49 protein-coding genes, 1 tRNA gene and 1 pseudogene (2 of these 51 only partly in view) are annotated in these 56,850 nt (G+C 67.7%); 25 read left to right on the forward strand and 26 right to left on the reverse strand.

From position 1 onward, the window contains the following. The 4 genes from ASC67_RS07645 to ASC67_RS07660 all read left to right on the forward strand — a co-directional run. Window positions 1-1,109, forward strand: the 3' portion of a protein-coding gene (locus ASC67_RS07645) for a DUF1329 domain-containing protein (protein WP_235566256.1). Its footprint begins 367 nt before the window's first position; 1,109 of the gene's 1,476 nt are visible here — the last part of the coding sequence; its start codon lies beyond the left edge, outside the window; the stop codon is at window positions 1,107-1,109. Continuing rightward, window positions 1,052-1,984: an alpha/beta hydrolase gene (locus ASC67_RS07650; RefSeq protein ID WP_056317396.1), complete on the forward strand. Its 933-nt coding sequence runs from the start codon at window positions 1,052-1,054 to the stop codon at window positions 1,982-1,984. The genes ASC67_RS07645 and ASC67_RS07650 overlap by 58 nt, the downstream gene beginning before the upstream one ends. A 209-nt stretch (window positions 1,985-2,193) precedes the next feature. After that, complete coding sequence (locus ASC67_RS07655; RefSeq protein WP_056317399.1) at window positions 2,194-2,478, forward strand: hypothetical protein; 285 nt, start codon at window positions 2,194-2,196, stop codon at window positions 2,476-2,478. A 19-nt stretch (window positions 2,479-2,497) separates the two neighbouring features. Then, a complete protein-coding gene (locus tag ASC67_RS07660) occupies window positions 2,498-2,680 on the forward strand; it encodes a hypothetical protein (protein ID WP_056317402.1) in 183 nt (60 codons plus the stop codon). A 213-nt stretch (window positions 2,681-2,893) separates the two neighbouring features. Here ASC67_RS07660 and ASC67_RS07665 read toward each other — a convergent pair whose 3' ends face one another. After that, entirely contained in the window at window positions 2,894-3,817 is a 924-nt protein-coding gene (locus ASC67_RS07665) for a LysR family transcriptional regulator (RefSeq protein WP_056317405.1), read from the reverse strand. Window positions 3,818-3,937: 120 nt separating this feature from the next. Here ASC67_RS07665 and ASC67_RS07670 point away from each other — a divergent pair, with 120 nt between their 5' ends. The 10 genes from ASC67_RS07670 to ASC67_RS07715 all read left to right on the forward strand — a co-directional run bounded on the left by ASC67_RS07670 (window position 3,938) and on the right by ASC67_RS07715 (window position 14,828). Beyond that, a complete protein-coding gene (locus ASC67_RS07670; protein WP_056317408.1) occupies window positions 3,938-4,819 on the forward strand; it encodes an intradiol ring-cleavage dioxygenase in 882 nt (293 codons plus the stop codon). After that, a complete protein-coding gene (locus ASC67_RS07675; RefSeq protein WP_056317411.1) occupies window positions 4,816-5,124 on the forward strand; it encodes a Dabb family protein in 309 nt (102 codons plus the stop codon). Before ASC67_RS07670 ends, ASC67_RS07675 begins: the two co-directional genes overlap by 4 nt. A gap of 11 nt (window positions 5,125-5,135) precedes the next feature. Beyond that, window positions 5,136-6,218, forward strand: a complete 1,083-nt coding sequence (locus ASC67_RS07680) for a maleylacetate reductase (protein WP_056317415.1) — start codon at window positions 5,136-5,138, stop codon at window positions 6,216-6,218. Between the two features lie 75 nt (window positions 6,219-6,293). Further along, entirely contained in the window at window positions 6,294-7,940 is a 1,647-nt protein-coding gene (locus tag ASC67_RS07685) for a bifunctional 3-(3-hydroxy-phenyl)propionate/3-hydroxycinnamic acid hydroxylase (RefSeq protein ID WP_056317420.1), read from the forward strand. Window positions 7,941-7,956: 16 nt separating this feature from the next. Continuing rightward, complete coding sequence (locus ASC67_RS07690; RefSeq protein WP_056317423.1) at window positions 7,957-9,048, forward strand: S9 family peptidase; 1,092 nt, start codon at window positions 7,957-7,959, stop codon at window positions 9,046-9,048. After that, window positions 9,045-9,749 (forward strand): 3-oxoacid CoA-transferase subunit A, encoded by a 705-nt coding sequence (locus ASC67_RS07695; protein ID WP_056317426.1) that lies wholly within the window; start codon window positions 9,045-9,047, stop codon window positions 9,747-9,749. Before ASC67_RS07690 ends, ASC67_RS07695 begins: the two co-directional genes overlap by 4 nt. 9 nt (window positions 9,750-9,758) lie before the next feature. Next, on the forward strand, window positions 9,759-10,394 hold the full coding sequence (locus ASC67_RS07700; protein ID WP_056317429.1) for a 3-oxoacid CoA-transferase subunit B: 636 nt from the start codon (window positions 9,759-9,761) through the stop codon (window positions 10,392-10,394). A 96-nt stretch (window positions 10,395-10,490) separates the two neighbouring features. Beyond that, window positions 10,491-11,696, forward strand: coding sequence for a 3-oxoadipyl-CoA thiolase (pcaF, locus tag ASC67_RS07705; protein ID WP_056317433.1), 1,206 nt, complete (start codon window positions 10,491-10,493; stop codon window positions 11,694-11,696). Window positions 11,697-11,737: 41 nt separating this feature from the next. Further along, a complete protein-coding gene (locus tag ASC67_RS07710; protein ID WP_056317436.1) occupies window positions 11,738-14,032 on the forward strand; it encodes an NADP-dependent malic enzyme in 2,295 nt (764 codons plus the stop codon). Between the two features lie 376 nt (window positions 14,033-14,408). Then, on the forward strand, window positions 14,409-14,828 hold the full coding sequence (locus ASC67_RS07715) for an acyl-CoA thioesterase (protein WP_056317440.1): 420 nt from the start codon (window positions 14,409-14,411) through the stop codon (window positions 14,826-14,828). A 181-nt stretch (window positions 14,829-15,009) separates the two neighbouring features. Here the strand turns inward: ASC67_RS07715 and ASC67_RS07720 are convergent, their stop codons facing one another. The 6 genes from ASC67_RS07720 to ASC67_RS07745 form a co-directional block, all read right to left on the reverse strand. Then, window positions 15,010-15,966 (reverse strand): PDR/VanB family oxidoreductase, encoded by a 957-nt coding sequence (locus tag ASC67_RS07720; RefSeq protein ID WP_056317443.1) that lies wholly within the window; start codon window positions 15,964-15,966, stop codon window positions 15,010-15,012. 11 nt (window positions 15,967-15,977) lie between these two features. Continuing rightward, window positions 15,978-17,156 carry a cytochrome P450 gene (locus ASC67_RS07725; protein ID WP_082535880.1) on the reverse strand — a complete coding sequence of 393 codons (1,179 nt, stop codon included), beginning with the start codon at window positions 17,154-17,156 and terminating at the stop codon, window positions 15,978-15,980. A 192-nt stretch (window positions 17,157-17,348) separates the two neighbouring features. Further along, entirely contained in the window at window positions 17,349-19,754 is a 2,406-nt protein-coding gene (locus tag ASC67_RS07730) for an RND family transporter (RefSeq protein WP_056317450.1), read from the reverse strand. After that, window positions 19,751-20,884, reverse strand: coding sequence for a YCF48-related protein (locus ASC67_RS07735; RefSeq protein ID WP_082535881.1), 1,134 nt, complete (start codon window positions 20,882-20,884; stop codon window positions 19,751-19,753). The genes ASC67_RS07730 and ASC67_RS07735 overlap by 4 nt, the downstream gene beginning before the upstream one ends. A 40-nt stretch (window positions 20,885-20,924) precedes the next feature. Then, window positions 20,925-22,310, reverse strand: coding sequence for a DUF1329 domain-containing protein (locus ASC67_RS07740; RefSeq protein WP_082535882.1), 1,386 nt, complete (start codon window positions 22,308-22,310; stop codon window positions 20,925-20,927). A 378-nt stretch (window positions 22,311-22,688) separates the two neighbouring features. Further along, window positions 22,689-24,326 carry a DUF1302 domain-containing protein gene (locus ASC67_RS07745; RefSeq protein WP_056317457.1) on the reverse strand — a complete coding sequence of 546 codons (1,638 nt, stop codon included), beginning with the start codon at window positions 24,324-24,326 and terminating at the stop codon, window positions 22,689-22,691. Between the two features lie 377 nt (window positions 24,327-24,703). Between ASC67_RS07745 and ASC67_RS20210 the strand changes: the two are divergent. Then, window positions 24,704-25,181 (forward strand): annotated as a pseudogene (locus ASC67_RS20210) (hypothetical protein); the annotation flags it as partial. On the opposite strand, the gene ASC67_RS07750 reads toward ASC67_RS20210, so the two are convergent. The 3 genes from ASC67_RS07750 to ASC67_RS07760 form a co-directional block, all read right to left on the reverse strand. Continuing rightward, complete coding sequence (locus tag ASC67_RS07750) at window positions 25,171-26,430, reverse strand: phage integrase central domain-containing protein (RefSeq protein WP_056317459.1); 1,260 nt, start codon at window positions 26,428-26,430, stop codon at window positions 25,171-25,173. The pseudogene ASC67_RS20210 and the gene ASC67_RS07750 overlap by 11 nt on opposite strands. Window positions 26,431-26,612: 182 nt before the next feature. Next, window positions 26,613-26,688, reverse strand: a tRNA-Ala gene (locus ASC67_RS07755). 30 nt (window positions 26,689-26,718) lie between these two features. Next, window positions 26,719-27,588, reverse strand: coding sequence for an NAD(P)-dependent oxidoreductase (locus ASC67_RS07760; protein WP_056317462.1), 870 nt, complete (start codon window positions 27,586-27,588; stop codon window positions 26,719-26,721). Window positions 27,589-27,756: 168 nt separating this feature from the next. On the opposite strand from ASC67_RS07760, the gene ASC67_RS07765 reads away from it, so the two are divergent. Then, window positions 27,757-29,505: an HDOD domain-containing protein gene (locus ASC67_RS07765; RefSeq protein ID WP_082535883.1), complete on the forward strand. Its 1,749-nt coding sequence runs from the start codon at window positions 27,757-27,759 to the stop codon at window positions 29,503-29,505. Window positions 29,506-29,603: 98 nt separating this feature from the next. Here the strand turns inward: ASC67_RS07765 and ASC67_RS07770 are convergent, their stop codons facing one another. Next, entirely contained in the window at window positions 29,604-32,126 is a 2,523-nt protein-coding gene (locus ASC67_RS07770) for a GspE/PulE family protein (RefSeq protein ID WP_200946839.1), read from the reverse strand. Between the two features lie 164 nt (window positions 32,127-32,290). Between ASC67_RS07770 and ASC67_RS07775 the strand changes: the two genes are divergently transcribed. From ASC67_RS07775 to ASC67_RS07795, 5 genes are all read left to right on the forward strand, one after another. Next, window positions 32,291-36,010, forward strand: coding sequence for a hydantoinase B/oxoprolinase family protein (locus ASC67_RS07775; protein ID WP_200946843.1), 3,720 nt, complete (start codon window positions 32,291-32,293; stop codon window positions 36,008-36,010). A gap of 155 nt (window positions 36,011-36,165) precedes the next feature. Beyond that, window positions 36,166-37,413 (forward strand): efflux RND transporter periplasmic adaptor subunit, encoded by a 1,248-nt coding sequence (locus ASC67_RS07780; RefSeq protein WP_156466691.1) that lies wholly within the window; start codon window positions 36,166-36,168, stop codon window positions 37,411-37,413. 23 nt (window positions 37,414-37,436) lie between these two features. Beyond that, the gene (locus ASC67_RS07785) at window positions 37,437-40,586 is read left to right on the forward strand and encodes an efflux RND transporter permease subunit (protein ID WP_056317472.1); all 3,150 of its coding nucleotides are present in this window, start codon (window positions 37,437-37,439) and stop codon (window positions 40,584-40,586) included. 16 nt (window positions 40,587-40,602) lie between these two features. Then, a complete protein-coding gene (gene adeC, locus ASC67_RS07790; protein WP_056317475.1) occupies window positions 40,603-42,051 on the forward strand; it encodes an AdeC/AdeK/OprM family multidrug efflux complex outer membrane factor in 1,449 nt (482 codons plus the stop codon). A 31-nt stretch (window positions 42,052-42,082) separates the two neighbouring features. Beyond that, the gene (locus tag ASC67_RS07795) at window positions 42,083-42,688 is read left to right on the forward strand and encodes a TetR/AcrR family transcriptional regulator (RefSeq protein ID WP_056317479.1); all 606 of its coding nucleotides are present in this window, start codon (window positions 42,083-42,085) and stop codon (window positions 42,686-42,688) included. A gap of 43 nt (window positions 42,689-42,731) precedes the next feature. Here ASC67_RS07795 and ASC67_RS07800 read toward each other — a convergent pair whose 3' ends face one another. Together ASC67_RS07800 and ASC67_RS07805 are read right to left on the reverse strand one after the other, a co-directional pair. Next, window positions 42,732-42,941: a zf-HC2 domain-containing protein gene (locus ASC67_RS07800; protein ID WP_056317483.1), complete on the reverse strand. Its 210-nt coding sequence runs from the start codon at window positions 42,939-42,941 to the stop codon at window positions 42,732-42,734. Further along, window positions 42,938-43,534, reverse strand: coding sequence for a sigma-70 family RNA polymerase sigma factor (locus tag ASC67_RS07805; RefSeq protein ID WP_056317486.1), 597 nt, complete (start codon window positions 43,532-43,534; stop codon window positions 42,938-42,940). The genes ASC67_RS07800 and ASC67_RS07805 overlap by 4 nt, the downstream gene beginning before the upstream one ends. Window positions 43,535-43,648: 114 nt before the next feature. Here ASC67_RS07805 and ASC67_RS07810 point away from each other — a divergent pair, with 114 nt between their 5' ends. From ASC67_RS07810 to ASC67_RS07825, 4 genes are read left to right on the forward strand one after another with little or no spacing between them, the layout of a single operon-like run. After that, window positions 43,649-43,927, forward strand: a complete 279-nt coding sequence (locus tag ASC67_RS07810; protein WP_011830542.1) for a DUF2282 domain-containing protein — start codon at window positions 43,649-43,651, stop codon at window positions 43,925-43,927. Between the two features lie 50 nt (window positions 43,928-43,977). After that, the gene (locus ASC67_RS07815; RefSeq protein ID WP_056318272.1) at window positions 43,978-44,871 is read left to right on the forward strand and encodes a DUF692 domain-containing protein; all 894 of its coding nucleotides are present in this window, start codon (window positions 43,978-43,980) and stop codon (window positions 44,869-44,871) included. Continuing rightward, window positions 44,868-45,695: a putative DNA-binding domain-containing protein gene (locus tag ASC67_RS07820; RefSeq protein WP_056317490.1), complete on the forward strand. Its 828-nt coding sequence runs from the start codon at window positions 44,868-44,870 to the stop codon at window positions 45,693-45,695. Before ASC67_RS07815 ends, ASC67_RS07820 begins: the two co-directional genes overlap by 4 nt. Further along, window positions 45,676-46,143 (forward strand): DoxX family protein, encoded by a 468-nt coding sequence (locus ASC67_RS07825; RefSeq protein ID WP_056317492.1) that lies wholly within the window; start codon window positions 45,676-45,678, stop codon window positions 46,141-46,143. The genes ASC67_RS07820 and ASC67_RS07825 overlap by 20 nt, the downstream gene beginning before the upstream one ends. Here ASC67_RS07825 and ASC67_RS07830 read toward each other — a convergent pair. The 13 genes from ASC67_RS07830 to ASC67_RS07890 all read right to left on the reverse strand — a co-directional run. Beyond that, window positions 46,140-46,988 carry a cell envelope integrity protein TolA gene (locus ASC67_RS07830; RefSeq protein WP_056317496.1) on the reverse strand — a complete coding sequence of 283 codons (849 nt, stop codon included), beginning with the start codon at window positions 46,986-46,988 and terminating at the stop codon, window positions 46,140-46,142. The two genes, ASC67_RS07825 and ASC67_RS07830, sit on opposite strands and share 4 nt — an antisense overlap. A gap of 7 nt (window positions 46,989-46,995) precedes the next feature. Beyond that, complete coding sequence (gene tolR / locus ASC67_RS07835) at window positions 46,996-47,424, reverse strand: protein TolR (protein WP_056317498.1); 429 nt, start codon at window positions 47,422-47,424, stop codon at window positions 46,996-46,998. Between the two features lie 140 nt (window positions 47,425-47,564). Next, complete coding sequence (gene tolQ / locus ASC67_RS07840) at window positions 47,565-48,248, reverse strand: protein TolQ (RefSeq protein WP_011830536.1); 684 nt, start codon at window positions 48,246-48,248, stop codon at window positions 47,565-47,567. Beyond that, window positions 48,245-48,670 (reverse strand): tol-pal system-associated acyl-CoA thioesterase, encoded by a 426-nt coding sequence (ybgC, locus tag ASC67_RS07845; protein WP_056317500.1) that lies wholly within the window; start codon window positions 48,668-48,670, stop codon window positions 48,245-48,247. The genes tolQ and ybgC overlap by 4 nt, the downstream gene beginning before the upstream one ends. A 13-nt stretch (window positions 48,671-48,683) precedes the next feature. After that, on the reverse strand, window positions 48,684-49,187 hold the full coding sequence (locus tag ASC67_RS07850; RefSeq protein ID WP_056317503.1) for a TssQ family T6SS-associated lipoprotein: 504 nt from the start codon (window positions 49,185-49,187) through the stop codon (window positions 48,684-48,686). Beyond that, entirely contained in the window at window positions 49,184-50,650 is a 1,467-nt protein-coding gene (locus ASC67_RS07855) for a serine/threonine-protein kinase (RefSeq protein ID WP_235566257.1), read from the reverse strand. The genes ASC67_RS07850 and ASC67_RS07855 overlap by 4 nt, the downstream gene beginning before the upstream one ends. 108 nt (window positions 50,651-50,758) lie before the next feature. Next, the gene (locus tag ASC67_RS07860) at window positions 50,759-51,940 is read right to left on the reverse strand and encodes a pyridoxal phosphate-dependent aminotransferase (RefSeq protein ID WP_056317506.1); all 1,182 of its coding nucleotides are present in this window, start codon (window positions 51,938-51,940) and stop codon (window positions 50,759-50,761) included. A gap of 47 nt (window positions 51,941-51,987) precedes the next feature. Next, a complete protein-coding gene (nusB, locus tag ASC67_RS07865) occupies window positions 51,988-52,512 on the reverse strand; it encodes a transcription antitermination factor NusB (RefSeq protein WP_056317509.1) in 525 nt (174 codons plus the stop codon). Beyond that, window positions 52,509-52,991: a 6,7-dimethyl-8-ribityllumazine synthase gene (ribH, locus tag ASC67_RS07870; RefSeq protein ID WP_056317513.1), complete on the reverse strand. Its 483-nt coding sequence runs from the start codon at window positions 52,989-52,991 to the stop codon at window positions 52,509-52,511. Before ribH ends, nusB begins: the two co-directional genes overlap by 4 nt. 48 nt (window positions 52,992-53,039) lie before the next feature. Further along, window positions 53,040-54,134 carry a bifunctional 3,4-dihydroxy-2-butanone-4-phosphate synthase/GTP cyclohydrolase II gene (gene ribBA, locus ASC67_RS07875; protein ID WP_056317516.1) on the reverse strand — a complete coding sequence of 365 codons (1,095 nt, stop codon included), beginning with the start codon at window positions 54,132-54,134 and terminating at the stop codon, window positions 53,040-53,042. A gap of 86 nt (window positions 54,135-54,220) precedes the next feature. Then, entirely contained in the window at window positions 54,221-54,838 is a 618-nt protein-coding gene (locus tag ASC67_RS07880) for a riboflavin synthase (RefSeq protein ID WP_056317519.1), read from the reverse strand. Window positions 54,839-54,908: 70 nt separating this feature from the next. After that, window positions 54,909-56,042 carry a bifunctional diaminohydroxyphosphoribosylaminopyrimidine deaminase/5-amino-6-(5-phosphoribosylamino)uracil reductase RibD gene (ribD, locus tag ASC67_RS07885; RefSeq protein ID WP_056317521.1) on the reverse strand — a complete coding sequence of 378 codons (1,134 nt, stop codon included), beginning with the start codon at window positions 56,040-56,042 and terminating at the stop codon, window positions 54,909-54,911. 61 nt (window positions 56,043-56,103) lie between these two features. Beyond that, on the reverse strand, window positions 56,104-56,850 hold the 3' portion of the coding sequence (locus tag ASC67_RS07890) for a prepilin-type N-terminal cleavage/methylation domain-containing protein (RefSeq protein ID WP_056317525.1). Its footprint extends 342 nt past the window's final position; only the last 747 of its 1,089 coding nucleotides appear in the window; the start codon falls outside the window, past its right edge; the stop codon is at window positions 56,104-56,106.

The raw sequence follows: 56,850 nt of genomic DNA on the forward strand, positions 1-56,850 counted from the left end.
CGCGCTTCGACGCCGACGGCAACATCGTCACCACCGACGGCAAGCCCTGGATCGGCGGCAACCCCTTCCCCGAGCCGAGCTCGCCGCTCGAGGTGTTCGCCGCGCACACGCTGAGCTGGGGGCGCCACGACGTCTCGGTCTACGCCAGCAAGGAATACGACCTCGACGCCAGCGGCACGCTGCAGTACCAGTACGCGTCGGTCTGGGCCGAGATGGCCGCGGTCGGCCGCACCGTCGTCGAGCCACGGCCCTACTGGGACGGCGAGCCGGGCAAGCTGCGCTACCAGTCGGTGCTGTTCACCGAGCCGGCCGACGTGCGCGGCACCGTCTACCTGAACGTCTGGCCTTACGACCAGAACCAGTTCCCGCAGCTCTACGGCTACCTGCCGGCCTTCAAGCGGGTGCGCAGCTTCCCGACCAACCAGCGCTTCGAGCCGCTGGTGCCGGGCGCCGAGCTCTACCTGTCGGACGCCTGGGCCGCCGGCGACCCCTTCCTGACCTGGGGCAACTACCGCGTGGTCCAGCGCGGCCCGCACCTCGCGGCGGTGTCCGGCGGCTGGAGCTCGGAGCACCCGAACTGGGAGCACAAGACCCATGGCGGGCCGAAGGGCAACCTGTTCTGGGACCAGGTGGTCGAGCTGGTGCCCGAGGCCATCGTCATCGAGGCCGAGCCGCTGCGCTACCCGCGCGCGCCGGTCGGCAGCAAGCGCGTGTGGCTCGACGCGCGCACGCTGACGCCGTTCCAGATGCTGTCCTACGATCGCCGCGGCGAAGCCTTCCGCCATTTCGACGCCGCCTTCGCCTGCTACGAGGACGGCAAGGCGCGCGTGTCCGACGGCAAGGACCCGTTCCTGGGCCACGGTGCACGCCTTCAACGTCCAGACCCGCCGGATGACGCGCATCAAGCAGGTGCGCGAGGTCGCCGGCGGCCATGCGATGCGCGTCAACGACCCGTCCGTCTACGAGCGCTACCTGACGCCTACGGCGCTGCAGCGGCTCGGCGGCTGAGTGCGCGCCCCCTTTCCAACCGGCAACGAACCAGGAGACGACGATGCCGCTCGACCCGCAAGTGCAAGGACTGCTCGATGCCTTCAAGGCCCAGGGCCTGAAGGGCTTCGAGCAGATGAGCGTGCCCGAAGCACGCGAGACCGCGATGGCCTTCGTCGGCCTCGAGGGCGAGGCTGAGCAGGTCGCGCAAGTCACCGCGCACCAGGTGCCGGTCGACGGCGGCAGCCTGCCGGCGCGCGTCTACCACCCCGCCGGCGCCGGGCCGCACCCGGTGCTGGTCTATTACCACGGCGGCGGCTTCGTGCTCGGCAACCTCGAGCTGATCGACAAGGTCGCGCGCTCGCTGGTCAACGCCAGCGGCGCCGCGGTCGTCACGGTCGAGTACCGCAAGGCGCCCGAGCACCGCTGGCCGACCGCGCCTGAGGACGCCTACGCGACGCTGCTGTGGGTGCGCCAGCAGGCCGCCTCGATCGGCCTCGACGGCACGCGACTGGCGGTCGGCGGCGACAGCGCCGGCGGCAACCTCGCCGCGGTCGTCAGCCAGATGGCGCGCGACCGCGACGGCCCGAAGCTCACGCACCAGCTGCTGGTCTACCCGGTCACCGATGCTGGCGGCAGCTACCCCTCGCGCAGCGAGAACGCCGAGGGCTATCTGCTGACGAAGAAGGCGATGGACTGGTTCTTCGACCATTACCTCGCCGATCCCGCCCAGGCCGAGCAGCCCTATTGCTCGCCGATCCGCGGCGAGCTCGCCGGCCTGCCGCCGGCCACGCTGATCACCGCCGGTTACGACCCGCTGCGCGACGAGGGCGAGGCCTACGGCGCGGCGCTGGCCGGCGCCGGCGTTGCCGTCACGTCGCTGCGGAACCCGACGATGATCCACGGCTTCTTCTGGATGAAGGGCGTGATCGGCCACACCGCCGGGGTCTACGCGCAGGTCGGTGCGCAGCTCCGGCGCGCCTTCGGCACCGCCTGAGCGCGGGCTCGCTGCGGTGCTGGTACCGCCAAGGCACCAGCCGCAGCGCGTGCCCATACAGACTTCTCCCACTTGCAAACGTAAACGCGGCCTGCGCTCAAGCGGTGCCGCGCACGACTACCCGTCCGGGTGGCGCTGCGCGCGGGGGCGCGGCATCCAATGCGAGCCACGATGAGCACAACGATGCATTGCGGCGGACGGAGGGGCGCATGAACGACCTGCGCGTCGAGCTCGATGGCGGCCTGGTGAGGCTGACGCGTGACCGCCCGGCGGCGCTGAATGCGCCCGATGTCGTGCTGGCCGAGGCGCTGGCTCAGCGGCTGGAGCGCGGCCCGACGCGCGCCAGCGGACGCATTCGCGGGCTGGTGCGCAGCCTCGCCGAGCTGCTCGACACCGAGCACGAGGCTGTTCTCGCCTGCGCGGCGAGTGCCGATTTCCGCGAAGGCCGAGAGGCCTTCTTCGCGCGCCGCGCGCCGCATTGCGAGGGCCGCTGAGCCCCGCCACCGATCTGCCATGAGCCATGCCATCGCCACGCGCCAGACCCTCGGTGACCTCCTGCGCCGCGCGCGCCTGCGCCACCCGCACAAGCTCGCGATCCGCTGCGGCGCGGCCGCTTGGACCTATGCTGAGTTCGACGCCATCTGCAACCAGCTGACTGCTCCTCGGGCCGAGGGTGTGCCATGCCTGACCTCCTGACACGCGGTTCGATCAATCTAGATGATGGTCAACCGGGCGGCTGCGCTGGATTTGCAGCTGAAACCCGCGCGATTCGGGCAGACGCGATGAACGATCAAGGCCGGACTCAACTACAGCGAAGGGCTCAAGACGGCCCGATGCAGGTTGAGCGGCTGCATGCCCCCTTCGCGGCCATCCCGGTTTGCTCCAGTAGCCGCGTCCCGTGCGTTACCCTCATCGGCCCCAAGCGGCCCACTTCTTCTCCAGATCCAGCTTGGCGAAGCGCTCAACCAGGAACTCGATGAAGACTCTGATCTTGGCAGGCTGGTGACGACGGCTTTGGTAGGCGATGTTGATGGTCAGGTGCGGTAGATCCCAGTCCTTGAGCACAGGCACCAGTCGCCCCGCCACGATGTCATCGTGGACGATGTACTGGGGCTGGATCAAGATTCCCAAGCCGGCCAGCGCCGCAGCACGAATTACCTGCCCTTCGTTCGCGTCGAGGACACTCGTTATCGGGACTGTCAGCTGCTCCTTGCGTCGCTTCAGGTGAAGCACGTAGGGGTCGTTCGCGAGGTTGTAGACGAGCAATCGGTGCCCTTGCAGTTCGGCGGGTCCCTTGGGCTGGCCGTTGGCCGCGAGGTAAGCGGGGGACGCCGCTAGCACACGACGCATCTCCGCCAAGCGGCGAATGGTGATGCCCGAATCGCCCTCGTGTTCCCGCGTGCGAATCGCCACATCGATGCCTGCCTCGATGAACCCGGGGTACCGGTTGGCGGTGGAGACCTGCACAGAGAGGTTTGGGTAGCGGCGGTTGAACTCAGGCAGCGCCGGCGCGATGTGCATCATGGCGAATGACACCGAGCTCGTGACTCGAAGGATCCCGCTTGGGTTAACCGAAGCGGCGTTGACCTCCGCTTCCGCCTCAGCCATCTCCGCCAACATCGCCGAGCAGCGGCCATGAAAGGCGCGGCCAGCATCGGTCAACCACAAGCGTCGCGTCGTCCGCTCGACGAGACGAGCACCGAGGCGCTGTTCCAGGCCGGCAAGATGCCGACTCGCAGCAGCGTTCGAAAGCCCCAACCTTTCGGCAGCCTTGGACAGGCTCGCCAACTCGGCGACCTGCACGAAGAGTTCGATCTGAGCCCAACGGTCCACGGGGGCATTGTTCCATAAAACGGAAATGAGATTTCGTCTTCGCGGCTTTCTTTCCGGCTCGGCGCGATTTAACTTTCGAGGTCACAGCGTGGCAGTGATTTCTAGCCGGAGACATAAGGCATGCGCAACATCAACGAAGACACCATCACGCAAGCGGTGATAGCCGCGATGTCCGGCTGCACCGACGGACGCCTGACCTCGATCATGACGAGTTTGGTGCAGCACCTGCACTCCTTTGCGCGCGAAGTAAAGCTCACCGAGGCCGAGTGGGAGCAGGCCATCCGCTTCCTTACCGAGGTAGGCCACATCACCGATGACAAGCGGCAGGAGTTCATCCTGCTGTCCGACACCCTTGGGTTGTCGACGCTGGTCACGGCACAGAACAATGCCAAGCCGCCCGGTTGTACCGAGGCGACGGTGTTTGGCCCATTCTTCGTCGAGGGTGCGCCTTGGTTCGAGTACGGGCAGGACATCGCCAACGGTGCGCGAGGCGAGCCCTGCTTCGTCAGAGGCCAGGTGCGCGGCATCGATGGCCGGCCGATCTCCGCGGCCGTGATCGATGTTTGGCAGTCGGACGATGCCGGCCATTACGACGTTCAGTACGCGGGTTCGGGGGCCGAGTTTGAGCACCGCGCACGCGGTCGATTCCGCAGCGGTGCGGATGGGCACTTTCGTTTCCGCTCGATCCTCGCTCAGCCTTACCCGATCCCACATGACGGTCCGGTGGGGCGCATGCTGGACGCCCTAGGGCGGCATCCCTGGCGACCTGCCCACCTGCACTTCATGATCGAGGCGCCAGGCTACGAGAAGCTGATTACGCATGTCTTCCGCGACGGCGATCAGTACCTCGACTCGGATGCCGTTTTCGGCGTCCGCTCCACCCTCATTGCGGACTGGAAGCGCCACGATCCCGGCGTGGCGCCCGATGGACATGACTTGGCGGTGCCTTACTACACCCTCGAGTTCGACTTTGTGCTCAACCCGTCCCGGGAGAAGCAATGATTCGGCACATCGTCATGTGGCGGGTCGCAGGTGAGACCCCGGAGGCCGTGAGTTCTGCGAAGGCAACCGTCAAGCACGAATTTGAAGCCCTGCGGGGACGCATCCCGGGAATGCGCCGCCTCGATGTGGGGATCGACGTCAGTGGCGTGGACTATGCGTGCGATGCTGTCCTGGTGGCGGACTTCGACTCGCCAGGAGCCCTGGAGGCGTATGCCACGCACCCCGAGCACCTGCGAGTTCGCAAAGCCCTTGGCTCGCTGCGCACATCGCGTCACCAGGTCGACTACGTGGTTGACGAAATGTGAGGGGACTCGCCTTGCAAAGCCTTCCGTCATTTGTCTATCAAGCGCGCCCTGCTCGCATCGTCTTCGGGCCCGGGAGCTTGCAGGACCTTGAGCGTGAGGTGCTAGCGCTCGGGGCCGAGCGCGCGCTTGTTTTGAGCACGCCGGGCCAGCGTAAGCTGGCAGAGGCCCTCGCTGACCGCCTCGGATCGCGTGCCGCAGGCATCTTTGATCGCGCCGTTATGCACGTGCCGATCGAGGTGGCCCAGGAGGCGCGTGAGATGGCCCGCGTGCGGCGCGCCGACTGTGCCATCGCGATCGGCGGCGGCTCCACGATCGGTCTGGGCAAAGCCATCGCGTTGGACAGCGCGCTGCCCATCCTTGCTATCCCGACCACCTATGCCGGTAGCGAGGTCACACCGATCTACGGCATCACGGAGGGCGGCACCAAGCGCACTGGCACGGATCTGCGCGTGCTCCCGAAGACAGTGCTCTACGACCCAGCGCTGACACTTGGTTTGCCTGTCAATCTGTCGATCACCAGCGGCATCAACGCGATCGCGCATGCGGCCGAAGGCTTGTATGCGCGCGATGCCAATCCTGTCATTGACCTGATGGCGGAAGCGGGCATCCGCGCCTTCGCGATGGCCTTGCCCAGGATTCGTGCCGATGCCGCGGACATCGAAGCGCGCAGCGGCGCGCTCTACGGAGCATGGCTGTGCGGAACCGTGCTGGGCAATGTTGGCATGTCGCTGCATCACAAGCTCTGCCACACCCTCGGCGGGAGCTTTGATCTGCCGCACGCGCAGACGCACACGGCCGTGCTGCCACACGCGCTGGCCTACAACGCACCTGCTGCGCCGGATGCGATGCGGCGTATTGCTCGTGCGCTCGACGCGGCCGATGCTCCGCGTGGCATCTACGACCTGGCGCAAAACAACGGCGCGGCGGTGGCATTGCGCGACCTGGGCATGCTCGAGTCCGATCTCGACCGGGCCGCCGACATCGCGATCGCCAACCCCTACTGGAACCCGCGCCCTATCGAACGCGCTGCGTTGCGCCAGCTCTTGCAGGCGGCGTTCGACGGCGCGCCCCCCCACGTGGGAGGCTACCGCTAAGCACTCGCCGACGCCAAGAGAGCGATCGATCGGGGCGCTGAACCGGCAGCACTCCACAACTACAGGAGACATACGATGGAAACCAAGTCGACATCCGGACAAGAGGATTCGCCGCAGGCTTACGACGTGGCCGTGATTGGCTACGGCCCGACGGGTTTGGTGGCCGCGTCAATGCTGGCTCAGGCCGGCCGCAGGGTCGTCGTTATCGAGCGTTGGCCGACGATGTACGGCTTGCCGCGACTCACCCACATCGATGGCGAGACCGCGCGCATCATCCAGGCATGCGGTGATGTGACTCGCGCGTTGCGCGACGCGAGTCCGATCGAGACTTACCACTATCGCAATGCCGCTGGCGAGTTGCTGATGGAGATCAACTGGAATGAGCGGCAGTGCGGCTATCCGCACTTTTCGATCTACCAGCCCGACATCGAGGACGCCATCCACGAGCGGGTGGCGCAGCATGCCAACGTGGAGCTGTTTCGCGGCTGGGCAGCGGTTGCCCTCGAGCAGGGCTCCGACGACGTGTCGATCACGATCCAGCGTACGAACGGCGTGCGCGACGACCAATGGACCGAACGGCCTAGGCAATTCAAGGCCAAGTATGTGCTGGGAAGCGATGGCGCCAACAGCTTCGTGCGCCGGGCGCTGGGCATCGAGCGCACCGACTACGGCGTCAACGAACGCTGGCTCAACCTCGATTCCGAGAACAAGGGCGAGGGCGGCGACCCCTTCAAGCTGCTGACCATCTTCTGTGACCCCGCGCGCGGTCATATGTACATGCCCATCGGCAGCAAGCGCACCCGCTTCGAGCTGCGCGTGCTGCCGAGCGAAGAGACCGCGTTTTGGGAGGACCAGAACAACGGCTGGACGTGGCTCGAGAAGAAGCATGGCCTGAAGCGGGACGACTTCAAGGTGCTGCGCAACGTCGTCTACACCTTCGAGACGCGGATGGCCAATCGCTGGCGCGATGGTCGCGTGCTACTTGGTGGCGATGCTGCTCACTCCATGATGCCCTACATGGGTCAGGGGGCCTGTTCGGGGATGCGCGACGGCATCAACCTTGCCTGGAAGCTCGACTTGGTGCTCAGCGGACGCTGTTCGCCGGAACTGCTCGATGCCTACGAGCAGGAGCGCCGGCCGCATGTGGGTCAGATCATGGAGATGTCCTTGTTCCTCGGAAAGTTGACGAACGAGGACGACCCCGACAAGGCCGCGGCGCGGGACGAGGCTTTTCGAACAGGCAACGTGCCGCCCATGCCGCCGTTCCCCAAGATCGAGAACGGCGTCGTGCACCGCGAACCCGACGGTTGCCTGCTCGCTTGCGCCGGCATTCCGGGACCGCAACCGCGGGTGCGTCAGGGAAGCGTCGAAGGGCTGCTCGACGATGTAGTGGGCCGCGGCTTCCTGCTCGTCACGACTCAGGACCCGGTGCCATTCATACGTCAGGAGCAGAAGGAGTTCCTCGGTCAGCTCGGCTGCCGCATCGTCGTTATCAGTCCGGACTCGGACGCCGGCGTAGTCGAACTGGACGGCGAGATCTCCAGCTTCATGCACACGCACGGCATCTGCGCCTATATCGGGCGGCCCGACTTTGTCGTGTTCGGATCAGTCGGCCGGCTCGAGGCGCTGGCGGAACTGGTCGACGACCTGCGTGTCAAGCTGCACTGGATCGAGCAGAGCAAGGACGGTGTCACCGTCGGTCGGCTCCAGTGGGTGTCGTGATGATGGAGATCGAACGATGACGACCGCGGTTTCCTCGGCGACGCAGGCCCTTCAGCGTGCAATGCCAATTACGCGACTGCTTGACTGCGGGGTGGATCATGCCGATGCCGTCGCCCTGTTTCAGCGCACCACCGCCGGTGAGGATTGGCACAGCGCGGCCGAGTCGCTGGCGAGTGCACAACTAGAGCGAGCGGCCGCAGCGGCAACAGCAGGGCATCTCACAACGGCCACTGAGGCGCAGTCGATGGCGATCGCCAACCTGTTGTTCGCGCAGATGGCGTTCAACGATGACGACCCACGACGCGTAGCGCTGTATGACCAGCTCGTGCAGGCCGCCAGGCAGCTGTCTGATTGGTCGGACAAGCGCATCGAGCGTGTCGAACTACCGTTCGAGCACGGTCGATTGATCGGCTGGCTGGTGCGCCCCTGGTCGGGCCGGGCTTCCGGCACGGTCTTGCTGTTCGGCGGCCAGAGCGGTTGGGGCATGGCCTACTTGCCGATCGCAAAGGCACTGGCGCGGCGAGGCCTGGCCACCTTGCTAGCCGAAGGCCCAGGTCAGGGTGAGACGCGCATGAAGCACCGCATCTTTCTTGATGTCGATGTGACAGCGGCGTACCGGCAGTTCATCACGTACATCGTCGCAGACCCAAGCCTTGGCGCACCGGGCATCTGGGGCAACAGCATCGGTGGACTGTGGGCGGCAAGTACGGCAGCGGCTGACGATCGTGTCCGGGCCTGCTGCGTCAATGGAGCGCAGGCATTGCCGAGGTTGTTGGCGTACCGGACCTTCCAGGAGCAAGCCGCCGCAATGCTGGGTGTCAATGACGAAGCAGCGGTCACCGCGAACTTCGAGCGGCTGAGTTTTCGCGCCGGGCGCGACCGCATCACCTGCCCGTTGCTGGTGCTGCACGGCGGCGCTGACCCACTGATCACGCTTGAGGATCAGCAACCCTTCCTCGACGCGGCGGCGACCACCGACAAGACGCTGCGCTTCTGGCCCGACGGAGAGCACACGATCTACAACCACGCGGCCGAGCGGACTGCGGTCGTGGCCGACTGGTTTGTCGATCGCTTTGCACAGATCCAGCACCCCAGAGGCTGCGAATGATCTCCAAGATCTGCGCCACTACGGTTGAAGCGCTTCAGGGCATCACCGATGGGTCCACGGTGATGATTGGCGGCTTCGGCGGGGCTGGGCAGCCTGGGGAACTGATCGATGCGCTGATCGAGCAAGGTGCGCGTGATCTCACCATCGTCAACAACAACGCAGGCAACGGAGAAACCGGCCTGGCCGCGCTGCTCAAGGCGGGGCGGGTGCGCAAGATCATCTGCTCGTTCCCGCGTCAAGCCGACTCGCAGGTGTTCGACAGCCTGTACCGCTCGGGCAAGATCGAGCTCGAACTCGTGCCGCAGGGGAACCTGGCCGAGCGTATCCGCGCCGCCGGCGCCGGTATCGGCGGTTTCTTCACGCCCACCGGCTACGGCACCGACCTGGCCAAAGGCAAAGAGACGCGCGAGATCGGCGGGCGAATGTACGTGCTCGAGCCACCAATTCACGCCGACGTGGCACTGATCAAGGCCGAACGCGGCGACCGTTGGGGCAATCTCGTCTACCGCAAGACCGCGCGCAACTTCGGGCCGGTGATGGCCATGGCTGCCAAGCTGACGGTCGCCTCGGTGCATGACGTGGTCAATCTCGGCGAACTCGATCCAGAAGCGATCGTCACGCCCGGCATTTTCGTGCAGCGCGTCGTCAAGGTGCCGCGTACGCCCACCGGGCCTGCCGGGTTCAAGCAGCAGACGACGTAGGGAAATGTGATGCAGCGACTTAACCGTGATCAGATGGCCGCGCGCGTTGCGAAAGACATCCCGGAGGGCTCATACGTCAACCTGGGCATCGGTCTGCCCACGCTGGTGGCCAACCACCTGCCGCGTGAGCGAGAGATCTTCCTGCACAGCGAGAATGGCTTGCTCGGCATGGGGCCGGCTCCTACTGCGGGCGACGAAGACTACGACTTGATCAACGCCGGCAAGCAGCCGGTGACCTTGCTGCCCGGCGGTGCCTACTTCCACCATGCCGACAGCTTCGCGATGATGCGCGGCGGGCACTTGGACATCTGCGTGCTCGGCGCCTTCCAGGTTTCGGTGAGTGGCGATCTGGCCAACTGGCACACGGGCGGCGCTGATGCGATCCCCGCCGTGGGCGGCGCGATGGACCTGGCAATCGGTGCGAAGAAGACCTTCGTCATGATGGAACACCTCACCAAGAGCGGTGCCAGCAAGCTTGTCGAGCGCTGCGCCTACCCTCTGACTGGCATCGGTTGCGTCAGCCGCATCTACACCGATCTGGCCGTGCTCGCCGTCACGCCGGCTGGGCTCGAGGTGGTCGAGATCTTCAATGGCCTACCGTTCAGCGAACTGCAACGGATCAGCGGCGTAAGTCTGCGAGCATAGAGGCGAGTCGCACAGACTTCCAGGATGCGACGCAGGCGCCAGGGCGTTGCGAGGATGTTGAGTGCGGCGAGTGGGTCACACGAAATTCGAGAGATCATGAGCGCTCAATCCTTCATCTGCGATGCCGTTCGCACTCCCTTCGGCCGCTACGGCGGTGCGTTGTCGAGCGTGCGCGCCGACGACCTCGGCGCGGTGCCGATCAAAGCGTTGATGGAACGCAACCCAAAGGTCGACTGGGCTGCTGTGACGGATGTTCTGTTCGGATGTGCCAACCAGGCCGGGGAGGACAACCGCAACGTTGCGCGCATGAGTCTGCTGCTCGCTGGGCTGCCGGATATCGTGCCGGGCGCGACCATCAACCGTCTGTGTGGTTCGGGTCTCGACGCACTAGGCACGGCCGCGCGTGCGATCAAGGCTGGCGAGGCAGAACTGATGATCGCCGGCGGCGTCGAGAGCATGAGTCGTGCGCCATTCGTCCTGCCGAAGGCCGAGAGTGCGTTCTCGCGTACCAATTCGATCCAGGACACGACGATCGGCTGGCGTTTCGTAAACAGGCTGATGAAGGAGCGCTACGGCGTCGATTCAATGCCCGAGACAGCCGAGAACGTAGCGGTCGACTTCAAGATCGAGCGTGAGGCGCAGGACCGCATGGCGCTGATGTCGCAGTTGAAGGCCGTCGCGGCGCAGAAGCGCGGCTTCTTCGATGCCGAGATCGTGCCCGTCACGGTTCCGCAGAAGAAGGGCGACGCGATCGTCGTTACCAAGGACGAGCACCCTCGAGAGACATCGCTCGAGGCTCTGTCCAAGCTGAAGGGCGTGGTCAAGCCAGAGGGCAGCGTGACCGCCGGCAACGCCAGCGGCGTCAACGACGGCGCTTGCGCGTTGCTGTTGGCAAGTGAAGCCGCGGTGCGGATCCACGGCTTGACGCCGCGCGCACGTGTGCTCGGCATGGCCACCGCCGGGGTAGCACCGCGCATCATGGGCATCGGCCCTGCACCCGCCACGCGCAAGGTGCTCGAACTAACGGCTTTGGCACTGTCGCAGATCGACGTGATCGAGCTCAACGAAGCCTTCGCAGCGCAGGGCCTGGCGGTGTTGCGCGACCTGGGCTTGGACGACGACGATCCGCGCGTCAACCCCAACGGCGGTGCGATCGCTTTGGGGCACCCGCTGGGTGCGAGTGGGGCCCGGCTCGTGACAACGGCGATCAACCAACTCCACACCAGCGGCGGTCGCTACGCGCTGTGCACGATGTGCATCGGTGTCGGCCAGGGCATTGCGCTTGTGCTCGAGCGTGCCTGACCGCACGGCCAGTCATCCAGGCCGCTAACTAGAAGAATCCGATGAGTGAGACCCTGAAGGACAGCGCGCTCGACTACCACCGCTTTCCGACGCCCGGAAAGATTGCCGTGATGCCCACGAAAGCGATGGCCACCCAGCGCGACCTTGCGCTCGCGTACTCACCGGGTGTAGCCGAGGCCTGCTTGGCCATCGTCGACGATCCGTTTGAGGCCAGCAGCCTTACCGCGCGCAGCAACCTGGTTGCGGTAGTCACCAACGGCACCGCCGTGCTGGGGCTCGGGGACATCGGCCCGCTTGCGAGCAAGCCGGTTATGGAGGGCAAGGGCTGCTTGTTCAAGAAGTTCGCTGGCATCGACGTGTTCGACATCGAGCTCGACGAGAAGGACCCTGACCGCCTTGTCGAGACGATCGCCCGAATGGAGCCGACATTCGGTGGCATAAACCTTGAAGACATCAAGGCGCCGGAGTGCTTCTACATCGAGCGCCAGTTGCGCGAACGCATGAAGATTCCGGTCTTCCACGATGATCAGCATGGCACGGCCATCGTGGCCGCCGCCACCGTGCTGAACGCGCTGCAACTCGTGGACAAGCCGCTGGCGAACGTCAAGGTAGCTTGCTCGGGCGCCGGCGCGGCCGCAATCGCTTGCCTGGATCTGCTGGTCAGTCTAGGGGTGGAACGCCGCAACGTGTTCATTGCCGACAGCAAGGGAGTGGTGCATGCCGGCCGCACCGGGCTCGATGCGAGTAAGGCTCGCTACGCACAAGTCACCGCACTGCGCACTCTGGCCGACATCTGCGCTGGCGCAGACGTCTTCTTGGGCCTGTCGACCGGTGGCGTGCTCAAGCGGGAATTGGTCGCCAGCATGGCGCGCCAGCCGATCATCCTCGCGATGGCCAATCCAGTTCCGGAGATCCTGCCCGAGGAAGCGTTGGCCGCACGACCAGACGCGATTGTTGGCACCGGCCGCTCGGACTACCCGAACCAGGTCAACAACGTTCTTTGCTTTCCGTTCATCTTTCGCGGTGCTCTCGACAGTGGCGCTACGACGATCAACGAGGCGATGAAACTGGCCGCGGTGCGGGCCATCGCTGAGCTGGCTCACGCCGAGGTTCCCGAGACGGTGGCTCGGGCGTATGGTTCGAGCGTGCTGCGATTCGGCCCGCAGTACCTGATACCTAAGCCATTCGACCCACGTCTCATCGAGGTCGTGGCGTCGGCCGTGGCCGAGGCTGCAGCCGCAAGCGGCGTGGCGTCGCGTCCGATTGTCGACATAGAGGCTTATCGCAGGCGCCTGCGCCAGTTCGTGTACCGGTCAGGAAACGCGATGCAGCCCGTGTTCGCGGCGGCGCGCGCGGGCGGTTCACTCAAGCGGGTCGCGTATGCCGAAGGCGAGGACGAACGGGTGCTGCGCGCGGCGCAGGTGGTGGTCGACGAGGCACTGGTGCGGCCGGTACTCATCGGGCGCCAGGCCGTCATCGCCGAGCGCATTGACCAGCTCGGACTTCGACTGGTGTTCGGGGCGGACTACGACGTGATCGATCCGAACCATGCGGGCTTGGACGGAGAGTTGATTCAACGCTATTACGAGTTGGTTCGTCACCGCGGTGTGACGCCGGCGCTGGCCTTCGCCGATGTGTCGACCCAGCCGAGCCTGCTGGCGAGCCTCCTGCTGCGTCAAGGACAAATTGATGCGATGCTGTGCGGCGTTCACGGGCGCTACCACCAGCACCTTAGCCATGTGCGCGAGGCGATCGGCTTGCGTGTTGGATGTAGCAGCTTCGCGGCTATGCAGATGCTTATGTTGGCGGATCGGCAGCTCTTCATCTGCGACACCCACGTGCATCAGGACCCGGACGCGCAGCAGTTGGCCGAGATCACGCTGCTGGCCGCCCAGGCGGTTCGTGGCTTCGGGCAGGTGCCGCGTGTGGCACTGCTATCGCATTCGAGCTTTGGAAGTTCGGAAGCACCGTCGGCGTTGAAGATGCGGCGGGCCCTCGAGTTGATCCGTGCTCGGGACGGGTCGCTCGAGATCGAGGGGGAGATGCGCGGCGACGCCGCCCTGTCCGGCGAGGTGCTGGAGCGTGAGTTCCCTGGGGCGGCGCTCCACGGCGAGGCCAACTTGCTGGTGATGCCCAACGTCGACGCGGCCAACATTTCCTACAACCTGCTGCGCATGGCCTCGGGCGGGGGCATCACGGTTGGGGGCATCTTGCTCGGTGCGGCTAAAGCGGCACACATCTTGACTCCATCGTCCACGGTCCGGCGCATCGTCAACATGACCGCAGTGGCCGCTGCGGATGCGACCGCATTGCGTGAGCAGCCTGGTGGTGCCTGAGCTGGCCAATCTCCCGGTGCAGCACCCTCGAGCGTATGGCGATCGCCATGGCATGCGCGTCGACTGCCACGTCGAAAGCGTGAGGCCGGCTCGGCAAGCTCTTCAGTGCGGGTTCACGGACAGCTCAAAGAGTTGGTACGAACTGATTGCTGCGTCGCGTCGAAACGAGTCGACTGGCTGACAGTCGTGGATGCTCGATGAGGTCATAGCGCCAGCGGCGACTCGCATGCGTCGCCGGCCTATGACAAGCGTGCCACACCTGAGGGTGTTGTCCAGCGACTTTCTACGCGCTGGCTTGTGAATCGCCTTGGAGGTTGAGTTGAACGAGACAGCCCGCGGGCCGACTGCTCCCGCGCATTCACCGCATCAGATCGAGATGACGGTGCTGATGTTGCCAGACATGGCCAATTTTGCCGGCAACGTGCACGGCGGGACTATCCTCAAGTTCCTGGATCAGGTCGCTTATGCCTGCGCCAGCCGCTATGCGGGCTGCTACGTGGTCACGCTGTCGGTGGATCGCGTCATATTCCGGCAGCCGATCCACGTTGGCGAACTGGTGACCTTCCTTGCGGCGATCAACTACACGGGCACTTCGTCGATGGAAGTCGGCATAAAGGTCATCACCGAAGACATTCGCACCCAGAACGTGCGGCACGCCAACAGCTGCTACTTCACAATGGTCGCGGTCGATGACGACGGCCGCAGCACAGCGGTTCCGCCGCTCAATCCATCGACCCCAGAAGCGCTGCGGCGCTACTCGGCGGCACTCGGACGCCGCCGCCTGCGTCAGGCGTGACAAGGCAAGGTGCGCCCGAGGGTGATCTCCAGCGGCACACCGCTACGGTCGTTGTGCGCGAGCGTACGGCTCTCTATCCCGTCGCCGCTTCATACGCAATGAGGAGCAGCCACTGGCCATCCTGGACGCCGTCCGCAGAAGGGGGTGGCGTCCCGGAGATCCGTCGTCGCTGCGAACGCTCTCAAATGTCCAGGACCAGCAGCTTGCCCTTCGACCGTGAGCAACACGGCGTGAACTGATCGTTCTTCGCCTTCTCATCGCTGGTGAAGTACATGTCACGGTGATCCGGCTGACCGTCAAGAATGCGGGTGATGCAGGTGCCGCACACCCCTTGCTCGCATGACAGAGGAATGTCGATGCCATTCTCGATCAAAACCGCTGCAACGCTCTTGTCGGCAGGTACCTTGTAGCACCTGCCTGTGCTGGCCACCTTGACCTCGAAGTCTTCGTCATGGGACGTGTCTATGGGTTTGGCGCCAAAGTATTCCAGGTGCAACTGCGAGTCTGGCCAACCTAGCGCCTTGGCGGATTTCAAGACGTGCTCGATAAAGCCCGTAGGCCCGCAGATGTAGACGTTCACGTCGGACGTGGGCGCACCGAGCACATTTGAGAGGTCTAGCTTCTGATCTGCAGGGCCATCGTCGAAGTGAAAATCCACTCGATCAGCAAACTGAGATTGCGCGATGCGTTCGCGGAATGCCGTGCGCTGCGACGAGCGCGTGCAATAGTGCATCGTGAACGTTGCGCCGATCTGCGCGAGCCGCTCGGCCATGCACAGAAGCGGCGTTACGCCTATTCCACCAGCAAGCAGCAGCGTGCGAGCAGAAGGCGACAAAGGAAAGTGGTTGCGCGGTTCAGAGATTTGGAGAATAGCTCCTTCCGCCACTTCATCGTGCATCGCTTCCGATCCACCACGAGAAGACGGATCACGCAGCACAGCGATCAAATAGCGATGCTGCTCGGTCGGATCGTTACACAGAGAATACTGGCGCACGATACCGTCCCTGACGTGGACGTCGATGTGCGAGCCAGCCGAGAACGGTGGCAGCGGCGTGCCTGAAGCCGAGGTCAGTTCAAAGCTTGCAATGCCTTCGGCTTCCTCGACTTTCCTGGTTACTTTGACGCTCAGAGTGTTCATGACTTCAGCGCTCAGTGGAACGTGACCTCGAGCGTGTCGAGACTGCGTACAGTGTTCGTGATATGCATGGAGTGTTGACCAACCTCAATGCGCTCGACCTGCGTTGCGATCGCAGTCAACAGTGCGGTGGCCTCGAGTCGCGCCAGCGCCTGGCCTGCGCAAACATGCAGTCCGTGGCCGAAGGCGACGTGCTCCGCCGAGTGCCTCTTGATGTCGAAGCGATCGGGATTCGTGAACTTTCGCTCGTCGCGGTTCGCCGATGCGTACAGGACCGCCACGCTGGAGCCTGCAGGCAACGTGACGCCGGACAGTTCGGTGTCCCGGCTGGTTACGCGCTTGAAGGCTTGCACCGGAGACTCGATGCGAAGCACCTCGTTGTAAGCGCGCGCGACCAACACCGGCTCGGCCCTCAGAGCCTGCCACTGGTCCACGTTCTGTCCCAGCAGCCGGACGGCGCTGGCAATCGAGCTGATCGTGGTGTCGATCCCAGCTACAAGATAAGCCGCCAACAGCCGTGGACACTGGTCCCGTCGGATCACGCCGCGCTCCGCCGCGTCGTACAGCGCGGCGCCCAGGCTGCCCTCGCGTAGGCGACTCGGATCCTTATCCAACCACTCGATGTACTCGAAGCATTCGCCGAACACCGGAAGCGATCGCTGATACCGCTCGTTCGCTGGCCCCATCACGTTGAAGCTGGCGTGACCCCAGTCCAGTAGCCTGTCGCGACCGTCCTGCGGGATGCCAATCAACTCAGCGACGATGGTCAGGGGGAAGACCCGCGCCAGATCTCGCATGCCATCAAAGGTGCGCCGCATCTTCAGCGATGTGATCAGGCTGTTGGCCTGCGATTGCACATGGCCTTGGAGGTCGCGCATGGCCTGCGGTGTCAATTTCTCACCGACGGCCGCTCGCAGCGCTGTATGGTCCGGCTGATCGCTCTGAATGATCGTGCCGGCAAAGGCGTTGTTCAGAAAGTCGTTGAAGCCGACACCTTGACTGGAAATGAAAGTACCGTGGTCGTCGAGCACTTGTCGAACTTCGGCATAGCGAGCGCAACAGACCATCTGCAGCTGTTCGATCCACACGACAGGGCCAGCATCGCGGAGCATTCGGTACGTTGGATAAGGATCCTTCAGCACGGATTCTGAGAAAAGGTCTATGTCGAGGCTTGGGATTCCGAGTGGTTTCATGATGTCTCCAGGTTTGGACGTCCCCGGCAGGTCCGGATCAGGAAGTAGTTGACGTCAGCAACAAGCGGTAGGTCTGGTTCTTGGATAGGCTGCACGGCCTGGCTGGTCGCGTGCGCAATGAGTGGGGTAGCCCAGGCGGAGCCATGAACCAGGGAATCGAGTGGGTACCCATGTGGCGCTCGGAAATACTGTCTATGCGGCCTGAGGCGCCAGAGTCGCGCTTTGCGGCTCCGGGCGCTTGGGCGAGAGCAGAAAGTACGACAGACCGGGCAACAACACGAGCGCCCCGACCATGTTCCAGAGAAACATGAACGACAGCAGGATGCCCATGTCAGCTTGAAACTTGATCGGCGACAGCGCCCAGGTTGCCACGCCCGCCGCCAGTGTGAAACCTGTCAGCATCACAACCTTGCCGGTGAACAGCAGCGCCTTGTAGTAGGCCTCAGACAGTGTCGCGCCCTGACGCAACTGCGCCAACATCACAGCCATTACGTAAAGGGCGTAGTCGATACCGATGCCCACCCCCAAGGCAATGACGGGTAGCGTGGCAACTTTGACGCCAATGCCCAGCATCGTCATCAACGCCTCGCAAAGGATGGTGGTCAGCACCAGCGGCAACACCGCGCAGATGACCGCGCGCCATGAGCGGAAGGTAACCAGGCACAGCAGCACGACAGCGCCATAGACCCAGAACAGCATCTCGCGGCTGGCTTGTTTGACGACGATGTTGGTCGCGGCCTCCAAGCCAGCGCTACCTGCAGCCAGCAGGAACTGCCCCTCGTCGGTGCTGTTGGTCGCGGCGAAGGCCTCGACCTTGTCAACCACTGCCTGCAGCGTGTCGGCCTTGTGATCCTTTAGGTAGATCATCAGCGACAGCGTGTTGCAGCCGCTGTTGAACAGCTCGGGAGGCACTTGGTTCGTGACCGAATTGAGCATGCTCTGAGTCGGCAGAAGTTCGTACCACTTGGGGTTGCCTTCGTTCATGAAGACGAATATCTGCCGGCTGAGGCTGGCCAGCGACGCGGTGCTCTCCACACCGTCGAGTTGCCGCAACTCCCATTCCAGTGCGTCCATACGCCGCTGCATGTCATAGCGCGCGCACTGGCTGTCGGCGGTGCGGCCGATGACAACGAAGACGTCGCTGCTTGCGCCGTAGTTGGCAGTCATGAAGGCCGCATCGCGGTTGTAGCGCGAGTCGGGACGCAGCTCAGGGGCGCCGGGGTCGAGATCGCCAATCTTCAACTGCAGGCTCACAAGGAACCCCGCGACCCCGAGGATTGCCGAAACGATCACTGTCGTCGCGGCCCAGCGTCGGGTTGTAAAGCGATCAAGGAAGACCCACATCGGGTGCTTGACCTCGCTGCTCTCGTCCTTGAGGCTGCGCGCAGCCGCGCGCTGCGACACGCCGATGTAGCTCAACAAGATGGGCAGCAGAATCAGGTTGGTGAACACCAGTACGGCCACGCCGATGCTCGCGATGATCGCCAGATCCTGGATCACCGGGATGTGGATCACGCTCAGAACCGCGAAGCCGACCGCGTCGCACAGCAAAGCAGTCAGTCCGGCCAAGAACAAACGGCGGAAGGTGAACCGTGCGGCGACGAGCCGACTGGCTCCGCGACCGATGTCCTGCATGATGCCGTTCATCTTCTGTGCGCCGTGGCTCATGCCGATAGCGAACACCAGGAAGGGAACCAGGATGGTGTAGGGGTTGAGTTCGTAGTTGAGCAAAGGCAGCAGCCCGAGTTGCCAGACGACTGCAACCAGCGAGCAGCTGACCACCAGCAGGGTGCTTCGCACACAACGCGTATAGGCGTAGAGCATGGCTGCAGCCAGCATCAGCGCGACGACGAAGAAGCCCAGGATCTGGCGCAAGCTGTCGATCAGGTCGCCGACGACCTTGGCGAAGCCGGTGATGTGCAGTTCGATCGCGGGGCTGCTGTAGCGGGTGCGAATGTCCTCTAGTTGCTGCGACAGAACTGTGTAGTCAAGCGGCTTGCCTTGGGCATCAACGGACAGCAGTGGCACGACGATCACGCTCGAATGAAAATCAGATGCGACGGTCTGACCGATCTCGCCACTGCGTTCGAGGTTGGCCTTCAAGGCAACAAGGCTGGCTTCCGAACCGTCGTAGTCGTCGGGCATCACCGGACCACCTTCGAGGCCTTCTTCGGTCACGGCGAGCCAGCGCATGGTGGGCGTCCACAGGGACTTCATCCGAGAGCGGTCAACCCCGGGCAGCAAGTAGACCTCGTCGCTGATCTTGCGCAGCGTCTCCAAGTGAGAGGCCTCGAAGATCGTCCCCGTGGCCGCTCGCACAGCGATTCGTACTTGATTGCCCGAACCTGACAGCTCACTGCGATTGGCCAGGAAGTTGAGCACATACGGGTGCTTGGACGGCAGCATCTTGTCGAAGCTGGCGTTCATGCGCAGGCCACCGAGCTGCCAAGTGAGCATGACCGTGACCGCGACGCAGAACAACATCACCCACAGCCTGTTGTTGAACAACAGCTGCTCAACCAGTGATCCAGAGCGGGGATCAAAGTTGGCGACGTCGCGCGCGAAGTCCTCGATGTCGGGTGACGGGCTTACGTTCATGGTTTGTTGTTCTGCGGTTCACCGCTTGCCGAGCGCACCAGGCCGTACAAGCTGCCGATGATGAAGCTTCCGTTGGCTGTCATGCTGACCGCGGTCATCATGGGCCGTCTCACTGAGGGGACGGTTTCCACAATGCCCTGGTCCGGTAGGAGCCGGTAAACCACTCCAGCCTGGGTAGCGACAAGTGCCACTCCATTGGTCGCGCCTGAGATCGCTGTCACCGCAGAGGGCACAGCAAGGTCAACCTTCTTCCATGGGGAGTCAGTGGTCTCGGAGACGAAGAGATTGCCTTTGATGCCGCCGACGACGGCATGGCCGGACGGCAGCAAGGCGGCTGCGAAGAGACTGCCTCTGTACGGCGAGGGCAGGCGTTCGAAGGTACCGAGGCCGTCGTTCGACTTCAGTACCAACCCTTGTTCGCCGGCGATGAGGGTCGTACGGCCGTTGACAGCAACGGCGTTCAGATGTTGGCCCGTCGGATTGTCGATGAGACCCAATAGAGACTGCCAGGTCTTGCCGCCGTCGCGAGTCATGAACGCCAGCCCGTAAGCGCCGACGACGACACCGACGGTGGCCGAACCGAAGCTGACGCCGAGCAAAGGCTTGTCCGGGCCGTCATCGACCAACCCCTGAGACGAGCGCTTGACGGCGGCGCCAGCGGGCGAGCCGCCGGCGATCAGGCGATCGGCCTCCTCGAGCGCCAAGCGGGCCAGCTGCGCGCCATCGGCCTGCTTGATCCAGCTCTGGCCGCCGTCTGCAGTGTGGAGCACGATACCGCTGTGGCCTACAGCCCAGCCGAGTTGCTCACCGACGAAGGTCACGTCCGTCAGCGTTACGCTGACGGGCGACTTCGACTGGCGCCAGGAACGCCCGTCGTCATCGGACAGCAGGATCAGGCCGCGCTCTCCGACGGCGACATGCCTCGAACCGGCCGACGCCACCGCGAGGATCGCAGCGCGCTCCGGGTGGCGCACGATGCGCGCCTCCGCGTCAAGTGGGCGCGCGAAGCCTCCCTGCAGAGGTGTTTGGGCAAGCGCTGGAGAGAGGCCGGCGATGGTTGCCATCACGCCGCACGCAACGACGAGTCGTGCCGGCCAACGGGTGGGGTCACGCAAGATTGCTTGGTTCATGGTCGCTCCTCACAGCTGCGCGCATACGCCGAGCAGCGTTTCAGCGCACACCTTCGCCGGCCAGTGCGTCTCCCGTGAAGAAGCTGTCGGATAGCCGGGGAATGAACTTCGATGCGTGCGACACCTCGTTGGTGATGTCGTTGGCAATCCAGTCACCCGTCTGCAGGTTGTAGTGGCCGAAAGGTCCCGACAGAACGCCAGGAAGGTCGGGTGCGACCACATTGACGTACCAGAACGTGCGCCACAGCTGACCCTTCGCGTCCCAGCCGTCAGCCAGCATCGACTGCCAGCTATCCTCGTCAAAATAGAAGCGACGTTTGGTCATCACATGCCGCTTGCCATCGGCGACAGTTGCCTCGACGACCCAGACGCGGTGCAGTTCCCAGCGCATCAGGTCCGGATTGACGAAGCGCTCGGACAGCACCTGGTCGTCCTTGGCTGCCAGCAGGAGCCTGTTGTTGTTGTAGGGGATGAACATCTCCTGCTTGCCGACGATCTTCCAGTTGTAGCGGTCCATAGGACCCGAGAAGATGAAGATCTCGTCGAAGTTGGAGACACCCGAGGTCACGAACGAGGGCGTGTCGTAGGTCGCGTTGGGCAACTTGCGCACACGACGTTGGCCGGTGAGGTACTGCCAGGATGGCCGTCCCGTCGTGGGATCGAGGTTATCGACCAGGATAAGCGCCTCTCCGGCCTTCTGTGCGGGGCCGTGCGTGGTCAGACGCAGGTAGGCCCATTGGCCCTTGCCGCGCAACTGCTCGGGTGAACCGTCCTTGTAATAGTAGGGCCACTGCTCCCATTTCTCGGAATCGGAAGCGAGCACCCGTTTGCCGTCGCTGGTGACGATGTAGGTGCGGAACAGCGAGTGCATGGTTTCGCCCTGCCACCGCAGCATGTGGTTCCACATCACCTCGGTGCCTGACTTCGGGATGGGAAAGGGAATGCCCCCGAAGGCGCTCTCGACGGCATAGCCGTTGTTGGCGGTTTTGGCGCGCGTGGCGTTCTTGAACGTGTTGTCGTATACCCACTGTGGCGCCATGGCCGTGCGGTGCGTCGGGTAGACGTCCATGCGGTAGTTCGGATACTTCTTGAACATCGCCTGCTGCCCGTCGTTCAGCCGGTCGACGTACTGCCCCACGTTCTGCGCCGTGATCGAGAGCAGCGGCTTCTCGCCGGCGAACGGGTCGGCGCGCCTGACCCCGAGCGCGCCAGGGCTACCCGTCGGCGCCCCTGTCCACGCCGGAATGGTTCCGGCGGCGTTGCCGGCCTTCTCGGCGCCGAGCGGAGTCAATGAGGTCTTGAGCTTGGCCGCCTCGTCGTCTGAGGCGGCTGCGAACACGGACGCGCCCGCGACGAGCAACCCGACAAACAGCCATGAGCTGGCGCGCCGGGAGCTGGTAAGGGAACTGCTGGGTGATTTACGCATTGCGTTGTCTCCTGGTGTTGTCTGCGGCTGCGTCGTTGCCCCAAAGGTAGTTCGCCACAGGATGAAGAAAAAGGGCCTTGGACTGAAATGTCAGTTCCGCCTTGAGGAAAAATCATCCGGCACCAACCTTGGCGGCCTAGGCCGGTTGCTCGTGATCTGATCGAAGCGCGCTCGCTTCCCCGCCCGTTCAAGATGCGCCCCGAGCCCGACCAGGCCCCATCTGTTGGTCAATCAACATTCGCTCGAGGACCCGCCGTGCGCGAGTCGTTGCACGCGAGGATGGCCGCGTGCTCGATCGCTGCAATGAAGTCCCGCTTCGAGACGACTGAGCAGTACTGACCCGGTCGATGAATGGGTAACGCTTGAGCGCTACAGGATTCAGAACGTTCGCTGCACCGACAGCGAAACGAAGTTCCTGTCCTTCAGCGACTGGCGGAAGCTGTAGTTGGCGTTTTCGTCGAGTAGCCCACCAGCTTTGCCGAAGTAGTGCGTGTAGTTGATGCCCGCCTTCCAGGTCTGCTGCACGTCTGCGCTCAGACCGATGCTGAAGTCGCCGCTCTTGTCCCAACCACCGTTGAACAAGGGGATCACCGACGAGCGGCCCTTCGGGTTGTAGCCAAGTCCGACCGGAATCGTCAGATCTACCCCAGGGAGTGCCTGGTACAGCGTCGGCATGAACAGCACGCGCAGACCTGTGGCGTCGCGCGTCGCATTGGGGTCAAGCGCCGCGGCGTTCTTGGTGACGCTGGTGCGCCGATGCCAAGCCACTTCAGCCAGCAACAGGCCGCCGTCCCACAGCGACGTGCGCTCGAGCACATGGACCACCGACACCTGGGCGTGGGCGGTGTTTCCCACCGGGTAGGCAGGGTCGTTGCTGTTGTTGGTGGTGCCAGGGACATCAACGACCAAGCCACCGTGCGCAACGAGCGAGGCGTTGCGCCGCACCGAAACTTCGGCGCCGACGTTGAACGACCCGATCGACTTGGAAGCGCTCATGCCGAACATCCTGGTGCCCTCGTGAAACGCCAGGTTGTAATCGCGGCCAGGTCGCAGAACGACCGTTCCCAACTTGTCGTGGAAGCGGATCGCGTAGAAGCCGAAGTCGGTGTCCAGTTCCTCGCTGCGCCAGCGCAGTTGCACACCGCCTTGGCCACTGTTCTTGGCCTCCATGTCACCCGTGCGCGGCACCGGACCGCCCAGGAAAGGAGGCAGGTACAGCTGTTCGCCGCCAACGTCGAGCAAGTCGGCGCGCGACAGGTAGCTGCCCGAGGCGGGTATGCGGCTGCGTTCCCATTCGAACTGGACGTAGGCACCGAGCGACAGCGTGGGAGAAATCTGGAGCTGGGTCGAAGCCTGCCCGACCGGACGGATGATCTCCTTGAACTGCGAGCCGGGCACCGTCAGCAGCTTGACGAGGTCAACCGGCGCTTGGCCGCCGGCAATGCCGTTGTCGCCGAAGAACAAGCTTTCGCCCCACAGCAGCGTGTGTCGGCCGAGGCGGCCCGTGAGTTGCATGTCGCCGAGGTTCGTCTTGCCAAACACGAAGGCGTCGAGCACCTCGACGTCGCGTCCATGATGTTCACGTGTGGCGCGCGTGAACTCCCCCGGAGGAACCGACGTCGGGTTGGGCACCGCACCGCCGCCGAATCCGGGGTTGTCGTTGTCGCCGTTGTACACGCTGTCGTACCAGGCGGCCGCACTGATGCGCAGGCCCAGATCACGCTTGTAGACGACGTCGAGTTCGGACAGAAGATCCAGGCGGTTGGAGATTAGTCCCTTGTCAAAGTTTTGATCCCCATCGTCGAGGTTCGGGTTGTAGGCCGCGATGACCTCGGGCGAGCGGTTCTTGACGCGGAACCCCGCGCTGTACTTGAACGTGTTGTCCCAGCGCACCTTGACGTCGCTGTCGGGCGGGCTCAGATCAAGCGCATGAGCACCCGGAGCACATGCAAGCCAAGCTGCGACCGCGGTCGCGCAAAGGTTGAGGCCTCGTCGGGCGGGGCTGAAATGATTCATGTCCTTCTCCTCGTGTGGTTGTCTGCTCAGGTGTCGCAGCGACGCGATTGGTTTGGCCGAAAGCTTGGTCTGTCGTGTTGAGGCAGTCCGGCACGTGGTCGCCGCGTACCGAGGGGTCTCACCACGCCGAGCGCCGAGCAAAGACCGGTTCAGCGTCCGGCCGCGCAGGCGGCTGAACTCACGTCGTTGTCGCTGATGTCGAGCACCGCGCTTGTCTCCTCGCCCCGCCGCGAGCTGCGACGAGTGGCGAGGAAGTTAATCTGTCACCGAGCGAAGAAAAAGGCGTCGGAAATGAAATGTCATTTCCGATCTTCGGAAGAGTGGCCCCGAGATGAAGGATTCGGAAGCATGCCAGCGGCAATGCCGGCAAGGTGCGGCTGCGTCCACTGGAATGGCTGCTGATCGAGTGGCCGGCCCACGAGGCCGAGCCGAGCACGCACGTGCTGATTACGCTGCTCGAGGACACACCGATCAGCGAACTGGTCAGCGCCGCGCGTCAGCGCTGGCGCATCGAGCGTGACTACCAGGACCTGAAGCAGGACTTCGGGCTCGGACTACGAGGGCCGCGGTTGGGATGGCCCCCTCCACGCCAGTCTGAGCGTCGCAGCCTGCGGGCTACTGATGGCCGAGCGACTCATCGCCGACAAGCCAGTCGGCGCCAAAAGGACTTCATCGAACGCCAAGTTCGCGGAGTGCCTGGCCGACGGGAGCGCTGTGGGCCTGCGACGCGTCCACTCCGCGTCGAACCTGGCATCTGTGTCCCGCCGTGCGGTTGTATGGATCGATAGACGGCGCCTTGTGGACAAGCGCGGCCGACTTGGGGCATACAACCGCAGGGGCAACTTCAGGCCCTGATCGCGACCACGCTGCCCCCTTGGCGCAGGGCATCCAGGTGATCTGCCCAAGCCTGCATCATCTTGCGGCGTGCGGGCAGGTGCTCGGCGTGGTTGTAGGCGGCTTTCACGGCGTTGCGTTCAGCATGGGACAGCTGTCGCTCGATGACATCGGAGGGCCAGCCGCACTCGTGGAGCATCGTGGAGGCCATGCCGCGGAAGCCATGGGCCGTGAGCTTGGTGCGGTCGTAGCCCAGACGCCGTAGCGCGGCGTTGATGGTGTTCTCGCTCATCGGCTCGCCGTTGGTCCGGACGCCAGGGAAGACCCATCGACTCTTGCCGGTCAGTGGCTTGAGTTCCTCGAGGATGGCCAGCGCCTGGGTCGCCAGCGGCACGATGTGCATGACCCGGCCCTTCATCTTGGCGGCCGGGATGCGCCACTCCGCGGCTTCGAGGTTGATCTCGCTCCACTCGGCGCGGCGCAGTTCGCCGGGACGGACGAAGAGCATGGGCGCCAGCCGCATCGCGCACTTCGTGATGAAGCCGCCGTCGTAGGACTCGATGTCGCGCAGCAACTGACCTACCTGTCGCGGTTCGGTCAGCGTTGGGTAGTGCTCGGGCTTCCACGGGGTGAGGGCGCCGCGCAGGTCGCGGCTCGGATCGCTCGTGGCGCGGCCGGTAGCGACGGCATAGCGGAATACCTGTCCGCAGTTCTGTTGCACCCGATGCGTGGTCTCGATCGCGCCGCGGTCCTCGACGCGCTTGAGCAAGGCGAGCAGCTCGGTCGGTCGGATCGTGTCGATCATTCTCGAGCCGATCCAAGGGAAGACGTCCAGTTCGAGCCGCCGGATGATCTTGCTGGCGTGCGAGGGCGCCCAACCGGTCGCGTTCTTCTCGTACCACTCGCGGGCGACGGCCTCGAAGGAGTTCTCGGGTGGCAGGCCAGCCGCCGCGCGTGCTGCAGTTGCTCGGCGCTGCACCGCTTCACTGCGGGCTTCCTTGCGAACCTCGCTCGGGTCACCGCCGGCGCTGACCAGTTTGCGGGCCTCCTCGGCCTTCTTGCGCGCGAGAGCCAGTCCGACGTCCGGAAAGGTTCCTAGGCTTAGGGTGTTCCGGCGCCCGTTGAGACTGTAGTCAAAGCGCCATCCGTGGGATCCGCCCTTGACGAACAGCCGCAGGTACAAGCCTGCGCCGTCGGTCAGGCGGCTGCGCGGGTCGCCAGGCTTGACCGCCTTGATCGAGGCGGTCGACGGGATGAGGTGTTGAGCCATGCAGGAACTTTTCGGCTTCGATGCCGCAATTTTCCGGTTCCTGCGGAAGTTCCTGCAATGTGAACCCCGGTCGCTCGGGATTGCATGGGACTGATCGGGACAAGAAAAAAGCCCTAGAGCGTTGATTCTCTAGGGCTTTTTGGGCTTCCTGGGACTTCGCGGGAAGCCCTGGAACATGTGGATGGTGGAGAGGAGGAGGATCGAACTCCCGACCTTCGCATTGCGAACGCGACGCTCTCCCAGCTGAGCTACCCCCCCACGACGGAAAGGATTGTAGCCGATCGCCGCTCATTTCATGCCGTTGCGCCGGGCCAGTTCCAGCCAGAGGCCGGCGTGGTCAGCGTCTGGCCAGCCATGGGCGGCGGCGCTGCTGTAGAGCTGCTCGAAGAGCTGCGTGATCGGGGCGTCGAAGCCGAGTTCGGCGCCGGTGGCCAGTGCGTTGCGCAGGTCCTTGATCTGCACGGTGATCGCGGCGCGCTTGGCGAAATCGCGCTCGACCATGCGTTGGCCGTGCACCTCGAGGATGCGGCTGTCGGCGAAGCCGCCGCGCAAGGCTTCGCGCACCTTGGCCGGATCGGCGCCGCCGCGCTCGGCCAGCAGCAGGGCCTCGGCCACGGCGCCGATGGTGATGCCGACGATCATCTGGTTGGCCAGCTTCGCCAGCTGACCCGCGCCGTGCGGGCCCACGTGCGTGGCACGGCCGAGCGGTGCGAACGCCGGCCGCGCGCGCTCGAAGTCGGCCGCGTCGCCGCCGGCCATGATGGCCAGCGTGCCGGCCTCGGCGCCCACCGTGCCGCCCGAGACCGGGGCGTCGAGATGCGCCACGCCGCGCTCGGCCAATGCGGCGGCGTGGGCGCGGGCCTGGGCCGGCCGGATGGAGCTCATGTCCACCAGCAGCGCGCCGCGCGGCAGCGCGTCGGCCACGCCGTGGGCGAACAGCAGGTCTTCCACGATGTCGCCGTGTTCCAGCATCGTGATCGTCAGGTCGGCCGCATGCACCGCCGCATCCGGCGTGTCGGCCACGCGCGCGCCGTCCGGCACCAGGGCCTCTGCCTTGGCGCGCGTGCGGTTCCACACGGTCACGTCCAGGCCGGCCGCGCAGAGGCGGCGCGTCATCGGCGCACCCATCAGTCCGGTCCCCAGCAGGGCAAGTTTCATCGGCGAACACTCCAAGGCAAGGAAGGGACGGGCCAGTATAGGAAGCGCCGCTGTCGTCGAGCCGCGGCGGCCGCCCGGCGCGGCGAATAGACCCGTCCGCACCCCGCAGTTCGCGGCTTCGGCAGGGCGCGCTCCGAGGTCCAATCGCGTGAACACTCGTCCATCCCGATGCCCGCTGCCCCGATCACCACGCCTGGCACCCTGCCGGCCGGCTCGTCCACGAGCCGGCGACTCGGTCGTTTCGAGCTGCGGCAGCTGCTCGGCAAGAGCAGCCGCACGATGGTGTGGCTGGCGCACGACCCCGCGGCCGGCGCCGACCGCTATCTGACCCTGCCGCGCCGGCAGCCGACCGATGCGGCCGCGCTCGAGGCGTGGTTGCGCGGGGCGCGCCATGCGGCCCGCCTGAGCCATCCGCAACTGCTGCCGATCGTCGATGTCGGCGTCGAGGAACGCTGGCCCTTCCTGGCCGGCCCGGCGTTGGCCGGCCTGACGCTCGAAGCCCACCTGGCCGGCGGCGAACTGCCGTCGCCCGCTCAGGCTGCGCAATGGCTGTGCGACGTGCTGCAGGGCCTGGCCTTCGTGCACGAGGCCGGCTTGGCGCATGGCGACGTGGGCGGCTACAGCGTGCTGATCGATCCGCAGGGCCGCGCCTTGCTGCTGCCCGGCGCCGACGCCTCGGCTTCGCAGGCCGCCGCGGCCGGCGGCTCGGCGCTGGCCGTCGATCCTGACGCCTTGCGTTCGCAGCGCGATGCCGGCGCGCGCGACCTGCAGGCCTGTGGGTTGCTGCTGCACCGGCTGCTCGCTGGACAGCCGGCGCTCGACGAGGCCGATCCCCCCACGGCCCTGGCGCGGCTCGACCGCGAGATCGTGCGCCTGGGCTGGACCACGCCGCAGCCAGTGCCCGACGCGCTGCGCGCCATCGCCAACCGCGCCACCGAGCGTGAACCGCAGCGCCGTTACCTCGGCTCGCGCAGCCTGCAGCGGGCGCTGCAGGGCTGGCTGGACGCGCAGGCGGCCGGCGGCGACGGTGTGCTCGGCCTCTTGCTCGATCGCCTGCACAGCGTCGGCCACCTGCCGGCCTTGCCCGGCCTGCTGGCCCGCGTGTCCACGGTGGTCGCGATGGAGCAGCAGCGCATCGACGAGATGGCGGAACTGATCATCCAGGATCCGGCGCTGGCCTTCGAGCTGCTGCGCCAGGTCAACGCGGCCCAGTTCGCCGCGCACGCGGCCGGTGGCGTGACCACCGTGCGGCGTGCGGTGCAGCTGTTCGGCGTGCAGGGCCTGCGGCCTGTCGCCAACGGCCTGCGCCCGTGGCCGGGCGCGTTGTCCGCATCGAATGCCGACGCACTGGCAGCGAGCATGCGCGAGGCGCGTGTCGCGGCGCACGTGGCGCGCACGCTGTGCCCGGCCGACATGGACGGCGAAGAGGCCTTCCTGCTTGCCTTGCTGCAGAGCCTGGGCACGCTGCTCGTGCGCTACCACTTCCCCGAGGAAGCCGAACAGATCCACCGCCTGGTCGACCCCGAGCCGGGCGGCGCACGCGGCATGTCCGAGTCGGCGGCGGCCTGTGCCGTGATCGGTATGGAGCTCGACGCGCTGGCGATGGCCGTCGCGCGCCACTGGGGCTTCGACGAGACGGTGCTGCACGCGATGCGGCGTGTGTCGCTGGAGGCGCCGGTGCGCGCGCCCGATCATCGCTCCGACACGCTGCGCCTGCTGGCCAGCGCGGCCGTCGAGGCCGCGGCCGCGATGGCCTCGCGCGAGGCGCGTGGCGGAGGAGGCGCAGCGGCGCTGGCGCGCGTGAGCCAGCGCTATGCGCGCGCGCTGGTGCTGGGCCAGAACGAACTGCTCAACGCGGTGCAGCAGGCACAACGTTCGGTCGATGCCGCGCTGCGGCCGCTGGACGCAGCCGCCTGAGCCGGCGCGCGCCGTTCGTCGATCCGCCGCCATTGCCGCCTCGCGGCAGTCCGGGGATTCGAGCTTCGATGGATGAGCGGCGCGCCGACCGGCGCGCGCTACACGTTGCTGGTGGCGCGAACCTCGTCGATCGAGGTCTGCCCCTGCAGCACCTTCTCGATGCCGTCCTGCCGCAGCGTCAACATGCCTTCGCCGAGAGCCAACTGCTGCAGTTCCTCGGCGCGGGCGCCGGTCTGGATCATGCGACGCAACTCGCGTGACATCGGCATCAGCTCGTGGATGCCGCAGCGGCCGCGGAAGCCGGTGTGGCCGCAGGCCGGGCAGCCGGGGCTGTGGTGGTGCATCAGCCGGCCGTCGCGGCCGAAGCGGCCCAGCCAGCCCTCGCGCACGCTGGCACGCACGGCCTCCGGGTCGGCGTGCTGCTGCACGAACATGTGATCGTCGAGCATCACCTCGATCTCGGCCTCGGTCATCGGGCGGCTCACGCGGCATTCGCCACACAGCCGCCGCACGAGGCGCTGCGCCAGCACCAGCAGCAGCGAATCGGCGAAGTTGAACGGGTCCATGCCCATGTCGAGCAGGCGGGTCACGGTCTCGGGCGCGCTGTTGGTGTGCAGCGTCGACAGCACCAGGTGACCGGTCAGCGAGGCCTCGACCGCGATGCGGGCGGTCTCGCCGTCGCGCACTTCGCCGACCATGATCACGTCCGGGTCCGCGCGCAGGAAGGCGCGCAGCGCCTTCGCGAAAGTCCAGTCGATCTTCGGGTTCACCTGCACCTGGCGCAGGCCGGCCTGCGTGATCTCGACCGGGTCCTCCGCAGTCCAGATCTTGCGCTCCGGCTGGTTGATGTGGCTGATGGCCGAATGCAGCGTGGTGGTCTTGCCCGAGCCGGTGGGGCCGACGCACAGCACCAGGCCGTAGGGGCGCTCCATCGCGGTCTTGAGCTGCGACAGGTGGCGCTCGCTGAAGCCCAGCTTCTCCAGCGGCACCGGCTTGGCCGAGGCCAGCAGCCGCATCACCACGTCCTCGAGACCGTTGTTGGTCGGGATGGTCGCCACGCGCAACTCGAGCTTGTGCTGGGCCGAGAACTTGGCGAAGTTGATCTTGCCGTCCTGCGGCTTGCGGCGCTCGGAGATGTCGAGGTCGCACATGATCTTGATGCGCCCGATGATCGCGTTGCGGTAGGTGTGCGGCAGCTCGAGGTAGGGCTTGAGCACGCCGTCCTTGCGGAAGCGGATCTTCAGCTTCTCGCGGCCGGGGTAGTTCTCGATGTGGATGTCGCTGACGCCCTGGCTGTAGGCCTCGATGATCATCGTGTGGATCAGGCGCACGAGCGAGTTGTCGCTCTGCTCGATCTGCTTCTCGCTCTCGCGCGCGTTCTGGTCGGCGCCCTCGCGCTCCAGGCTCTCCAGCAGCTTGCCGGCATCCGCGGGGTCGGGCTCGGGGCCCTCGTCGAGTGCGAGGCCGGCGATCTCGACACCGATGCGCGAGTAGGCACTGTGCAGCGTGGACTGGATGTCGTGGTGGCGCGCGAGCACGGGTGCCACCTTGCACTGGCTGGCGAATTCGATCTCGTCGAGCGCACCGCGCCTGGACGGGTCTTCCACCGCCACCACCAGCGTCGTGTCGCGCAGCAGCAGTGGCAGCGCGTTGAGGCGCTGCGCGGTCGGGAACGGCAGCTTGCGCAGCGCGTCGGCCTCGATCGGGAAGCTGCTGGCGTCGACGATGGGGTAGCCCATCTTGCGCGCCAGCGCGGTCTGCAGGTCCTGGCGCGACACGCGGCCCAGGCGCACCAGCAGTTCGCCGATCGGCACGCCCCGGTCCACCTTCTGTTGTTCCAGTGCCTCGTCGAGCTGCTGGTGGTCGATCATGCCCAGCGCGATCAGTGCCTCGCCGATGCGCACCATCGGCATGCGGCTCTGTTGCACGATGGCCTCGAGCAGCTGATCGGACGTGACGCTGCGCTGCGTGACCAGGATGTCGCCGAGCTTCTGCTTGCGCAGGCTCTGCTGCATCTGCGCGGCCTCGTTCACCTGTTCGGCGGTGGCGGCGTGGCTCTCGACCAGCAGGTCGCCGAGCCGCGGCCCGATCTCGCGCGAGGCAATGCCCTCGCTCGGGACGAACAGCCGCGTGACGCGGCCGCTGTCGTCGAGCGGCGTGAACAGGAACAGGCCGAAGGCGGTCTCGACGTGACCGATGGTCTCGCCCACGATGGGGCCGCCGGACTTCATCTCGAGCTTGTAGCGGCTGCGCGGGCGGTGCGCCAGCACGGCGGCGTGGGGATCGTCGCTGCGCGGCGCGGTCGGGACCAGCGGCTCGGTCAGCATCAGAGAGCGGAAGCGGGCGAACTTCAGCGGCATCGTGGAGCGTGCCGGAGGGATCTGCACGCTCGCCAGCTCTTCCTCGGGGGAGAAATGCACCAGCCGGCCACTGATGAGCTTGCCGTTCAGCCCCTCGATGGCGCAGGGCTCCGCCTGCCCTGGAACGCCCGCCTGCGGATAACCGGCGAACGGCGGTGTAGGCCAGCTGTAGGCCCCGCTGTGTGAGGCGTCCTGGCTGTCGGGCACCGCGGCGCCCGCCTTGCGGGGCGGCGACATCGGCGGCAGCGAGAGATCGGTCATGGCAGTGAACAGGTGCAGCGGTAAGACAAGGCAGACGACATGCATGGTCGCCTGGGCATCGTAAAGAGCCCGTCTCGGCCGGAACGCCGGAAAAGGGGGCGTTCGGCCCGGCAGATCCAAGGCTGGCCGGTAGGATCGGCCGCATCACGACGGAACGCGAGACGATGGACGCGACACGGTGGCAGTTCTGGATCGACCGAGGGGGCACCTTCACGGACGTGATCGGCCGCGCACCCGACGGCCGCCTGCACACCGCCAAGCTGCTCAGCGAGAGCCCGGAGCAGTACGCCGACGCGGCGGTCGAGGGCATCCGCCGCCTGCTGGGCCTGCCCGCCGGGGCGGCCATCACGCCGGCGCAGGTCGAGTGCGTGAAGATGGGCACGACGGTCGCCACCAACGCGCTGCTGGAACGCAAGGGCGAACCGACGCTGCTGGTCACGACCCGGGGTTTCCGTGACGCGCTGCGCATCGCCTACCAGGCCCGGCCGCGATTGTTCGACCGCCAGATCCTGTTGCCCGAGCTGCTCTACCAGCGCGTGGTCGAGGCCGCCGAGCGCATGGGTGCGCACGGCGAGGTGGTCGAGCCGCTCGACGAGGCCGCGCTGCGCGAGCGCCTGTGGGCGGCCCACGACACCGGCCTGCGCGCCTGCGCCATCGTCTTCCTGCACGGCTACCGCTACCCGCAGCACGAGGCGGCGGCGGCGCGCATCGCGCGCGAACTGGGCTTCACGCAGGTGTCGGTGTCGCACGAGGTCAGCCCGCTGATGAAGTTCGTGTCGCGCGGCGACACCACGGTGGTCGATGCCTACCTGTCGCCGATCCTGCGCCGCTATGTCGAGCGCGTGGCCGCGCAGATGCCCGGCGTGCCGCTGTACTTCATGCAGAGCTCGGGCGGGCTGGCGCAGGCCGATCGCTTCCAGGGCAAGGACGCGGTGCTGTCGGGCCCGGCCGGCGGCATCGTCGGCATGGTGCGCACCGCGCTCGAGGCCGGTCACGCCCGGGTGATCGGCTTCGACATGGGCGGCACCTCGACCGACGTATCGCACTACGCCGGCACCCACAGCGGAGATTACGAGCGCGCCTTCGAGACCCTGGTCGCGGGCGTGCGGCTGCGCGCGCCGATGATGAGCATCCACACGGTGGCGGCGGGCGGCGGCTCGATCGTGCGCTTCGACGGCGGCCGGTTGCGCGTCGGCCCCGAATCGGCCGGTGCCGACCCCGGCCCGGCCTGCTACCGCCGCGGCGGGCCGTTGACCACCACCGACGCGAACCTGCTGCTGGGGCGCATCCAGCCCGCGCATTTCCCGGCGGTGTTCGGGCCGCGCGGCGACGAGCCGCTCGACGCCGACGGCGTGGTGCAGCGCTTCGGCGCGCTGGCGCAGCAGCTCGCGGCGGCGACCGGCCGTGCCACGCTGCCGGAGGACGTGGCCGCCGGCGCACTGCAGATCGCGGTGGCCAACATGGCCAATGCGATCAAGCGCATCTCGGTCGCCCGCGGTCACGACGTGAGCGGCTACACGCTGCAGTGCTTCGGCGGCGCCGGCGGGCAGCACGCCTGCGCGGTGGCCGACGCGCTGGGCATGACACGCGTCTTCATCCATCCACTGGCCGGCGTGCTGTCCGCCTACGGCATGGGCCTGGCCGACCAGACCGCGATGCGCGAGGCGGCAGTCGAACGGCGGCTCGATCCGCCCGGCCTGGCGGCCGCGGAGGCCAGGCTCGATGCGCTGGCCGCCGAGGCCTGCACCGCGCTGGCGGCGCAGGGCGTGGCCGTGGCGCGCATCGAGGTGCTGCGCCGCGTGCATGTGCGCTACGAAGGCACCGACACCGCGCTGGTGCTGGCCGTCGGCGACGAGACGGCGCTGCGCGACCGCTTCGACGCCGCCTACCGCCAGCGCTATGCCTTCCTGATGGCGGGCCGGGCGCTGGTGATCGAGGCGGTGTCGGTGGAGGCGGTGGGCGCCGGCGAGCCGCTGCGGACGCCGGCTGCGACCGAGGGCGCGGCTCATGCACCGGCGGCGATGGCGACGGTGCGCATGCACGGCCCGACCGACGGCGAGGCCGGCGCCGCCTGGCAGGACGCCGGCCTGCACCGGCGCGAGGACCTGAAGCCCGGCGCCCGGATCGACGGTCCGGCGGTGATCGCCGAACGCAACGCGACGACGGTGGTCGAGCCGGGCTGGCAGGCCCGCGTGACGGCGCAGGGCGCGCTGGAGCTGGCGCGCGTGCGGCCGCTCGCGCCGCGCCATGCGCTCGGCACCGCGGTCGATCCGGTGCGGCTGGAGGTCTTCAACAACCTCTTCATGAACATCGCCGAGCAGATGGGTCTGCGGCTGCAGAACACCGCGCACTCGGTGAACATCAAGGAGCGGCTCGATTTCTCCTGCGCGCTGTTCGACGGTGCCGGCGAGCTGATCGCCAATGCGCCGCACATGCCGGTGCACCTGGGCTCGATGAGCGAGTCGATCAAGACCGTGATCGCCCGCAATCCGCAGCTGCTGGCGGGCGACGTGTTCGTGCTCAACGACCCGTACCACGGCGGCACGCACCTGCCGGACATCACCGTCGTGACGCCGGTGTTCCTGGAGACCTCGGCGGATCGCGGCCCTCACCCCAGCCCTCTCCCGGGGGGAGCGGGAGACAGGCCGCTGTTCTACGTGGCCTCGCGTGGCCACCATGCCGATGTCGGCGGCATCACGCCGGGCTCGATGCCGCCGTTCTCGTGCCGCATCGCCGACGAGGGCGTGCTGCTCGACAACTTCCGGCTCGTCGAGGGAGGCCCCGCGCCGCGGCTGCGCGAGGCCGAACTGCTGGCGGTGCTCTCCGCCGGGCCGCATCCGGCGCGCAACCCGCAGCAGAACCTCGCCGACCTGCGGGCGCAGATCGCCGCCAACGAGAAAGGCGCCCAGGAACTGCGCGCGCTGGTGGCGCAGGTCGGGCTCGAGACCGTGCAGGCCTACATGCAGCACGTGCAGGACAACGCCGAGGAGAGCGTGCGCCGCGTCGTCACGGCGCTGGCCGCGTCGATCGGCGACGGGCGCTTCACGCTGCCGCTCGACAACGGCGCACAGATCACGGTGCAGGTGAGCGTCGACGCCGCCGCGCGCAGCGCCACCATCGATTTCAGCGGCAGCAGCGCGCAGCAGGACGACGGCAACTTCAACGCGCCGAAATCGGTGACGATGGCGGCGGTGCTGTACGTCTTCCGCACGCTGGTGGGCGACGACATCCCGCTCAATGCCGGCTGCCTGAAGCCGCTGCGCGTCGTCGTGCCGGAGGGCTCGCTGCTCAATCCGCGCCCGCCGGCGGCGGTGGTGGCCGGCAACGTCGAGACCTCGACGTGCGTGACCAATGCGCTCTACGGCGCGCTCGGCGTCATGGCGGCGAGCCAGTGCACGATGAACAACTTCACGTTCGGCAACGAGCGCCATCAGTACTACGAAACCATCTCCGGCGGCAGCGGAGCCGGCCCCGGCTTCGACGGCACCGCCGTCGTGCAGACCCACATGACCAACTCCCGACTCACCGACCCGGAGGTGCTGGAGTTCCGCTTTCCGGTGCGGCTGGACAGCTACGTCATCCGCCGGGGCTCGGGTGGGGCGGGCGCCTACCGCGGCGGTGACGGCGGCGTGCGGCGCCTCCGTTTCCTGGAGCCGATGACGGCCAGCATCCTCAGCAATGGCCGCCGCGTGCCGGCCTTCGGGCTGGCCGGCGGCGAGGCCGGCGCGTTGGGAGTCAACCGGGTCGAGCGCGCGCCCGGCGCGGATGGCCGGCGCGGCGCGGTCGAGGAACTCGGGTCGCTGGGCTCGGTCGAGATGGGTCCGGGCGACGTGTTCGTGATCGAGACCCCCGGTGGTGGCGGCTACGGCCCGCCGTCGTCCTGACGAACCGGCTGCCGGGCTGGTTTTCGGCGTTTGACCGATACCCTGGCGGTGGCAGAGGGCTTTTCCCAATGTGAGAATGAACGTTTATTCAGAGCGTTCTGATCAACCTGGGAGCCGTCGCCGGCGAGGCGCGCCCCGACCCGACGAGGTGTCAGATGGTTTTCCCGCGAGTTTCGATGCGCCCGGTGGCGCAGGTGGTCGTCTTGTCCTTGGCGGCCCTGCTGGGGGCCTGCAGCCCCGGCGGCGCGGCCAACGCGCCGGCTGCCCCGCCGCCGGCCGAAGTGGGCGTGCTGACCATCAAGCCGCGCACCGTGTCGCTGCAGAACGAGTTGCCCGGACGTGTCTCGGCGCTGCTGGTGGCCGAGGTCCGGCCGCAGGTCGGCGGCATCGTCCTGACCCGTGACTTCCGCGAAGGCAGCGATGTCCGCAAGGGCCAGACGCTGTACCAGATCGACCCCGCTCCCTTCCGCGCGGCCTTCGGCAGCGCCCAGGCCACGCTGGCCCGGGCCCAGGCCAATGTGGTGGCGGCGCAGGCCAAGTCCGATCGCTACAAGGAACTGGTGCAGATCGATGCGGTCAGCAAGCAGGCGGCCGACGAAGCCACCGCGGCCGCACTGCAGGCCGACGCCGATGTCGCCGCCACCAAGGCCGCCCTCGAGACCGCCCGCATCAACCTCGCCTACACGCGCATCACGGCGCCGATCTCCGGCCGCATCGGCAAGTCCAGCGTGACGCCGGGCGCGCTGGTGACGGCCAACCAGTCGCAGGCGCTGGCGACGGTGCAGCAGCTTGACTCGATCTACGTCGACGTGACGCAGTCCAGCGCCGAGCTGCTGAGACTGCGCCGCGAACTGGCTGCCGGGCGCCTGAAGACGGACGCGGCCAACCAGGCCTCGGTGAAGCTCAAGCTGGACGACGGCACGGACTACCCGGTGAGCGGCAAGCTGCAGTTCTCCGACGTGACGGTGGACGAGCAGACCAACTCGGTCACGCTGCGCGCCACCTTTCCCAATCCCAAGCAACTGCTGCTGCCGGGCCTGTACGTGCGGGCAGTGCTGGAGGAGGGCGTGCGCGAGAACGCGATCCTGGTGCCGCAGCAGGCCGTGGCGCGCGACAACCGCGGCAACGCGATCGCGATGGTGGTCGGGGCCGATGGCAAGGTCGAGCAGCGCGCGGTGCGGGTGCCGCGATCGGTCGGCAACGAATGGCTGGTCGATGCGGGCCTGAAGGCCGGTGACCAGGTGGTGTTCGAAGGGCTGCAGAAGGCCCGTCCCGGCGCGCAGGTGAAGGCGGTGGAGCGGGTGCCTGGCGGTGGCGCATCGGCGCCGGCCGGCGCGGCCTCGGTGCCCGGTGCCGCGGCGTCCGCTGCGACGGCGGCCCCCGCGGCGGCCAGCGGCGCCTGATCGCAGCGACCGGGGAACACACCATGGCTCGCTTTTTCATCGAACGACCGATCTTCGCGTGGGTGATCGCGCTGGTCATCATGCTGGCCGGCGGACTCTCGATCCTGAGCCTGCCGATCAACCAGTACCCGAGCATCGCGCCGCCACAGATCACCGTCACGGCGACCTACCCGGGCGCGTCCGCCAAGACGCTGGAGGACACCGTCACGCAGGTGATCGAGCAGCGCATGACCGGCCTCGACGGCCTGCGCTACATCGCGTCGAACAGCGACGCCGCCGGCACCGCGCAGATCACGCTGACCTTCCAGGCTGGGACGAACCCCGACATCGCCCAGGTGCAGGTGCAGAACAAGCTGCAGCTCGCCACCGCGCAACTGCCGCAGGAAGTGCAGCAGCAGGGCCTGACGGTCACGAAGTCGGTGCGCAACTTCATCATGGTGGTCGGCTTCGTCTCCGACGATCCGAGCATGACCCGCACCGACCTGGCCGACTTCGTGGCGGCCAACGTGCAGGACACGGTGAGCCGCGTCACCGGCGTCGGCGAGGTCACGCTGTTCGGCGCGCAGTACGCGATGCGGATCTGGCTCGACCCGGCCAAGCTGCTGAACTACAAGCTCACGCCGGCCGACGTGGCGACGGCGGTGCGGGCCCAGAACGCCCAGGTCTCGGCAGGCCAGCTGGGCGGCCTGCCCGCGGCCCCGGGCCAGCAGATCAACGCGACCATCACCGCGCAGAGCCGGCTGCAGACCGCGGAGCAGTTCGAGCAGATCATCCTGCGCACCGCCGCCGGCGGCGCGACCGTGCGTCTGCGCGACGTGGCGCGCGTCGAGCTCGGCGGCGAGAACTACACGAGCCTGTCCTTCTACAACGGCAAGCCCGCCGCGGGCCTGGCGATCCGGCTCGCCGCCGGCGCGAACGCGCTGGCCACGGCCGACGCGGTGAAGGCCAGGATCGATTCGCTCAAGCCCTACTTCCCGGCCGGCTTCGACGCCATCGTCGCCTACGACACCACGCCGTTCATCAAGCTGTCGATCGAGGAAGTGGTGAAGACGCTGGCCGAGGCCATCGTGCTGGTGTTCCTGGTGATGTACCTGTTCCTGCAGAACTTCCGCGCCACGCTGATCCCGACGATCGCGGTGCCGGTGGTGCTGCTGGGTACCTTCGGCGTGATGTCGGTGGCCGGCTTCTCGATCAACGTGCTGACGATGTTCGGCCTGGTGCTCGCGATCGGCCTGCTGGTCGACGATGCGATCGTCGTGGTCGAGAACGTCGAACGCGTGATGAGCGAGGAAGGCCTGTCGCCGAAGGAGGCGACCAAGAAATCGATGGGGCAGATCACCGGTGCGCTGGTCGGCATCGCGATGGTGCTGTCGGCAGTGTTCCTGCCGATGGCCTTCTTCGGCGGCTCCACGGGCGTGATCTACCGGCAGTTCTCGATCACCATCGTGGCGTCGATGGTGCTGTCGGTGCTGGTGGCGCTGGTGCTCACGCCGGCGCTGTGTGCGACGCTGCTCAAGCCGATCCCGCAGGGCGACCACGGCAAGACGACCGGCTTCTTCGGTGCGTTCAACCGCATGTTCGATCGCAGCAGCAAGGGCTACCAGGGCATCGTCGGTCGCATGCTCGGCAGCAGCCTGCGCTACCTGCTGATCTACGGCGTGCTGCTGCTGGCCGTGGCCTGGCTGTTCACGCGCCTGCCCACTGCCTTCCTGCCCGACGAGGACCAGGGCATCCTGTTTACGCAGATCCAGCTGCCGGCCGGCGCCACGCAGGAGCGCACGCTGCAGGTGCTGCGCCAGGTCGAGCACCACTTCCTTGAGACCGAGAAGGACTCGGTGCAGGGCCTGTTCACCGTGGCCGGTTTCAGCTTCGGCGGCAACGGCCAGAACGTCGGGCTCGGCTTCATCCGCATGAGGGACTGGAGCGAGCGGCCCGGCGCCGACCACACCGTCAAGGCGGTGGCGGCCCGGGCCATGAAGACCTTCTCGCAGTTCCGCGACGCGATGGGCTTCGCCTTCGCGCCACCGGCGGTGCTGGAACTGGGCACCGCCAACGGCTTCGACATGTACCTGCAGGATCGCGGCGCACTCGGCCACGATGCGCTGATGGCGGCCCGCAACCAGCTGCTGGGACTGGCCGCCAAGAGCCCGGTGCTCGTCGCCGTGCGGCCGAACGGCCAGGACGACACGCCGCAGTTCAGCGTGCAGATCGACTCGGCCAAGGCCGGCGCGCTGGGCCTCTCGATGTCGGACGTGAATGCCACGCTGTCGGCCGCCTGGGGCAGCTCCTACGTCAACGACTTCATCGACAAGGGCCGCGTCAAGCGCGTCTACCTGCAGGCCGACGCGCCGCACCGCATGCTGCCCGAAGACCTGGACAAGTGGTACGTGCGCAATACCCAGGGCGACATGGTGCCGTTCTCGGCCTTCGCCTCGGCCAAGTGGAGCTACGGCTCGCCGCGTCTGGAGCGCTTCAACGGCCTGCCGGCACTGAACATCCAGGGCCAACCGGCGCCGGGCCGGAGCACCGGCGAGGCGATGGAGGAGATGGAGCGGCTGGTGGCGCAGCTGCCGGCTGGCATCGGCATCGACTGGACCGGCCTGTCCTACGAGGAGCGCCTGTCGGGCTCGCAGGCGCCGATGCTCTACGCGTTGTCGCTGCTGGTGGTGTTCCTGTGTCTGGCGGCGCTGTACGAGAGCTGGTCGATCCCGTTCTCGGTGATGCTGGTCGTGCCGCTCGGCGTGCTCGGTGCGCTGATCGCGGCGAGTTCGCGCGGGCTGTCGAACGACGTGTACTTCCAGGTCGGCCTGCTGACGACCATCGGCCTGTCGGCGAAGAACGCGATCCTGATCGTGGAGTTCGCGAAGGAGCAGATGGAGCACGGCAAGGGCCTGATCGAGGCGACGCTCGAGGCGGTGCGACTGCGCCTGCGACCGATCCTGATGACCTCGCTGGCGTTTGCCTTCGGCGTGCTGCCGCTGGCGCTGGCCACGGGCGCCGGCTCGGGCAGCCAGAACGCCATCGGCACCGGCGTGCTGGGCGGCATGATCGCGGCGACCTTCCTGGGCATCTTCTTCGTGCCGCTGTTCTTCGTCGTGGTGCGGCGCCTGTTCAAGCAACGCAAGATCGACCCGGCGCCGCAGGGCACGCCGGTCGTCTCGGAGGGGCAGTGACATGAGGACCCCTTCGATGAGGCCCTACCGCGGTCGCCTGACATTGCTGGCCACCGCGGCCCTGGCCGGTTGCATGAACCTGGCGCCGACCTACGAGCGCCCCGCCGCGCCGGTGGCGACCGAGTGGCCGCAGGGCGAGGCCTACGGCGAGCCGGCGGGCGCCGGCAGCGTGGCAGCCTCGGACCTGGCCTGGCGCGAGGTGTTTGTCGACGCGCCGCTGCAGCGCACGATCGAGCTGGCCCTGAGCAACAACCGCAACCTGCGTGTCGCGGCGCTGAACATCGAGCAGGCTCGGGCGCAGTACCAGGTCCAGCGGGCCGACCTGTTTCCCACCGTCGCGGCCAGCGGCGAGGCGGTGCACCAGCGCACGCCGGCCGACCTGAGCCAGGCCGGCCGTGCCGTCACGAGCCACACCTACAGCGCGGGCATCGGCTTCTCGACCTACGAGCTCGACCTGTTCGGCCGTGTCCGCAACCTCAACGAGCAGGCTCTGCAGCAGTTCTTCGCCACCGAGGAGGCGCGTCGCAGCACGCAGATCAGCCTGGTGGCCGAGGTGGCGAACGTCTATCTCACGGCGACCGCCGACGGCGAGCTGCTGCGGCTGGCGCGCGACACGCTGGCGAGCCAGGAGTCGTCCTACAAGCTGGCGCAGCGCAGCCACGAGCTGGGCGTCGCGTCGGCGCTCGACCTGCGGCAGGCCCAGACCAGCGTCGAGGTGGCGCGTGCCGACGTCGCCCGCTACACGCGAGCGCTGGCACAGGACCTCAATGCGCTGGCGCTGCTGGTCGGCGCGCCGCTGCCGGCCGACGTGCGCCCCGGCGGCGTACAGCCCGAGGATCTGCAGTGGATCGACCGCCTGGCCGAGCTGCCGGCCGGACTGCCGTCCGACGTGCTGCAGCGCCGACCCGACGTGCTGCAGGCCGAACGCCAGCTGCAGGCGGCCAACGCGACCATCGGTGCAGCGCGCGCGGCCTTCTTCCCGCGCATCTCGCTCACGGCTTCGGCCGGCGTGGCGAGCAGCTCGCTGTCCGACCTGTTCCAGGGCAGCGCGCGCACCTGGAGCTTCGTGCCGCAGGTGAGCCTGCCGATCTTCGACGCCGGGCGCAACCGCGCCAACCTCGAGGTGTCGAAGACGCAACGCGACATCGCGCTGGCGCAGTACGAACTGGCCATCCAGTCGGCGTTCCGCGAGGTGGCCGACGCGCTGGCGGCACGCGGCACCTTCGACGAGCAGCTCGCCGCCCAGCAGGCGCTGGTCGACGCGACCGGCGAGACCTACCGGCTGTCGCAGGCACGCTATCGCAGCGGTGTAGACAGCTATCTGGCGGTGCTTGACGCGCAGCGCTCGCTGTACGCGGCGCAGCAGTCGCTGATCACGCTGCGGCTCTCGCGCAGCGCGAACCTCGTGACGCTGTACAAGGTGCTCGGCGGCGGTTGGCAGCGCGCCGACGCGGCCAAGGGCTGAGGCCGCGGCGGCCGTCAGAGAGGGAGTGGCGATGGCTCGTTGCAGTCTGATCGATGGCGAAGAGGTGGCGCACGCCGAGGTGCGGCGCCGCCAGATCCTGGACGCCGCGGCCGAGGTGTTCCGCCGCCGCGGCTTCCATGCCGCGAGCATGGCCGAGATCGCGAAGACCTTCGGCATGAGCGCCGGCCACATCTACAACTACTTCGACAGCAAGGAAGCGATCATCGAGGCCATCGTCGCGCGCGACATCGACGAGTTCCTCGCGCTGACCGCGCAGATGCAGGGCGAGGCCGACCTGCGGCACGAGATGGTCGAGCGCGTCGACGAGGGCACCGACCGTCGCCTGGACCCCGACCACGCGTCGCTGCAGCTCGAGATCGTGGCCGAGGCCTCGCGCAACCCGAAGATCGCCGACATGGTGCAGCGCGCCGACACCACGGTGCGCCGGCGGCTGATCGAGCTGGTGCGGGCCGCGGCGCGCGGTCCGGTCGACGAGGTCGACTTGGTGGTGCGCGCCGAGTTGCTGCTGGCGTTGTTCGAGGGGCTGATGATCCGCACCCTGCGCCAGCCGGAAATCGATCGCCCGGCGCTCAAGCGCGGCCTGCGCGACGCCGTGCGCCACCTGATCGGCGCCTGAGGCCGCGGGGTTCGCTCGGCGAATCTCGGCTCGCCCCGGCCGCTCAGCGGTCGCGGTCCTGCTCGGAGTAGGCGCGCCACCGGCCCATGGCGCGATTCATCAGCTGGAGCTGGCGGTCGAACACCGGGCAGACCTTGCAGATCGCGAGATGCAGGCGCAGCGCCGTCCGTTCGGCGAGCGTCAGGCGGCGATCGAGGCGGCCGGACAGCAGGCGGGCGGATTGTCGGCACGAAACGAGGAAGGGCATCTTCATCGGCGCTTGGTAGGAGGCGGGACGGAGGACAGAGCGAGGGCGGGCTCGCCGAACCAGTTGAGTTGCAGGCATTCCCGCAGTCTCAACCGGGCCCGGTGCAGCATGACCCAGAGGTTCGTCGGCGTGACCGACAGTTCCTTACAGATCTCGTCAGTTTCGAGTTCCATCCACTCGCGCATCAGGAACACGCGGCCGAGCTGGTTGGGCAGCTTCTCGATGCAGGCGTCGAGCACCTTGATGAACTGATCCTGGGCCACGATCGCCTGCGGATCGCCCCATTCGATCGGGGCGTCGCGGAAGTGGCCCGTTTCGTCGAACAGCTGTTCTTCCAGCGCGGCGCCGTCGTCCTCGTCGCTCGTCATCGAGCACTCGCGGGCATGCCGACGCACCTGGTCGACCAGCTTGTGCTTCAGGATGCCGATCAGCCAGGTCTTCGGCGCAGCGCGGCCGGCAAAGGCCTCCGGCTTCTCGAGCGCGGCCAGCATCGTTTCCGACACCGCGTCCTCGGCCCAGGCCGGATTGCGCAGCTGTAGTTGCGCATAGCGCAGCAACTGCGGGCGCAAGGTTTCGAGCAAGGCGGACACGTCAGTCATGAAGGGCCGTTTCGATGAGCGGAAGCAGGGGGCAGTGTAAGAATCTTCCGGCGTTCGCGACACATGCACGTCGCCTCTGTCGCGGCCCACTCAACTACCCTCCAGGAGCATTGCATGAACCAGCATCTGATCGCATCGTCCGCCCTCGCTTCCCTCCTCGCGCTGGGCCTGGTCGGCCCGGCTGCCGCCCAGGACTCGGGCAAGGAGAAGTGCTACGGCATCGCCAAGGCCGGGCAGAACGATTGCGCCAACCTGTCGGGAACCCACTCGTGTGCGGGCCAGGCGACGGCTGGCGACGTCGGCGAATGGAAGTACGTCGCCAAGGGCACCTGCAAGGCCGCCGGCGGCCTGAGCGCCGCTGAAGCCAAGGCCAAGCTGGCCGAGAAGAAGTAAGAAAAAAAAGCGCACGACACCGGACGCAGCGGCGCTCTCCGTTGTTCAACATGGACGCGCTCTCGACCCTGGCCGGCGTCGGCATCGGTCTGCGCCAGCCGCATTACCGGGAGTGGGCCGAACGCCGCCCGGCGATCGGCTTCGTCGAGGTCCATGCGGAGAATTTCTTCGCCGAGGGCGGTGCCGCGCTGGCCGTGCTGTCGGGCGTGAGGGAGAGCCATGCGGTGAGCCTGCACGGCGTCGGGCTCGCGCTCGGCTCCGCGGCCGGTGTCGACGCCTGGCACCTCGAGCGGCTGGCAACACTGGTCGATCGCATCGATCCGGTGCGGGTGTCGGACCATGCGTGCTTTGCGCGTGCGTCGATGCCGGGCGATGCGGCCGTGCTGCATGCGGCCGATCTGCTGCCGATTGCCTTCACCCGCGCCTCGCTCGACATCCTTTGCACGAACGTGCATCAGGTGCAGGAGCGTCTGCGTCGTCCGCTGCTGGTCGAGAACCTGTCGGCCTACCTCTCGTTCGACGACGACGAGCAGATGCCCGAGCCCGCGTTCCTGGCGGCGCTGGCCCGCCGCACCGGCTGCCAGCTGCTGCTCGACGTCAACAACCTGGTCGTGAACGCGCTGAACGCACAGCGTGCCGATCCGGCAGCCGGCGATCCGGTGGCTGCAGCCTGCGCCTTCGTCGACGCGCTGCCGGCGGCCGTGGTCGGCGAGATCCACCTGGCCGGCTACTGCGATGCCGGCGCGCTGGTGATCGACGACCACGGCAGCCGCGTGCACGCGACGGTGTGGGCCGTGTTCCGGCACGCCGTCGCGCGCCTGGGTGCGTTGCCGACGCTGATCGAATGGGACACCGACGTGCCCGCGCTCGACGTCCTGCTGGACGAAGCCACCCAGGCGGCACGCTGTCAGCACGAGGCCGCCGATCTGCGGAGCGCGGCATGACATGTTCCGCCGAACGGCAAACCGAGGCCGCGCGCCAGAGCGCTTTGCTGGCGGCCTTGCGTGGCGCCGCGCCGGCGCCGTCGGCGCGATTGGCGGAGCAGGGCGCGCGGCGCCAGCTCGGGATCGACGCCTACCGTGCGAATGCCGCAGCGACCGCAGAACGCGCACTGGCCGCGGCTTATCCGACCTTGCAGGCCCTGGTCGGAGAGCAAGATTTCGCCCGGCTGGCCTGCGCACTGTGGCGCCATGCGCCGCCGCAGCGCGGCGATCTCGCGCAATGGGGGCAGGATCTGCCAGCGTTCGTCGAGGCGCAGGCCGACCTCGACGCATGGCCCTACCTGGGCGACTGCGCACGACTCGATGCCGCGATCGTGCGTTGCGAAGGCGCGGCCGATGCCGCGCTCGATCGCGACACGCTGGTCTGGCTGGCCGAGCACGCGGCCGACACCTTGCGGTTGCGTCTGGCACCGGCGGTGCAGTTGCTCGCGAGCCGTTGGCCGGTGGCAGCGCTGCATGCTGCCCATGTGAATGACGGCGATGCGGCCGTGGCCGCCGTGCGCGAGGCGCTCGAGACCGGCCAGGCCGAGTCGGTGGTGGTCGCGCGCGCCGGTTGGCGGGCCGACGTGACGCCGGTCGATGCGCCGGTGTTCGCCTGGATGCAGGCGCTGCAGGCGCGACGCACGCTGGCCGAGGCGCTGCAGCGCGCCGGCCGTGAATTCGATTTCAGCGCCTGGCTGATCCAGGCCCTGCAACGCGGCTGGCTGTGGAAGGCCGAGCTCGTTGACGATTCCGAGGAGATGTTCCATGACCCGGACCTGGCTTGAAACCCCGTTGGCGCTGTGCCGCACCAGCACCCGCGTGCTGGAGGCGCTGCAGCCGGCAGCGCAGTTGGCCGCACGTCTCTATGTCGGCGCGGCGTTCTTCCGCTCGGGGTTGACCAAGATCGCCGACTGGGACACCACGCTCGCACTGTTCCAGGACGAGTACAAGGTGCCGCTGCTGCCGCCGCACCTGGCCGCGGTCATGGGGACCGGAGGTGAGCTGGTGCTGCCGGTGCTGCTGGTGCTCGGGCTGTTCGGCCGCTTCGGCGCGCTCGGGCTGTCGGTGATGAACGTGGTGGCCGTTCTCAGCCTCGAGGAGATCGCGCCGGCGGCGCTGCAGCAGCATGTGTTCTGGGGCAGCCTGCTGGCGGCGCTGGCCTTGTGGGGCCCCGGCAAGTGGTCGCTCGATGCGTGGTGGTGGCCGCGCATCGGCGGCTCGCCGCGCCGCTAGAAGTCGCGCGGCCGGAAATCCAGCAGCAGGGCCGGCGGCACGCGGCCGTCGGTGTCGCGCGGCAGCACCTCGGTCTTGTCGATGGCACGCAGCACGGCCTCGTCCCAGGCCGGGATGCCGCTGGACTTGACGAGCCGGCGGCCGACGATCGTGCCGTCGGGTGCCACCTTCACCTCGACCGAGGCGAGCGGGTTGCCGTCGACCTCGTCACCGAACACCACGTTGGGCTTGATGCGTGCCTTGATGCGCCCGGCATAGCTGGCCGAGGGCCCGGCGCTCTGCGCCGCGGTGCCGGTGCTGCCCGGTGCGCCGGTGCCGGCGGCCTCGGCCATCACGCGATCGAGCTGCTGCCGGCGGATCGCCTCCTGCTTGGCCTGGCGTTCGGCCTCGGCCTTCTTTTTCTTCTCCGCCTCGCGCTTGTCGGCTTCGGCCTGGGCCATCTCTTCCTGCTCGCGCTGTTCCTTCTTCTTGCGCAGCGCGTCTTCCTTGCGCTGCTCCTCGAGCCGCTGCTTCTCGAGCTTCTCCTTCTGCTCGCGCTTCTCGCGTGCGATGTCGGCGTCGCGGTTCGGTGGGGGCGGTGGGGGCTCGGCCTTGGCCTGCGGCTCGGGCTTGGGCGGCGGGGTCGGTGTGGGCGTCGGCTCCGGCGGGACGGCCCGGGGCGCGGCGATCTGCGGGACGGCCGCCCACAACTCGGCCTCGACGCCGGCCGGCTCGGAGGTGCGCCAGTTGACGCTCAGGCTCAACCCCAGCACCAGCAGCCCGTGCGCGATCAGCGCCAGCACCGCCGCACGCGGCAGCCCGCCGGGTTTGCGCGGGCGCAGGTCGTCGAGCGTTGTCGCGTTCATCGCGGCGTCAGGCACCCGTCGCCTTGACCGCCAGGCCCACGCGCTGAACGCCGGCCTTCTGCAGCGTGTCCATCACCTTCACGACCTGCTCGTACTTGACGTTGCGGTCGGCGGCGATGATGACCGGCGTGTTGGCGCTGCCGTTCTGCAGCGCCGTCACGCGGCCGGCCAGTTCGCGCAGCGAGGTGCGTGCCGCGTCCTTGCCGTCGACGCGCAGCTTCAGGCTCTCGTCGGTGCCGACCACGACCTCGATCACCTTGTCCGGCTGGCGCTTGGCCTGGCCGACCGAGGGCAGGTCGACCACGCCGGTGGTGATCAGCGGCGCGCTGACCATGAAGATGATCAGCAGCACCAGCATCACGTCGATGAAGGGCACCATGTTGATCTCGTTGATGGTGCGGCGGCGCGAGCCGTGGCGTGCAGTGACTTGAGCCATGCGTCAATGCTCCCGGGCCTTGAGCGCGGACCGCGCCGTGTGCACTGCACCAGCGAACAGCCGCCGCGGATCCGGCTCCGCCGGTCCGCCAGCGGCGCCCCCTCGAGGGGGAGCGGCGTAGCCGCAACGGGGGTGGTCCATCAATGCCCTTGGCCGATGTTGCGCTGGAGGATGTTGGAGAACTCCTCGATGAAGGTCTCCATCTGGATCGCGATGCGGTCGATGTCGCGCGCGAAGCGGTTGTAGGCCAGCACTGCGGGGATCGCCGCGAACAGCCCGATCGCGGTGGCCACCAGCGCCTCGGCGATGCCCGGCGCCACCGTGGCCAGCGTCACCTGCTGCAGGTTCGCCAGGCCGGTGAAGGCGTGCATGATCCCCCACACGGTGCCGAACAGACCGACGTACGGCGACACCGAGCCGACCGAGGCGAGGAAGCTCAGGTGCGATTCCACGGTGTCGAGCTCGCGCTGGAAGCTCGCACGCATCGCGCGACGCGAGCCGTCGAGCAGCGCGCCCGGATCAGCGACGCGGCGTTCGCGCAGCTTCATGAACTCGCGCATGCCGGAGGCGAAGATGCGCGTCATCGGGCCGGAGCGGTCGGCCTTCTTGGCGGCGTCGGCGTAGAGGTCCTGCAGGTTCTGGCCCGACCAGAAGTCGCGCTCGAAGCCCTCGTTGAGCGCACGCACGCGCTTGAGCCCGAACAGCTTGCCGAAGATCACGGTCCAGCTCGCGAGCGACATCGCCAGCAGCGCGACGATGACCAACTGCACGACGAGGCTGGCATGCAGCACCAGCTGGAAGATCGAGAGGTCTTGAGAGTTCATGCCAGGGCTTCGATGAGAGAGATCGGAATGCGGCGCGGGCGGAAGGTTCCGCTGTCCACACAGCCGATGCGGATCGTGCCTTCGGCCAGCAGCGTCTCGCCGTCGGGATCGCTGCGCCAGCATTGTTGCGCGAGCTGCAGGCTGGCCTGCCGTCCCTCGCGGACCGTCACGCTCACCTGCAGCAGGTCGTCGAGGCGGGCCGGGCGCAGGTAGCGCACCGCGGTCTCGCTGACGATGAACATGACGCCTTCGCTGGTGCGCAGTATCTCCTGCTCGAAGCCGAAGCTGCGCAGCCACTCGGTACGGGCGCGTTCGAAGAACTTAAGGTAGTTGGCGTAGAACACCACGCCACCGGCGTCGGTGTCCTCCCAGTACACGCGCAGCGGGAAGCGGAACGCGGGGGGCGGCGAGGAGATCGGCAAGATCGGTGGCGACTCAGGGCGCGGACAGCGTGCGGCGGTAGACCGGTCCCCAGAGCGGGTGGCCGGCCTCGGCCTTGCTCAGCGTGAAGGCCGGGTCGGCGGCGCGGGCGGCCCGGAAGGCGCTCTCGCAGGCCTTGGCGCGCTGGCTGGTGCAGTAGATGAAGGCCAGGGTCTTGTGGGCGGCGGCGCGATCCTTGGGGGCGGCCAGCCCGGTCTTCAGGGCGCTGCCGAGGCGCTGCTCGGCGAGCTTGTACTGCCCGTCGTCGTAGGCGCGGATGCCCGCCAGCAGGGCCTGTTCGGCCGGGCGCGCGCTGAGCTCGACGATGCTCACCGGCGGTGGCACCGGCGCAGGCGGCGGCGGGGGAGGAGGGGGGGGCGGCGGGGGTGGGGGCGCAACAGGGGCCTGCACCGGTGCGGGCGCCGGCGCCGGCGCGGGCGACAGCTGGGCGCAGCCTGCCAACAACGCCAGCAGGGTGAGGGCGGCCAACAGCCGGCGTGAGGAGGAAGGGGTCGTCATGGTCCGAAACGGTGCTTGACGAGGACGCTTTCGTTCGCCTCGACGTCGACGGCGATGGCATGGGCCGCGTAGCCGCTGTTGCGCAGCGTCACGGTGTGTCGGCCTGCCGGGAGGCTGAGCTGGTTGAGCGGCGGCGTGAGCCCCTGGACCTTGCCGTCGACCTCGACCTCGGCCCAGGGGCTGATGGCGAGCTGCAGCACGCCGCTGCCGACGGCGATCGGTGCGGCCGGCGCCGCCGTGGTCGCCGCAGCAGGAGCCGCGATCGTCATCGGTGTTGCTGCCGTCGGGGCCGGTGTCGGCGCGACCGCCACGCGAGTCGTCTGTGCCGCAGGCGGCTGCTCCGCCACCCCTTCACTGCCCGGTGACGACGCGAGGCCGTGCCAGGCACCGAAGCCGATCAGCCCCGCACCGAGCAGCGCCAGACCGCCGAAGGCCCACTGCGGCCAGCGACGTTCGACCGCGGGTGCGTCGTCCTCGCCCGACTGCAGCGCCTCGGGGTGGGCCTGCAGCCATTCGTGCAGATCGCGTGACAGGGCCCGGGCCGACCGCGGCCGATCCTCCGGGCGCTTGGCCATGGCCCGCGCGGCGATCGAGGCCAGCGCCGGCGGCACGGCCGTGCTTACCTCGTCGGCCGACGGCGGCGTGAAACTGCACACCGCGCCGGTGATGGCGGCCAGCGAGTCGCCCTCGAAGGCGCGGTGTCCGGTCAGCAATTCGTAGAGCACGACGCCGAGCGAGAACACGTCGGTGCGACGGTCGGTCGGCTCGTTGCGCACCTGCTCCGGGGCCATGTAGTGCGGCGACCCGCCGACCGCGCCGCCGCTGTCGCGCGCGTGCGCGACGCTGGCGATGCCGAAGTCCAGCACCTTGGGCTGGGTGCGGCCGACCATGAAGATGTTGGCCGGCTTGATGTCGCGGTGAACGATGCCCTTGCTGTGGGCGTAGGCCAGCGCGTCGGCGACACGGCGGATGATCAGCACCGCCTGACCCACCGTCGGGCGCCAGCCGTCGCTCAGCAGCGCGCGCAGGTCCTTGCCCTTCAGCAGCTCCATCGCGATGTAGGCGCCCTGCGGGCTCAGGCCCGCATCGAACACCGTCACGATGTGCGGGTGGCTCAAGTGAGCGGCGGCGCGCGCCTCGTGCAGGAAGATCGCGTTGAACGGCTCGCGCGCGTCGGTCTCGAGCGGCGTGCGCGCGCCGGCCGGCATCAGGTTCAGTGTCTTGATCGCGACGCGGCGCGACAGCAGCGGGTCGTCGGCGGCGTACACGGTGCCGAGGCCCCCATCGCCGATGCGGTACTTCAGCGCATAGCGGCCGATCTGGCCGATGGTGGGCAGCGGCCCGCGGTTCGCACCGTCCTCGGACGGCAGCTCTGCCATCAGGACGGTGTCTTCGATCTCGGCGTTGTCGATCGCCTCCTGCAGCGAGCCGGGGGGCGGCGAGAGGGTTGAAGCGCTTTCCACGAGACGGAGCTTAGACGATGCCATGGAGGCCCTCAACCAAGGCCGGCACGGGGTGCCGGCCGGCGTGGTAACCGCGTGTCACGTGCCGGGCCGAGGGCGTGACGCAACTCACGCCAGCACGCGCCGCAGGCGCTCGACGGCCTGTTCGAGCTGGGGCAGGCCGCTGGCGAAGGACAGGCGCAGGTGGTGTTCGGTGCCGTGGTGGCCGAAATCGCGCCCCGGGGTCAGCGCGACGTGCGCCGACTCCATCAGCGCGAACGCCAGGTCCCAGCTGCTCCCGGCCTGGGCCGAGCAGTCGGCCCAGGCGTAGAAGGCACCGTCGGGCAGCACGGGGACGGGCAGGCCGAGCGATTCGAGCGCCGGCACGATGTAGTCGCGCCGGGCCCGGAAGGCGGTGCGGCGCCGCTCGTACTCGGCGATCGATGCGGGCTCGAAGCAGGCCAGCGCCGCGTGCTGCGCGACGCTGGACGGGCAGATGAACAGGTTCTGCGCCAGCTTCTCGACCGGCGCCACCAGCGCGGGCGGCAGCACCAGCCAGCCGAGCCGCCAGCCGGTCATGCTGAAGTACTTGGAGAAGCTGTTGATCGACACCACGTCGTCGCCATGGGCGAGGGCGGAGCCGCCATAGGCGTCGTCGTAGCTCAGGCCGAGGTAGATCTCGTCGACCAGCGTGACGCCGCCGCGCGCGCGCACCGCCTGCGCGATGCGCTGCATCTCGTCGGCGGCGATCGAGGTGCCGGTGGGATTGGACGGCGAAGCCAGCAGCACGCCGCGGGTGCATTCGTTCCACGCCCGTTCGACGCTGGCAGCGTCGAGCTGGTAGCGCTGCGCCGGGCCGCAGGGCAGCAGCACCGGCGTGGCATCGGCCGCCGCGACGAAATGGCGGTTGCAGGGGTAGCTCGGGTCCGGCATCAGCACCTCGTCGCCGGACTCGAACAGCGCCAAGCACGCGAGCTGCAGCGCGGCGGACGCGCCGGCCGTGACGACGATGCGCTGCGGGTCGATGTCGAGCGCGAAGCGCTGCGCGTACCAGCGCGACAGGGCTTCCCGCAGCGCCGGCAGCCCGGTGGCCTGCGTGTACTGCGTGCGGCCTTCGGCCAGGCAGCGCCGGGCCGCCTCGAGCACCGGCGCCGGTGCGGTGAAGTCGGGCTCGCCGATGTTCAGGTAGATCATCGGCTCGCCGCCGCGTGCCGGGTCGCAGGCCGGGCTGGCCGCGATGCGCGCCGCCGCCTTGGCGCACTCCATCACGTAGAACGGCTCGATGTGGTCGAGGCGACGGGCGAGCTTCATCCGTGTCGGCAGCGGAAAGGGCGAGGGCCGGCGGCGGGCGCCGCGGATCAGTCGCGCGGGGGGGCCGCGCGCCGCGCCTGCACCTCGAGCGGCCGCAGGTCGGCCGCGGCCTTGTCGAGCACGCCGTTGACGTACTTGTGGCCGTCGGTGCCGCCGAAGCTCTTGGCGAGCTCCACCGCCTCGTTGATGGCGACGCGATAGGGGATGTCGATGCAGTGCCTGAGCTCGTAGGCGCCGATCATCAGCACGCCGTGCTCGATCGGCGACAGCTCGCTGGTCTTGCGGTCCACGTGGCGCGCCAGCACGGCGTCCAGTGCGGCGGCCTCGGCCACGCAGCCGTGCAGCAGGGCGTCGAAATGCGCCACGTCGGCCTGCTTGAAGCCGTCGAGTTCGCGCATGTGGGCCTCGATCACGCCGGCCTCGCTGCCCGACACCAGCCACTGGTACAGGCCCTGCAGGGCGAACTCGCGCGAGCGACGGCGCGAGGACTTCTGCGCCGGCTTGCGGCCGCCCGGGCGGGCGGCGGTCGGCGCCGGTGACGGCGCGGCGCCGTCGGTGTCTTGAGGGGTCACGAAAGCTCTTCCATCAGATTGGCCATCTCGACGGCGACGCGCGCGGCGTCGCGGCCCTTGTCGTCCGCACGGGCCCAGGCCTGGGCCTCGGTCTCGACGGTGAGGATGGCGTTGGCGATCGGGGTCTCGTGATCGAGCGAAATGCGCGTCACGCCGGCGCCGCTCTCGTTGCTGACGAGTTCGAAGTGATAGGTCTCGCCGCGGATGATGCAGCCCAGCGCGATCAGCGCATCGAAGTCCTTGCGCCGCGCCATCGCCTGCAGTGCGACGGGGATCTCGAGCGCGCCGGGCACCGACACGTGCTCGATGTACTTGGCCGACACACCCAGCAGTTCCAGTTCGGCCAGGCAGGCCTGGGCCAGGCGGTCGGTGAGCGCGGCATTGAAACGTGCCTGCACGATGCCGATGCGCAGGTTCTCGCCCACGAGTTCGGCGACCGTGTTGCCGAAGATCGTGGTCTGGGTGTCAGCGTCTTGCATCGAAACCTCGAAGGGGGAAGGGCAGCCGCGGCGAACTCGGGCGCGGCGTCATTCGGCGGCCACGAAGCCGGTGACCTCGAGCCCGTAGCCCACCATGCTAGGCATGCGGCGCGGGCTGCCGAGCAGCTTCATGCGGACGATGCCGAGCTCGCGCAGGATCTGCGCGCCGACGCCGTAGGTGCGCAGGTCCATCTGGCCGCGCGGTGCCGGCGGCGCGTCGGGGCCCGCGGTCAGCTGCTGCAGCAGGCCGTCGCCGGCCTCGCCGCAGTTCAGCAGCACCGCGACACCGCGCTCGGCTGTACGCAGCGCGGCGAGCGCCCGGGGCAGCGGCCACGAGTGGCCACAGCGGCCGGCATCGAGCAGGTCCAGCACCGACAGCGGCTCGTGCACCCGCACCAGCACCTCGTCGTCGGGGCTCCATTGCCCCACGCTCAGGGCCAGGTGCAGGCCGCCCGAGCGGTCGCGGAAGGCATGGCAGTCGAACGGTCCCTGCGGCGTGACCAGCACGCGTTGCGTGACGCGCGTGATGAGGGATTCGTTGCGGCTGCGGTATTCGATCAGGTCGGCGATGCTGCCGATCTTGAGCCCGTGTTCCCGCGCGAACAGCACCAGGTCGGGCAGCCGCGCCATCGTGCCGTCGTCCTTCATGATCTCGCAGATCACCGATGCGGGCGTCAGGCCGGCCATCAGCGTGAGGTCGCAGCCGGCCTCGGTGTGGCCGGCGCGCATCAGCACGCCGCCGTCCTGGGCTTGCAGCGGGAAGATGTGGCCGGGCTGGACCAGATCGCTCGCCTTCGCGTCCCGCGCCACCGCAGCCTGCACGGTGCGGGCGCGGTCGGCGGCGGAGATGCCGGTGGTCACGCCGGTGGCGGCCTCGATCGAGACGGTGAAGGCCGTGCCGTGCTGGGTGCCGTTGCGCGCGGCCATCGGCGGCAACTGCAGCCGTTCGCAGCGCTCGCGGGTGAGCGTGAGGCAGATCAGGCCGCGGCCGTAGCGCGCCATGAAGTTGATCGCCTCGGGCGTGACGTGCTCGGCGGCCATCACGAGGTCGCCCTCGTTCTCGCGATCCTCCTCGTCGACAAGGATGACCATGCGGCCGGCGGCGAGCTCGGCGATCAGCTCGGGAACAGGGGAAAGAGCCATGGCGGGATTGTAGGTGGCGGGTCGGAGCGGCGCGGGCGGGGAGCTCGCCGCCTCGGTGCGGGCGGCCTCGCCGGCGCGCGGCGGTGTCAGCGGCTGCCGAGCATGCGCTCGACGTAGCGCGCGATCAGGTCGATCTCGAGGTTGACGCGGGCGCCGACAGTCAGCGTGCCGAGCGTCGTGTGTTCCAGCGTGTGCGGGATCAGGTTGATGCTGAGCTCGGTGGTGTCGGCCCGGTCGGTGACGCGGTTGACCGTGAGGCTGACGCCGTTGACGGTGATCGAGCCCTTGTAGGCGAGGTAACGGCCCAACGCCTGCGGCGCGGCGATGCACAGGTCCCAGGATTCACCAACCGGCGCGAACTTCGTCACCGTGCCGACACCGTCGACGTGGCCCGACACCAGGTGCCCGCCGAGCCGGTCGCTGGCGCGCAGGGCCTTCTCGAGGTTGAGCGGTCCGGGGTCGGCGAGGCCGGCTGTCTTGTCCAGGCTTTCCGCCGAGATGTCGACCGTGAACCAGTCGGCTTCCGCGTCGAAGGTCGTGACGGTCATGCAGGCGCCGTTGAGCGCGATGCTGTCGCCGAGCTGCACGTCGGCCAGGTAGCCCGGTGGCGTGGCGATGGTGAGGCGCTTGCCGTGGGACGGGTCGGCGCCGAGCGGCGCGCTGTCGCTGAGGCGGCCCAGGCCGCTGATGATGCCGGTGAACATGGTCGCGATTGTCTCAGCGTCGCAGCTCAGCCGCCGCGGCGGGGGCAAGCGCGGTGTCCGGGGCCGTTGCTCAGAAATCGGCGCGGCCCGGCGGCCGGGCAATCAAGCGCAGGTCGGCCCCGACGCGCTCGACGCCGGTGAACTCGAGCGCCAGGCCTTCGGTCAGCGCGGCGAGCGGCCCGAAGCGCGCCATCTCGCGACCCACGCCGAGCATCAGCGGGGCCAGGTAGACGAGGAACTCGTCGACCAGGCCCGCCCGCACGAAGGAGCCGCTGAGCTTGCTGCCTGCCTCGACATGCAGTTCGTTGATCTCGCGCCGCGCCAGGTCATCGAGCATCGCACCGAGATCGACCTTGCCGTCGGCGTTGGCACAGGCCAGGACGGACACGCCCTGTTCGGCCAATTCACGGACCTTCGGCGCGGCACTGCGCGTGAGGGCGCTGGCGGTGTAGACCAGTCGCTCGCCCGGCGGCGCGAGGATGCGGGCGTCGAGCGCAATGTCGAGCTTGGAGTCGACGACGACACGGCACGGCTGCAGCACGGTGTCGACGAGCCGCACGTCGAGCCGCGGGTCATCGTCGATCACGGTGCCGATGCCGGTGAGCACCGCACCGGCCCGCTTGCGGTAGGCATGGCCGTCGGTGCGCGCTGCGTCGCCGGTGATCCACTGGCTCAGGCCGTTGTCGAGCGCCGTGCGTCCGTCGAGCGACGCGGCGATCTTCAGGCGAACCCACGGCCTCTGACGCAGCATGCGGGAGAGAAAGCCGATGTTCAGCTCGCGTGCACCGATCGCGACCGGGTCATCGGGTTCCAGCACCGTCACGTCGATGCCGGCAGCCCGCAGCCGGCTGATGCCGTGTCCGGCGACCAGCGGATTCGGGTCCTGCAGCGCAATCATCACGTGAGCCAGGCCGGCCTCGATCAGCGCGTCGCAGCAGGGTGGGGTACGACCGTGGTGCGAACACGGCTCGAGCGTGACCCAGGCGGTGCCGCCGCGCACGGTATGGCCTGCGGCCTGGGCCGCGCGCAACGCCGCCACCTCGGCGTGCGCCGAGCCGGCGCGCTGCGTGTGTCCGCTGGACAACAGGCGGCCATCGGGGGCGGTGATGACGCAGCCGACGCGGGGATTGGGATCGGACAGGCCGATGGCTTCGTTGGCGTTGCGCAGCGCGAGCGCCCAGGATTCGGAGGGAGTGAGCTTCACGCCCTCGACGATACGCGAGGCTGGGCGTGCGGCGCGGAACCAGCGACGTTCGCGCGCTACCTCACGGCTGATGCAGCGCGGTGCTGGCCGGGCACGCCCCAGCGTCCAGCAGCAGGAAGTTCTGGTGGTGGAGCGATCGGGTCACGAGGCTGTAGAGGGCCGGATGCTCTTCGTTGAGCGTTGTCGACGGCGCGGTGGTGTAGCGGCACACCGACTGCGTGCCGACGGGCTCGGGTGCGATGCGGGACTGCCCCGACCAGGCGCGCGGCGTGCCCGCATCGGTGTCGTGGTCGCCCGGGCGCATCAGGCAGGCATAGGAGCGCACGCCCGCGATGGGTCGACCGTCGTTGTGGTCGACGGCATCGGCGACATGGCAGTCGGGTATCGCCAGCAGATGCTGCGTGGCGGTGAACGAGAGGCCTGTCACTGCGGCGGCCCAGGAGCCCGACAGATCGCCGCGCAGCAGCAGCGCAGGCAGTGGGTTGCAGGTGGCGGCGATGTCGGTGCGGTCGTCCGGTGCGGTCGCGCACTGCGCGATCACCGTGCCGGAGCTGTCGTCGAACACGAGGAAGCCGCCGCTCGCACCTTGCCAGCGCAGGACACTGCGGCCGTGGTTCGGTCCGGTCAGGCGCTCGGCCTCGATCGGGATGTCGAGGGCCCGGCCCTTCGGGCGCAGCATTGCGGTGGCGTCGCCTTGGGGCAGGCCCAGGCTGCCGGCGTCGGCAGGTTCCGCGCGTGCGATCAGCGAGCCCAGCCTGACGAAGGTCTGGCGCGTGTCGCCGCTGCGGTCGGCCCAGGTGACTTGCAC

The organism is Methylibium sp. Root1272, assembly GCF_001425905.1.
Lineage (GTDB): Bacteria > Pseudomonadota > Gammaproteobacteria > Burkholderiales > Burkholderiaceae_C > Methylibium.

Bases quoted from the DNA above. Each gene is read 5' to 3' on its own strand.
- ASC67_RS07650 (WP_056317396.1), top strand. From the start codon at position 1,052: ATGCCGCTCGACCCGCAAGTGCAAGGACTGCTCGATGCCTTCAAGGCC.
- ASC67_RS07655 (WP_056317399.1), top strand. From the start codon at position 2,194: ATGAACGACCTGCGCGTCGAGCTCGATGGCGGCCTGGTGAGGCTGACG.
- ASC67_RS07660 (WP_056317402.1), top strand. From the start codon at position 2,498: ATGAGCCATGCCATCGCCACGCGCCAGACCCTCGGTGACCTCCTGCGC.
- ASC67_RS07670 (WP_056317408.1), top strand. From the start codon at position 3,938: ATGCGCAACATCAACGAAGACACCATCACGCAAGCGGTGATAGCCGCG.
- ASC67_RS07675 (WP_056317411.1), top strand. From the start codon at position 4,816: ATGATTCGGCACATCGTCATGTGGCGGGTCGCAGGTGAGACCCCGGAG.
- ASC67_RS07685 (WP_056317420.1), top strand. From the start codon at position 6,294: ATGGAAACCAAGTCGACATCCGGACAAGAGGATTCGCCGCAGGCTTAC.
- ASC67_RS07690 (WP_056317423.1), top strand. From the start codon at position 7,957: ATGACGACCGCGGTTTCCTCGGCGACGCAGGCCCTTCAGCGTGCAATG.
- ASC67_RS07695 (WP_056317426.1), top strand. From the start codon at position 9,045: ATGATCTCCAAGATCTGCGCCACTACGGTTGAAGCGCTTCAGGGCATC.
- ASC67_RS07700 (WP_056317429.1), top strand. From the start codon at position 9,759: ATGCAGCGACTTAACCGTGATCAGATGGCCGCGCGCGTTGCGAAAGAC.
- pcaF (WP_056317433.1), top strand. From the start codon at position 10,491: ATGAGCGCTCAATCCTTCATCTGCGATGCCGTTCGCACTCCCTTCGGC.
- ASC67_RS07710 (WP_056317436.1), top strand. From the start codon at position 11,738: ATGAGTGAGACCCTGAAGGACAGCGCGCTCGACTACCACCGCTTTCCG.
- ASC67_RS07715 (WP_056317440.1), top strand. From the start codon at position 14,409: ATGACGGTGCTGATGTTGCCAGACATGGCCAATTTTGCCGGCAACGTG.
- ASC67_RS07720 (WP_056317443.1), bottom strand. From the start codon at position 15,966: ATGAACACTCTGAGCGTCAAAGTAACCAGGAAAGTCGAGGAAGCCGAA.
- ASC67_RS07725 (WP_082535880.1), bottom strand. From the start codon at position 17,156: ATGAAACCACTCGGAATCCCAAGCCTCGACATAGACCTTTTCTCAGAA.
- ASC67_RS07730 (WP_056317450.1), bottom strand. From the start codon at position 19,754: ATGAACGTAAGCCCGTCACCCGACATCGAGGACTTCGCGCGCGACGTC.
- ASC67_RS07735 (WP_082535881.1), bottom strand. From the start codon at position 20,884: ATGAACCAAGCAATCTTGCGTGACCCCACCCGTTGGCCGGCACGACTC.
- ASC67_RS07740 (WP_082535882.1), bottom strand. From the start codon at position 22,310: ATGCGTAAATCACCCAGCAGTTCCCTTACCAGCTCCCGGCGCGCCAGC.
- ASC67_RS07745 (WP_056317457.1), bottom strand. From the start codon at position 24,326: ATGAATCATTTCAGCCCCGCCCGACGAGGCCTCAACCTTTGCGCGACC.
- ASC67_RS07750 (WP_056317459.1), bottom strand. From the start codon at position 26,430: ATGGCTCAACACCTCATCCCGTCGACCGCCTCGATCAAGGCGGTCAAG.
- ASC67_RS07760 (WP_056317462.1), bottom strand. From the start codon at position 27,588: ATGAAACTTGCCCTGCTGGGGACCGGACTGATGGGTGCGCCGATGACG.
- ASC67_RS07765 (WP_082535883.1), top strand. From the start codon at position 27,757: ATGCCCGCTGCCCCGATCACCACGCCTGGCACCCTGCCGGCCGGCTCG.
- ASC67_RS07770 (WP_200946839.1), bottom strand. From the start codon at position 32,126: ATGACCGATCTCTCGCTGCCGCCGATGTCGCCGCCCCGCAAGGCGGGC.
- ASC67_RS07775 (WP_200946843.1), top strand. From the start codon at position 32,291: ATGGACGCGACACGGTGGCAGTTCTGGATCGACCGAGGGGGCACCTTC.
- ASC67_RS07780 (WP_156466691.1), top strand. From the start codon at position 36,166: ATGGTTTTCCCGCGAGTTTCGATGCGCCCGGTGGCGCAGGTGGTCGTC.
- ASC67_RS07785 (WP_056317472.1), top strand. From the start codon at position 37,437: ATGGCTCGCTTTTTCATCGAACGACCGATCTTCGCGTGGGTGATCGCG.
- adeC (WP_056317475.1), top strand. From the start codon at position 40,603: ATGAGGCCCTACCGCGGTCGCCTGACATTGCTGGCCACCGCGGCCCTG.
- ASC67_RS07795 (WP_056317479.1), top strand. From the start codon at position 42,083: ATGGCTCGTTGCAGTCTGATCGATGGCGAAGAGGTGGCGCACGCCGAG.
- ASC67_RS07800 (WP_056317483.1), bottom strand. From the start codon at position 42,941: ATGAAGATGCCCTTCCTCGTTTCGTGCCGACAATCCGCCCGCCTGCTG.
- ASC67_RS07805 (WP_056317486.1), bottom strand. From the start codon at position 43,534: ATGACTGACGTGTCCGCCTTGCTCGAAACCTTGCGCCCGCAGTTGCTG.
- ASC67_RS07810 (WP_011830542.1), top strand. From the start codon at position 43,649: ATGAACCAGCATCTGATCGCATCGTCCGCCCTCGCTTCCCTCCTCGCG.
- ASC67_RS07815 (WP_056318272.1), top strand. From the start codon at position 43,978: ATGGACGCGCTCTCGACCCTGGCCGGCGTCGGCATCGGTCTGCGCCAG.
- ASC67_RS07820 (WP_056317490.1), top strand. From the start codon at position 44,868: ATGACATGTTCCGCCGAACGGCAAACCGAGGCCGCGCGCCAGAGCGCT.
- ASC67_RS07825 (WP_056317492.1), top strand. From the start codon at position 45,676: ATGACCCGGACCTGGCTTGAAACCCCGTTGGCGCTGTGCCGCACCAGC.
- ASC67_RS07830 (WP_056317496.1), bottom strand. From the start codon at position 46,988: ATGAACGCGACAACGCTCGACGACCTGCGCCCGCGCAAACCCGGCGGG.
- tolR (WP_056317498.1), bottom strand. From the start codon at position 47,424: ATGGCTCAAGTCACTGCACGCCACGGCTCGCGCCGCCGCACCATCAAC.
- tolQ (WP_011830536.1), bottom strand. From the start codon at position 48,248: ATGAACTCTCAAGACCTCTCGATCTTCCAGCTGGTGCTGCATGCCAGC.
- ASC67_RS07850 (WP_056317503.1), bottom strand. From the start codon at position 49,187: ATGACGACCCCTTCCTCCTCACGCCGGCTGTTGGCCGCCCTCACCCTG.
- ASC67_RS07860 (WP_056317506.1), bottom strand. From the start codon at position 51,940: ATGAAGCTCGCCCGTCGCCTCGACCACATCGAGCCGTTCTACGTGATG.
- ribH (WP_056317513.1), bottom strand. From the start codon at position 52,991: ATGCAAGACGCTGACACCCAGACCACGATCTTCGGCAACACGGTCGCC.
- ribBA (WP_056317516.1), bottom strand. From the start codon at position 54,134: ATGGCTCTTTCCCCTGTTCCCGAGCTGATCGCCGAGCTCGCCGCCGGC.
- ASC67_RS07880 (WP_056317519.1), bottom strand. From the start codon at position 54,838: ATGTTCACCGGCATCATCAGCGGCCTGGGCCGCCTCAGCGACAGCGCG.